Here is a 57671-nt window from a genome sequence, read left to right on the forward strand (position 1 = left end):
GATGGTACTGCATCCGGGAGGATGTGGGAGAGTAGGACGCCGCCGGACAACCATTAACCAGGAGCCCTGGACCACACGGTCCAGGGCTCCTGCGTTTAACCACCCCACCCCCACCAGGGGGGAGGACCGGGCCCGCGGAACGATGGGAGGATGGAGGTCATGTCCGACAGCCTCTTCCTGGATCCGTTCGCCCAGCCCCCGTCGGACGGCACCGCCCGTGCCGCGGCCCCTGACGCGAAGCAGGTGCCGGACGAGGCGCCCGCCTCCCTCGCGGCGGAGGTCCCCCTGGCGGCGGACCGGGCCGTCGAGGCGTTCCTGGAGTACGTCCACCTCTGGTGGCCGGTTGCACTGCGCGCGTGCGGTGAGGACGGCCACCTGGGCTTTGAGGAGGGAACACTCCTCGAGGAGGGACTGGACGGGTCCCGACACCGGTGGGCGGACGTCGTCGGGACCGAGGGCGCCTCGCTGTCCCTGCGCTGGTTCGGCGCCCCCGGAGGCCAGGCCGCCAGCACGGGCCTGGACGTCACCCTCGAGTTCACCATCGCGTCCGCGACGCAGACGCTCGTGACCGTCCGGGGGAGCGGGGTGCCCTCGTTCCGGCGGGACTGGCATCCGGTGCTGGACGGCTACGCGCGCTTCGCCGGCGGCACGGTCCGCCCCGTCACGGCGTGAGGCCGGCAGGCGCCGCAGTCCGGCGCTTCGTCGGGGTGGACCTGGCCGCGGCCCCGGAGCGCACCGGGCTGGCCGTCCTGGTCCAGGACGAGGGGCGGGGAACCCTGACGGTGGAACGTGCCGCGCTCGGTGCTGACGACGACGAGGTGCTCGAGGCCATCGGTGCCGGTGACCGGTCCGGCGTGGACGTCCCCTTCGGCTGGCCCGAGTCATTCGTCCGGCTCATCACCGACCACAGCGGGGGCCGGTTGCACCCCGTGGCGGACACCGGCCCGGACTGGCGGCGGGGACTGGCCCTGCGCGCCACGGACGCCGCGGTGCGGGAACTGACCGGGCTGACCCCGCTCAGCGTCTCGACGGACCGCATCGCCTATCCCGCGCTGCGGTGGGCCAACCTGGCGGCCCGCCTGCGGGCCGCGGGGCACGCCGTGGGGCCCGACGGCGACGGGCTGGCCTGCGAGGTCTACCCCGCGGCCGCGCTGCGCACCTGGGGGCTGCCGTACCGGGCCTACAAGAAGGACGACCACCGCCCGGCGCGGGCGGCCCTGATCGGTGCGCTGGAGCAGCTCGTCCCGTGGCTCGACCTCACCGGTTACCGCGAGGCCTGCCTGGCGCACGACGACGTCCTGGACGCCGTGCTGGCCGCCCTGGTGGCCCGCGAGGTGCACCTGGGCAGGACCCACGGGCCGCCGGCGGCACTGCGCGCTCGGGCCCGGCGCGAGGGGTGGATTCACGTGCCCCTCGGACCGCCCACTCCGCTCCCGCGTCCGGGCGCGGCGTCGCGGCCCGGGAACACGGTGCCGTCTACAGGCCGTGTTCCCTGAACATCCTCAGGTCGCCGTCCTCGAACTTCTGCTCCAGGACCCGGCCGTTGGCGCGCATGGCCTCCAGGTCGTGCTGCAGGACGGAGGTGCGACTGCCGGCCACCTCGGTCCCCAGCAGCTTCAGCTGGGCGATCCACTCGGGAGCGGCCTGCGGCTTGGCGGAGTCGGGCAGGCGCAGGAACACCTCGAGGGTGTTCGGCAGGTACTGGTAGACGATCGACTCCAGGGCCATCCGCTGTTCCGGGGCCCGCCGGACGTCCTGCCAGCGGTCGATCATCTCCCGCAGCGACAGCACGATCACGCCCAGTTCCCGGTCGGCCTCCGGGGGGATCCGCCCCCGGTTGGCGCGCACGGACTGCTGGAACTCGGCCAGCCGCTCGGCCATCTCGGCACCGGTGGCGCCGTGCACGGGAATGCCGGAGGCGTAGGTCCTGCGCGTCGACGGGGTCAGGAGGTACCCCGCTCCGTACCCGAGGAGTCCCGCGATGACGGCGGCCAGCGGCGACGGGGAGAGGAGCATGACGACGATGAACACGGCCAGGAACGCGGCCAGGCCGACCAGGTTCGGCCGGGACACCAGGAACGCGCCGAGCCCACCGGTCGTGTCGTCACTGGTGGCCACGGCTCTCCTCGAGGTCTCGCGCGGTGCACGTCGGGGCCGGTTCCCGTGCCGCCGAGGGCGCTGCGGTCGCCGGAGCTGACCCCCAGTCTATGACCCGGGTCCCGGGCCGCGGTGAAGCGTCCCGGATCACTCCGCCTACCATGGGTCCATGCCACAGACGGATCCCCGCACCCCCGTTCGCACCGCCCACGGCCCGGGGGGAGAGGACCTGCGCCGCCTGCTGGCCGAGGCCTTCGCCCCGGAGCTGCTCGACCTCAGCGAGGAGGGCCGGCAGGCCTGCGCCACCGACCGTGGACCCCGCACGGACTGGACGCCGGCCGTGCCGGAGGCGGTGGTCTACGCCGAGTCCACCGACCACGTGCAGCGGCTGATGCGGCTGGCCTCCGGACACGGATTCCCCGTCATCCCCCGCGGGGCGGGCACCGCACTGTCCGGTGGCGGGCACGCCCTGCCCGGTTGCGTGGTGCTGTCCCTGGAGCGCATGGACCGCATCCTGTCGATCGATCCGGAGGACTGCTCGGCCACCGTGGAACCGGGCGTCATCAACTCCCGCCTGGGGGACGCCGTCGCGCCCCACGGGCTGATGTACGCCCCCGACCCGGCGAGCTACCGGATCTCGACGATCGGCGGCAACGTGGCCACCAACGCCGGCGGGTTGCGCTGCGCGAAGTACGGGGTGACCCGGGACTCGGTGCTGGCGCTCGACGTCGTGCTCGCGGACGGCACGCTCATCCGGACCGGTACCGCGACGCTCAAGGGCGTGGCCGGTTACGACCTCACCGCGCTGTTCACCGGATCCGAGGGCACGCTGGGCGTCATCACCGGGATCACGGTACGGCTGCGCCCGTCCCCGGCGCGCGTGGAGACCGCCGCGGCCTGGTTCCCGGACTTCCCGACGGCGGCCGCGGGCGTCCTGGCGATCGGCGCGGCCCGTGTGCAGCCGGCGATCCTGGAGATCATGGACCGCGGGACCATGGAGGCCCTCGACGGGGCCCACGGCTCGACCCTGTGCGCGCGGGGGTCGGCCATGCTGCTGGTGCAGACCGACGGGTACGGGGCGCTCGAGGAGATGTCCGTCATCCGGGCCGAGCTCGAGGCCCTGGGCGGGACCATGACCCCGGTGGGTGACGCCGAGGCGACCGGCCTGGTGGACCTGCGCCGGCACGCCCGCGGGGACGACGTGCCCACCCTGATCGCCGTCGGGGAGGACGTGGCGGTGCCGCGTTCGCGCCTGGTGGACTACGTGCACGGGCTGGAACGGATGGCCGTGGACCACGCGGTGAGCCTGAAGGTCGTGGCGCACGCGGGGGACGGCAACCTGCACCCCTCGTTCTGGATCGCCGCGGACGATGAGGGGACCGCCCAGGCCCGGCTGGACGCCGCCCTGGACGAGTCCGTGCGGCTGGCCCTGGACATGGGCGGGACCATCACCGGCGAGCACGGGATCGGTTCCTACAAGCTGCGCTGGCTCCAGTGGGAACAGTCCGGCGCCGTCGTGGAGATCCAGCGGGGCATCAAGGACCTCCTGGACCCGCACGGGGTCCTGAACCCGGGGCGCGCGATCCTCTGACGACCCCGAATGACCCCGGGAACCACCGGCGCGGGGGTCTCCCACGGCACGTTTTGGCGTTTCGGGGTCACGAGGTCTAGGATGGACCACTGTGGTTCCCCGCCGGTCACGGTGCGGAACCACTCTCCACGGGGTGTGGCGCAGCTTGGTAGCGCGCGTCGTTCGGGACGACGAGGCCGCAGGTTCAAATCCTGTCACCCCGACCACTGAAGGGCCCGATCCATCCGGATCGGGCCCTTCGTCGTCCCCGGCGCGTCGCGGCCGGGCGGATCAGCGGTGGTCCAGCGCCTGCAGGTGCTCCGGGGTCGTGGGCACCACGTGCTCCTGGTACTCCGGGTGCTTCGCCACCCAGCCCTTCACGTAGGGGCAGACCGCCACGATCTCAAAGCCCTCGGCGATGGATGCGTCCAGCGCCCGGCGGACCAGTGTCGAGGCCAGGCCGTGACCGCCGAACTCCTCCTTGACCTCGGTGTGCGGGAAGATCCGCTGCCTGACGCCGGCGGCGGTCTCGAGGTCCTTGATGTAGGTCGTGCCGGCCGGCTCGCCGGAGTCGTCGACGTGGATCTCGAAGCGCGGCGTGCGGCCCAGCACGACGCGGGGATCCTCCAGGGTGGGGGACCGGTGGGTGTCCTGCTCGGTCATGGTCGTTCCTCTCGGTTCACGGGGTCTGGTCGCGGCGGTCGTCACCGGGACGGTGGGTTGGCGCGCGGCTTCATCCGGCTGGTCGGCAGCGGTGGAGCCGGGATGGGCGCGGGCTGCCCGGGCGGGAAGTCGCCGAACTGCGGGAAGGGCCGGCCGTCGTCGTAGGCGTCGTCGAGCAGCCGGGCCAGGCGTTCACCGGACACCGGGGCGCCCAGGGCCGCGCCGCCGTCGGGCTGGGCGGCCCGGGTACCGGAGCCCGCCAGCGGTGAACCGGGCGCGGGGGCCTCGAAGCCCATCTCGGACTGGTAGGCCGCGCGCCAGGCGACGATCTCCTCGTGGGAACGCCCCACGAAGTTCCACCACATGACGATCTGCTCGTTCAGCGGTTCCCCGCCGATCAGCAGGGCGGTGACCGGCTGCGCGCCGGCGGTGATGGTGATCCGGTCCCGGCCGGTGCCCACGTAGCCGAGGTGGTCCTCGGGGATCGGCACCCCGTCCAGGGACACGTCCCCGGTGACCCGCAGCAGTCCGTGCTCGTGCCCGGCCGGCACGGTCACCTGCAGCACCGCACCCGGCTGGAGCCGCAGTTCGACCCCCGTCAGGGGGATGTGGGTCCGCACCGGCGAGGTGTGGCCGAGCAGGGAGCCGAGGAACACCCGGGCCGTGTATCCGTCCCCGGTGACGGGCTCGGGCCGGTGGGACTCCAGCGAGGGCGGGGTGAACCGGGCGTGGTCCGGGAAGGCGTACCAGAGCTGGGCGCCGTGCAGCACGGCGGTGTCCGCGCTGGAGAACTCCGAGTGGGTGATGCCGGTCCCGGCGTTCATCAGGTTCACCTCGCCGGGACGCACCGTGGCCCAGTTGCCGGCCGAGTCGATGTGGTCCACCTGGCCGGTGAACAGCCAGGACACGGTGGCCAGCCCGGTGTGCGGGTGCCGGGGCACCGCCATGCCCCCGGTGGCGGAGACGTCGTCCGGACCGTAGAAGTCCAGGAAGCACCAGGCGCCGATCAGCGAGCGGGCCCGCTGGGGCAGGGTGCGCTTGACCGTCATGGCCCGCGGTCCGCCCAGCGGCACCCTGCGGGGCTCCAGCAGCTCGACCGGTCCCGACCGGCCCTCCAGGGCGCTGACGCCGTCGGACAGACCCTCGGTGAACCGGGGGCGGGCACCGTCCCGGGCCGGGGCGGTCGGCGGACCGCTCTCGCAGATCCGTTCCTCGGGGTGGGTCTCGGTGTTGCTCACGGGATTCCTCCGTGGTCTCGGTGGGGGATGGGCGGGACGGCGGTGCACACGGTCGGACGGTTCACAGCCCGGGTGCCTCCGCGGTGCGCCGCACGGGGTGGTGGGACAGGATGGAGATGCGGTTGGTGACGTTCATGGTGATCGCCAGCCACTGCACCGCGGAGTACTGCTCATCCGTCAGGTAGGAGTGGGAGAGCAGCTGGGTGGCGTCCCGGTCCTCCATGCCCGGCAGCGTGGTGACCATCTCGGCCAGGTCCAGGGCGGCCTTCTCCTGGTCGGTGTAGATGTCGGCGTCGCGCCAGGCGGCCACCAGCCCGCGGCGCTGGTCGTCCAGTCCGGCCTCGATCGCCTTGCGCGTGTGCACGTGCAGGCAGTAGGCGCAGCCGTTGATCTGGGACACCCGCAGGCTCACCAGTTCCACGAGCTGGTCGTTCAGTCCGGCGGCGTGCGCGGCGTTCTTGGCCGCCAGGGACAGGGCGCCCACGGCCTTCCAGGAGGCCTTGTCGGACTTGTCGAGGTAGAAGGCCAGCGGATCCTGGCGGCCGGCGCGTTCTGCAGAGGTCATATAAATTTGAACCAATCTGTGCTCGTGGACATTCCCGGTCAGAACCGCGACGACGACCCGGCCCCGGAGAAGCTCCCGCCGGAGGCCCCGTACCCCGTGCTCGCGGAGGACTGCGCGGCCTGCTCCCGGGCGTGGGTGACCTGGTCCACCCCCGTGCGGTAGCCGTGGTGGAAGGCGGCCGCCGTCCAGAACCAGCCCGGCTGGTGCACGGTGTCCAGGATGGACCCCGGGCGTTTGGAGGAGCGCTCGCGTTCGGCCTCCAGGGCCTGCGCCATCAGCGTCCGCTCGGCGTCCGAGGCCGCCGCGGCATCGATGCCGGACGTCGCCGCGTCCTGGAGCAGGTCCGTGAGCCGGGACCGCAGGGCGGCCAGCGCGTCCAGGGCGTCGTCGGGGGCGACGGTGCCCTCGGCCAGGGACGCACCGAGTCGCTGGAGCTCCTGCTCCGCCTCCACGCGGAAGGACCGCAGCGGCGCCGTGGCGGCCGGGGTCAGCCCATCGCGGTTATCGGGGCCGTCGGTACCGTCGAGCCGGTCGATCTCGGCCAGGTCCTCGCGCAGTGGCGCGGTCTGCCGGTCCCACGCGCCCGGCCAGCCGTGCTGCAGGTTCAGGAACGTGTTGGAGTCCACCACGGTGTCGTCCAGGGCGTCGAGCGCCTCCGCGGTCCGGGTGAACTCCTCGACCGCATCGCGGTGCTCCCGGCGGTGCAGGCGCCGGTCCTCGATCCCGGCCAGCCGGTCGTTCTCGGCGGCGGCGCGGACGTAGCGATCGTGGAAGGTGCGGTACCGCTCCAGCACCATGGCGCCGTAACGGGAACCGGTGGGCACGGTCCGGGCGTTGAGCTCGGTGGCCTGCAGGTCCATGCTCACCGAGGCGAACGCCTCCCGGCCGCGGCCGAGCAGCTCGCGGGTCGTCCTCCGCCGGGACCGGCGCACGGCCGCGGCGGTGATCGCGGCGCCCCCGCCGGCGGCCACGGCCGCCGCGCCGGAGATCCACAGGGCCGGTGACCGGTACCAGGGCCGGTTCATCACCGCCGCCGCGGAGCGTACCCCCTGCACGGCCGCGTCCGTCCACTGCGCGTCCGCGAGCAGGTCCTTGGTATCCTCCTGGATGTCCTCCTGGACGCTCGTGCTGACCTTCCGGTCCTCGCCGAAGTAGGTCCCGACGTGCCGTCCGTCCGGGTCGACGGCGAACAGGAACAGCCCGTCCGCCCACTTCTGCCCGTCCGGGGAGATCCACTCCGGATGGTTCTGGCGGGCGTAGGCGAGGACCCGCTCGTTGAAGTCCGAGTCCGCCGTGCCGCGTTCGGTGAGGACCACCACGGTGGTCGGCTCGTGGAAGGAGACCCCCTCGACCCCGGCCCGCAGGGTGGGCTCGTGGATGACACCGGCCTCGTCGGCCAGGATCAGTTCCTGCACCGGGACGGCGTGCACCGGTGCGGCCGTGACGAGAAGCGCTGCCGGGGCCGCGGCGACCAGCCCGAGGGCCAGGAGGAGGGGGCCGAGGAAGGGGACGACGGCGATCGGCCGCCGTGCGGCACGCGGGTTCGTCATGGCCTCACGGTACCGCGCCTCCCGGGGGCGCCGGCAGGGGCCCGACGGGGCTGCGCTCAGGCGTCAGCCACGCCCAGCGCCCGCCGGAGCCCGTCCGCGGACAACGGCTGGTTGAAGACCCGGCCGTCCGGCTCCAGGAGCCTGCCGGCCGCCAGGCGGGGCAGTTCCACGGGATCGAAGCCCAGCCGCCGGGTGAGGTCGGCGACCTGCCGGACGGCGCCGGCGTCGTCCCCGGCGACCCCCAGGCCGCGCCGTTCCGTGGCGGCGCCCCGGCCCGCGGTGTCCAGGTCCCAGTGGCTGATGTGGTTCAGGGCCTTGACCACGGCCGCACCCGGGAACCGGCGGGCCACCGCCTCCGAACTGGACAGGCCCCGGCCCAGGGCGTCCTCGAACCACTCGGGAAGCGGCTCGTCCGCCCAGCGGTTCGTGGCGTCCACCAGGACGGTGCCGCGCACCCAGTCCGGGTCCACGGCGTCCAGGTCCTCCTGCGGGACCATGAGCACCACGAGCGGCCGGGCCCCGGGATCCCCGGAGTCCCGGGAGGTGCCGGCGGGGTCACCGGCGATCTCCGCCGCCGGGACGGCCGTGGCGTGCGGGGCGTACTGCGCCAGGTGTAACCGCAGGGCCCGCGGCGGCCTGCTCGCGGCGATCCGCACCGGGATGCCGGCCGAGTGGGCGCCCCGGGCCAGCGCGGTGCCGGCCCGTCCGGCACCGAGGACACCCAGGCTCACCGGCCGGGCAGGAGGGCCCGGCGGCGGGGTCTCAGGGGGCGTCAGGGGGATCACGGCGTGGGTCCCGGCCGGTGCTCAGGCCGCCGGGGTGACGAGGATGCCGTCCTCGTCCGCCCACAGCCGCGCCCCGGGGGTGAAGGCCGCCCCGCCGAACTCCACGGTCACGTCCACCTCGCCGGCACCGTCCTTGGCGGACGTGCGCGGGTTCGTCCCCAGGGCCTTGACCCCCAGCTCCAGGGTGCGCACCACGGCCCGGTCGCGGATGGCGCCGTTGATGACGACGCCGGCCCAGCCGTTGCGCACGGCGGCGCCGGCGATCAGGTCACCCATCAGGGCGGACTCCAGGGAGCCGGCCCCGTCCACCACCAGCACGGCGCCGTTCCCCGGGGAGTTCAGCAGCTGCTTGACCAGCCCGTTGTCCCGGTGGCACCGGATGGTGCGCACGGTCCCGGAGAACCGGGCCCGCCCGCCCAGGTCGCGGAACTGCAGGGAGCACGACTGCAGGGTCCTGTCCGCGTCGAACAGGTCGCACGTGGTGAAGGCGGTGCCGTCGGCCTGCATCAGCGGATCTCGTTCCGCTGGAGGCCCAGGCCCTCGATCTCGGTCTCCAGCACGTCACCGGCCTTCAGCCACGGCCGCCGGCCCTCGGCGTCCTTGCGGGCCAGGGCCACGCCGGCCGGGGTGCCGGTGAGGATGAGGTCCCCGGGCAGCAGGGTGACGATGTCCGAGAGGTAGGACACGAGCTTGCGGGCGTCGAAGACCAGGTCCCCGGTGGAGTCGTCCTGCATGACCTCCCCGTTGACCCGGGTGGTGATCCGCGCTCCCTCGGTGAACTCCTCCGGGGTCACGAGCCAGGGCCCGACCGGGCTCATCTCCTCCCAGGCCTTGCCCTGGGTCCACTCGGTGGTCCGTCCCTGGTAACCGCGCAGGGAGACGTCGTTGGCCACGGCGTATCCGGCGATGTGCTGCTCGGCCTCCGCCTCCGGGATCCGCCGGCCGGGCTCGCCGATGACGACGCACAGCTCACCCTCCCAGTCGAGGCGGTGGTCCTCCGCCGGGACCTCGATCGGATCGGAGGCGCCGGTCAGGGACTGGGCGAACTTCGTGAAGATCGCGGGGTACTCGGGGAGCTCCTGGCCGGTCTCCAGGATGTGGTTGCGGTAGTTCAGCCCGATGCAGAACACCTTCGTGGGGAACGGGATGAGCGTGGCCGGCTCCAGCTGGGTGGCGTCCAGGACCCGGGTGGGATCCTCCTCGGCCGCCGCCAGGGCGGCCTCCACGAGCTCGGTGCGGGTCGGCTCCGGCTGGTACAGGAAGTCCCCGACGTCGATGATGCCCTCCAGCTCGACGGCCGCGGTGGCGCGGGAACCGTCGGTCCGGGTGATGATGGCGGCGAAGGTGGCTCCGGGGGTGTCCGGTTCGGATCCGGGCAGTCGGTACGTGGCGAGCTTCATGGGGGATATCCCATCACACCACCGGCCCGGACGGGACCCGCGGTAGGTTACTGTGGTCCATGTCACCCGCCGGTAACCTGCGTGGGTTACCCTCCTCGCGGCGGAGAAGGGGAAGATCTCCGCCCATCACTCCACCGACGAAGGGCGGCCCCGTGTCCCGTCATGCCCCTGCCCGCGGCAAGAACCGCCGGCGCATCCTCGCGACAGCCCTCAGCCTGGGACTGCTGCTTCCGGGAGTGGCCCTGGCCGCCCCGGCGGCGGCCGACTCCGAGATCCTCAACCCCCTGGACCAGGCGGACCAGTTCGACGAGACCCTGCCGGTGCTCGACGAGTCCGTCCTGCAGTCCCTCCAGGGCCTGGACCCGGTGGACCCGTCCGCCGGGCGCACCGGGCACTCCGCCAGGAACGCGGCGCCGGCCGCCACCACCCACCTCGGGCCCTGCGCGCAGGACTTCACCGACGCGCCGCCGTCGGGCTCGTTCTACCGGGCGATCACGTGGATGGCCTGCGGCGGGCTCACCGCCGGTTATCAGGACGGTTCCTTCGGCAAGGCACGGGAGATCACCCGCGGTGAGACCGCCATGTTCCTCTACCGGATGTCCGGTGAGGCCCACTCGGCCGGGACGGCCCGCGACTTCTCGGACGTGAACCCGGGCGGCACCGGCTTCACCGCCATCTCCTGGATGAAGGAGAAGGGCTACTCGGCCGGGCGGGCGGACGGATCGTTCGGCATCACGGCTCCCATCACCCGCGGGGAACTGGCCCAGTTCATGGTCAACTTCGCCGAGGACACCGGCTACCGGGCGCCGGGGTCGTCCCCGTACGCGGACATGAAGCCCGCGTCGTCGTTCTACCGGGCCGCCAGCTGGCTGGCGTCCACTCGGGTGGTCGCCGGTTACGGCGACGGGACCTTCCAGCCCCGCCGGGACATCAGCCGCGGCGAGACCGCCCAGTTCCTCTACGCCCTCGAGAGCCACCTGAACGGCACCCCCGCGCCGCCGGCCACCGCCCCGAAACCGGCCCCGAAGCCGGCGCCGAAGCCGCAGCCCGCCCCCGCGCCGGAGATCCCGCTGGCCTACCGCTACGTGGTCATCGCCGACGACGGGCTCAACGTGCGCAAGGGCCCGGGGACCCAGCACGCGAAGGTCACCTCGCTGCTGCGCAACGCCAAGGTCGTCATCACCGGTCGCAGCCAGGCGGCCGGCGGGGCCACCTGGCGGGAGATCACCGTCGGCACGCACCGCGGCTGGGTGCACGGCGGGTACATCATCAAGGACTTCGAGATGGGCAACGCCAAGTCCGCACTGGCCCGGACCGGTGCACTGCGCAAGCCCACCACCCGGAACGGCGTCACCGTGCTGAACACGACGTGGGAGGCCCAGCCCAACGGGTACTGGTGCGGGCCGGCGTCGATCAAGATCGCCCTGGAGGCCTTCGGCATCAAGACCACCCAGGCCGCCATGGCCACGCAGGCCCAGACCGACCGCGAGGGCACCTGGCTGCACCAGGTCGCCCGCGTGATGGACTACAACGCCCCGACCGGCGTGCGCTACTCCGTGACCACCATCCGTGGCCAGGACTCGACCCGGGAGGACCGGATCCGGATCCGCGAGGACCTCAAGCGCTCCATCAAGGCCGGCGTCCCGGCGGCGGTCAACATCGCGGCCACCCCGGACGAGCAGCCGCCGTTGCAGCTGCAGAAGACCGGCGGGAAGTTCACGCTGCGGCACCACATGCCCGTGGTGGGCTACAACGAGAACAACGACACCGTGCTGGTGCAGGACCCCTGGACCAAGCCCTTCTGGATCAGCGTGTACCGGCTGGCCGACATGGCCGGCACGCGCGGCTACGTCTCGCTGAAGTAGGCGGGCGCACATGACCAGGACGATTCTCGGCTGCATGGGCTGGGGCGGTGGCTGGGCCCCCGAGCCACCGGCCCCCCAGGCGTGGCGCGACGCGCAGGACGCGGCCCGCCGCGCGCTCCGTGCCGCCCTCGACGCCGGCCTCTCCACCCTGGACACCGCGGACATCTACGCCCATGGCAGGTCCGAGGAGACGCTCGGCCGGGTGCTGGCCGCCGATCCGGGACTCCGGCGGGGGCTGCGCATCCAGACCAAGTGCGGGATCCGGCTCGGCGGTTCGCCGCTGTACGGCCAGGCCCGCGGTGCGGGGACCACCCGCTACGACTCCTCGGCCGCCCACCTGCGCACGGCGGTGGCCGGCTCCCTGGAGCGGCTCCGGACGGACCACGTCGAGACCCTGATCATCCACCGCCCCGACGTGCTGACCGACCCGGCCGAGACCGTCGGTGCGTTCCTGGAGCTGAAGGCCGCCGGCTCCGTGGGCCGCCTGGGCGTCTCCAACATGGGCCTGGCCTGGGTCCGGCGTTTCGACGACGCCCTGCGCGAGGCCAGCGGCGGCACCGAGACCCTGGCCTGCGTCCAGCTCGAACTGGGCCTGCACGCCCGCACGCTGATCGAGACCGTGGTGCTGGCCAACCACCAGGACGCCCATGCCTCCGGGGACATGGAGGGCATCGTCGGGTTCTGCACCGCGCGCGGCATCGACCTGCAGGCCTGGGGGCCCCTCGGCCGGGGCCGGTACACCCGGCCCGACCCCGAACCGGCCGACGCCCCGGCCGCCGCGGAGGTCACCCGGGTGGCCGGGGAACTCGGCGTCCCGGCCGACGTCGTGGTCCTGGCCTGGCTGCTGCGCCTGCCGTGGGGCATCCGCCCGGTCGTGGGCACCACCCGGCCCGAGCGCATCGCCGCCAGCGCCACCGCCGAGGAGGCCGCCGCCCGCATGGACGCCGACCAGTGGTACCGGATCTGGACCGCCGCCCGGGGAGAACCCCTGCCATGACGCCCGGACCGCCCGTCCTGTCCCCACTGACTGCCCTGTCCACACTGACTGCCCTGTCCGCCCTGGCGTCCCTGTCCGTCCCGGCGCTGCCGCTGACCGCATCGGCGTCCGCTGCCGTCGACTACCGGGCCGTCGACTTCCAGTCCCCGGTCGCCACCCTGTGGGTGGCGGGCGTGCTCGTGCTGGTCGGACTCGCGGTGCTCGGCCACGCGGTGTGGCGGCGGCGCCGGCACGTCGCGTACGCGCGGCGCACCGGCCGCAACACGGATCCGGCACACCTTCGCGACACCCGGGTGGAGCAGGTGGTCTCCTACCTCTGCCTGGCGGTGGCCGGGGTGCTGGCCGGCCTCGCCGCGCTGGGTGCCTGGCAGACGCACCAGAACGTGCGCGGCAACCTCGCGGCGAAGTACGGGGTGACGGCCGTGGACAACGCGCGCTGGAGCGGTGCCTTCCTGGTGGCGGACCTGACCCTGGCCGACGGCACCGTGCGCCGGGCCGCGACGGTCTACTTCGAGGCCGACGGGGAACCGCTCACCGGTGAGGACGTCTTCTCGCAGACCCCCGGGGCCTGAGCGACCCGCGCAGCACGAGCACTCCGGGCGGGGGACAATGGAAGGCATGTACGCACCGATCGACCTGCAGACCCCCCTCGTCGCCCAGTGGATCGGCATCCTCATGGCGGTGGCCGGCGCGGCGGTCATGGCCCACGGCCTGTGGCGGCGCAAGCGCTACCGCCTTCACCTGGACGACCAGGACGCGCGGTACGCCGGCCCCGACCGGATGCGTGACTCGATGCGGGAGATCCTGGCGGGCGCGGGCGTGCTGGTGATCGGGCTCGTGGGCATCAGCTATGCGGTGTTCGGCTCATCCCAGGCCAACGTGCGCATCGCCGACAACCTGCGCCAGAAGTACGGGGTCGAGTCCGTCCACCAGGAGAACTGGCAGGGCAACGCCCTGATCGCCGACCTCACCATGCCCGACGGCACCGTCCACCAGGACGTCGTGATCATCTTCGAGGACTCCGGTGAACCGCGCATCAGCCGGGACCTCACCGCGCCGCCGGCCAACTAGCGGGGCCGCAGCGCCCGTCACCCTGCTAGCGTGCAGACGTGACCAGTCCGCAGAGAGTCCCCGCGTCCACCTACCGCCTGCAACTGACCGGTGACTTCACCCTGGACGATGCGCGTACGGTGCTGCCGTACCTGCGGGACCTCGGCGTGGACTGGGTGTACCTGTCCCCGATGCTCGGCGCCGAGGAGGGCTCGACCCACGGCTACGACGTGGTGGACCCCACCCACGTGGATGATGCCCGCGGGGGAGAGGCCGGGCTGCGCGAGCTCGCCGAGGCGGTCCACGAGGCGGGCGGCGGGATCCTGGCGGACATCGTCCCCAACCACGTGGGCGTGGCCACCCCGAAGGACAACGCCTGGTGGTGGGACGTGCTCAAGCACGGCCGGGCCTCGAAGTACGCGATGGCCTTCGACATCGACTGGGCCGCCGGCGACAGCCGGATCTGGCTGCCCGTGCTGGGTGACGGCACGGAGGAGGACCCGGAGGCCGAGCTGTCGAGGTTGCGGATCGTGGACGGGGAACTGCACTACTACGACAACGTCTATCCGCTGGCCCCGGGCACCGAGGAGGCGGCGCGCGCCGCCGTCGCGGCCGGCACGGACGGTCCCGACGGCGGCGGCGCTCCCGCGGACCGTCCCGAGGAGGAGCGCGTGGCCCGGGCGGCCCACGCGCTGCAGAACTACCGCCTGATGCCCTGGCGGGAGGCCGACGAGCGGCTGAACTACCGCCGCTTCTTCGCGGTCAACTCGCTGGCAGGGGTCCGGGTCGAGATCCCGCGCGTGTTCTCCGAGACGCACCGGGAGATCCTGTCCTGGGTCCGGGACGGGCTCGTGGACGGGCTGCGCGTGGACCACCCGGACGGACTGGCCGACCCGGGCGGTTACTTCGAGAACCTGCGCCAGGCCACGGGTGGGATCTACCTGCTGGGGGAGAAGATCCTCGAGCCCGGCGAGCGGATGCCCGCGGCGTGGGCCGTGGACGGCACCACCGGTTACGACGCCCTCGGCGAGGTGGACCGCGTCCTCGTCGACCCGGCCGGGGCCCCCGAGCTGGACGCGGTGGCCGCCCGGCTCGGGGACTGGGCGGACCCGGACGCGGAGGTGGTGTGGGCGGAGATGATCCACGGCACCAAGAGGGCGGTGGCGGATGGCATGCTGCGCTCCGAGGTGGAGCGGCTGGCCCGGCTGGTGCCCGGCGTCATCCCCGGGGAGCAGGCCGACGGCGAGGAGCACGGTGAGCACCGGGTCCAGGACGCCCTGGCCGAGCTGCTGGCCTGCTTCCCCGTCTACCGCTCCTACCTGCCCACCGGCCGCGAGCACCTGGACGACGCCGCGGCCGAGGCCCGGCGCCGCCGTCCCGAGCTCGCCGACGTGCTCGAGGCCCTCATGCCGTTGCTGGCGGATCCCGACCACCCGGTGGCCGAGCGCTTCCAGCAGACCTCCGGCATGGTCATGGCCAAGGGCGTGGAGGACACGGCGTTCTACCGGTACACCCGGCTGGCCTCGCTCAACGAGGTCGGCGGGGACCCGTCGGCGTTCGCCCTGGACCTGGACGCCTTCCACGCCGCCCAGGCCGACCGGCAGGCCCGGATGCCCCGCACCATGACCACCCTGTCCACGCACGACACCAAGCGCAGCGAGGACGTGCGCGCCCGGATCGACGTGCTCTCCGAGATCCCCCGGGAGTGGACGGCCGCCCTGGAACGGTTCCGGCAGATGGCCCCGCTCGGGGACGGCCCGTTCGAGAAGCTGCTGTGGGAGACGGTCGTGGGCGCCTGGCCGGTGGACGGCACGGCCCTGGAGACCCAGCGGCTGGCCGACTACGCGCTCAAGGCGGCGCGCGAGGCGGCCACGCGCACCACCTGGACCGAGCCGGACGAGCGGTTCGAGGCCCTCCTGGCAGACCTCGCCGAACGGGCCACGGGCACCGGGGAACTGCGCGAGGCCGTCCAGGCGGTCGCCGACCGGATCACCGTGGCCGGAGTCTCGAACCAGCTGGCCATGAAGCTCATCCAGCTGACCATGCCCGGGATCCCGGACGTCTACCAGGGCACCGAGGTCCCGTTCCCCACGCTCGTGGACCCGGACAACCGCCGGCCCGTGGACTTCCGCGAGCGGGCGGCGCTGCTGGCCCGGCTCGACGGCGGCTGGACCCCCGAGTTCCCCCGGCCCGCCGAGGACACCGGCCAGATCGACGGCGAGGCACTCGCCGAGTACGCCGCCGGGCTGAAGCTGCTGGTCACCTCACGGGCGCTGCGGGCCCGCCGGGAACACCCCGAGTGGTTCAACCGCTACCAGGACCTGGACGTCCTCGGCGAGGCCGCCGATCACGTGGTCGCGTTCTCCCGCGGGGGCTGCATCACCCTGGCCACCCGCTGGCCGCTGGGACTGGCCGACGAGGGCGGCTGGGGTGACACCGCCGTGGTGCTGCCCCGCCAGGCCGTGGTGGACCTGGTCACCGGACGCCGTTTCGGCGGGGCCTTCACGGACGGGACCACCCGACTGGCCGAGATCTTCGAACACCACCCGGTCGCCCTGCTGGTGCCGGAGGAGGGGAACACGCTGCGATGACGGAGACGAGGGACCGGGGAACGTCCCGGGAGCAGGGGCACTCAGCGCACCCACGGGACACCCGGTGGTCGGTCTGGGCACCGGAGGCCGGGACCGTCGAGCTGATGGTCACCGACCGCGAGCCGGGGGCCGTCCACGACAGCGCCGACCGGTGGGCCGGCGCCCAGGCGTTCCCGATGGAACCGGCCGGGGACGGGTGGTGGGTGCCCGGGGCCACCGCTCCCGGAGGCACCGACGTGGGCTACGGATACCGCGTGGACGGCGAGGGACCGTTCCCGGACCCGCGCTCGCGGTGCCAGCCGGACACCGTCCACGGCCCCTCCCGGCTGGTGGACGCCGAGGCCTACGACTGGCACGACGGCGACTGGACCGGACGGCCCCTGCGCGGCGCGGTCATCTACGAGCTCCACGTGGGCACCTTCACCCCCGAGGGCACCCTCGCCGCGGCCGTCGACCGGCTCGGCCACCTCGTCTCGCTCGGGGTGACGCACGTGGAACTGCTGCCCGTGAACTCCTTCGGCGGCCGGCACAACTGGGGCTACGACGGTGTCGGCTGGTACGCCGTGGACGCCTCCTACGGCGGGCCCGAGGCCTACCGGCGCTTCGTGGACGCGTGCCACGCAGCCGGTCTGGCGGTCCTGCAGGACGTCGTCTACAACCACCTGGGTCCCTCCGGGAACTACCTGCCGAAGTTCGGTCCCTACCTGACCGAGCAGTCCACCGGCTGGGGCAGCGGCCTGAACCTGGACGGCCCGGACTCGGACGAGGTCCGCCGGTACATCCTCGACAACGTGCGGATGTGGGCCGAGGAGTACCACGTGGACGGCTTCCGGCTGGACGCCGTCCACGCACTGCACGACACCCGCGCGGTCCACGTGCTCGAGGAGATGGCCGCCGAGGTCGACGCCCTGTCCGCGCGGCTGGGCCGGCCCCTGGTGCTGGTGGCCGAATCGGACCTGAACGATCCGCGGATGATCAGCCCCCGCGCACCCGGCGGCGCCGGTGGTCACGGGCTCACCGGCCAGTGGTCGGACGACTTCCACCACGCCGTGCACGTGGCGCTGACCGGGGAGACCGAGGGCTACTACGCCGACTTCGCCTCCCTGGACGCACTGGGCAAGGTCCTCAACGAGGGCTTCTTCCACGACGGCACCTACTCGTCCTTCCGCCGCCGCCACCACGGCCGCCCGCTGGGCGAGCACACCCCGGCGGAGGCCCTCGTGGTGTGCACCCAGAACCACGACCAGGTCGGCAACCGGGCCACGGGGGACCGGTTGACCGCGTCCCTGGACGAGGGGCGACTGGCCATCGGGGCGGCGCTGCTGATGGCCGGGCCCTTCACCCCCATGCTGTTCATGGGGGAGGAGTGGGCGGCGTCCACGCCCTGGCAGTTCTTCACGGCCCACCGCGAGCCGGAACTGGCCGAGGCGGTGACCCAGGGCCGGCGCAGGGAGTTCGAGCGCATGGCCTGGGACCACGACGCCGTCCCGGACCCGCAGGCGGAGCAGACCTTCCGGGACTCCACGCTGCGCTGGGAGGAGGCCGGCACCGGCCGGCACGCCCGGCTGCTGGAGCTGTACCGCCGGCTGGCCGCCCTGCGCGCCGAACTGCCCGAACTGACCGACCCCGACCGCGCCACCACGCACGCCACCGTCGACGCCGGCCGGCGCCACCTGCGGCTGGACCGTGGCCTGCGGAAGGGGGCGGCCGACGTCGGGACCGGGGTGGGTGTCTCCCTCCAGGCCGGCGGGCACGGCGCGGGATCCGTGGTGCTCCTGGCCGCCTTCGGTGAGGACCCCCTGCCGGTCCCGCCCGAACTGGCCGGCCACCGGCTGCTGGCCGGGCACGGCGTCGACGGGCCGGTGCCGGCCGGCGACCAGGGTGGTCCCGCCGGCGAGGACGCACTGCCGGCGTCCGTCCCCGCACCCGGTTTCCTGCTCCTCGGGCGTCGCTGACCGGCCCTGCGGCCCGGCCGGTCCCCGGGACGGGGACGCCCGGGCCCGGGGTCACAGTCCGGGGTCACAGTCCGGGGGTCTGCGCGGACTGCGGGCTCCAGGGGCCGTCCGGACCGGCGGCCCGCGGCGGTACGGCCCGCAGCATGGTGGTGGTGGGGTGCAGGGCCACCGCGTCCTCGTCCCGCCGCGCGGGCAGCACGGTGCTGATGTAGGACTGCAGGGCCTCGGTCAGCGGCACGGACCGGTTCTGGTTCTCGGACAGGTACCACCGGTGCTCCAGCAACTGGTGCATCACCTCGGCCGGTTCGAGCTTGCCGGAGAGCTCGGGGGGGATGGACCGGGTCACGAGGTCGAACACCTCCTCGACCCAGAGGTGGGCGGCCTCCTGCTCGTCGAGCTCGGGGTGCCGGTCGGCACGGAAGTGGTCGATGTCCCGCAGCAGCCGGCGGGCCTGGTTCTCCTGCACGTCCAGCCCGGTCAGGCCCAGCAACCGCCGCTGGTGGTGGCCCGGGTCCACCACCTTGGGCTGCAGCACCAGCTCGGAACCGTCGGGGGTGGTGCGGATCGCGTACTCCTCCACGTCGAAGCCCAGGGCGTTGAGCCGGCGGATCCGGTCCTCCACCCGCCAGCGCTCCTCGGTGCGGAAGGACATGTCCCCGGTGAGCTCGTCCCAGAGTCGGCGGTAGGCGTTGATGATCAGCTCGGAGGTCGTCACCGGATCCACGTCCGGGTCCAGCATGCCCCCGCTCGCCAGGTCCATCAGCTCCCCGGCGATGTTGACGCGGGCGATCTCCAGGTCGTGCTCGCGCTGCCCGCGGGACAGGGAGGGGTGCAGTTCCCCCGTCTCGGCGTCCACCAGGTAGGCGGCGAACGCACCGGCGTCGCGGCGGAACAACGTGTTGGACAGGGACACGTCCCCCCAGTAGAAGCCCACCAGGTGCAGTTCCACCAGCAACAGGGCCATCGCGTCGATCAGCCGCGTGACGGTGTCCTGGTGGAGGCTGCGGGAGAACACCGCGCGGTAGGGCAGGGAGAAGCGCAGGTGGCGGGTGACCAGCGCCGTCAGCAACGGTTCCCCGTCCGCCGTGGTGCGGCCGCTGACCACGGCCACCGGTTCCACGCACGGCAGGTTCAGCCGTTCCAGGCGCCGCAGCAACTGGTACTCCCGCCGCGCGGACTCCTCCGTGGTCTCCTTCACCGCCACCACGGCCCCGGCCAGGTGCGCGAACCGCACCACGTGCCGGGAGATGCCGCGGGGCAGGGCGGCGAGGGTCCGCACCGGCCAGTCCTCCAGGGAGACGTCCCAGGGCAGGGCCAGCAGCTCCGTGGCGCCCAACTGCGAGGACACCGAGGTCGTGATGTCCAGTCCGGTGCGTGAGGCCAAGGGACAGCTCCTTCCGTCGCGATGGTCGCGGGCGACCGGGGACCCGTGCGCAGTGGGGGACTGCCCCCGGCCCCTCAGGCGGGCACGACGCCCGTGTCCGCAGTGTCCTCCATGAGCCGACCCCCGTCCAGCCGCAGCACCCGGTCCGCCGCGGAGGCCAGGGGTCCGGGATCGGCCGTGGCCTGCAGGGTGGTGACCCGCAGGTTCCGGACCAGCGAGCGGATCAGGTCCGCGGTGTGGTCCCTCAGCTCCGGGGACACCATGGCCAGCGGGTCGTCCATGAGCAGCACCGCCGGCCGCCGGACCACGGCCCGGGCCAGCGCCACCTGCTGGCGCTGGGGCCCGGTGAGCCGGTCCGGGCCGAGGTCCAGCCGGTCCGTCAGGTCCAGCAGCCGGGCGGCCTCGGACACCCGCTCCTCGCGTTCGGCCTCGGGGACGCCGGCCACGCGCAGGGCGAAGCTCATGTTGTCCCGCACGCTCATGTGCGGGTAGAGGGCGTAGTTCTGGAACACCAGCACGGCGTCACGGCCCTGGGCCGGGACGGCGGTGACATCCACCCCGCCGATCAGCACCCGCCCGCTCGTGGGGTCCTCCTGCCCGGCCAGCACGCGCAGCAGGGTGGACTTGCCGGCGCGCGGCGGGCCCGTGATCACCACGAACTGCCCGTCCGCGGCGTGCAGGTCCAGCCCGTCCAGGGCGGGCCCCGGGGCGTCCGGGTAACGCACGGTGACGTTCTCCAGGGTCACCGACGCCATCGGGCCACCGCCTGGAGCACCGGGGCCAGCGCGGCCGGCCCGTCGATCCGGAACCGGGCCGCCGTCGGGCCGTCGCCGACCTTGATGCCGACGTCCGTGGTGGGGTCGAGGCGGGCGAAGCCGTGCTCGTCGGTGACGTCGTCCCCCGCGAACAGGACCGCCTCGGCACCGCTGGTCCGGCGCAGCAGGTCCAGGCCCTGGCCCTTGTCCGCACGCACCACGGAGACCTCGTACACGTCCTTGCCGTGGCCGGGGTAGATCCCGTCCCGGCCCGCCAGCGCCGCCTCGGCCTCCGCCACGGCCTGGCGCCTGGCCTGCTCCGTCGCGGCCAGCCGCACCTGCAGCACCCGGCCGGCCGGCTTGTGCTCCACCCAGGAGTCCGGGTAGCGCGCCGCGATCCGCTCCAGCACGGCCCCGACGTCGGCCAGCGTCCTGCGCTGCGTATCGTCCAGTTCCAGCGGGGGCGCGTCCGGTCCCAGGCGCCGCTCGGCCCCGTGGGAGCCGATCAGCAGGGTCCGGTCCGGGGGCGTGGCAACGGTGATGAGGGACTCCAGGGCGCGGCCGGAGACCAGGGCGGTGTGGACCCCGGGCAGCCCCGTCAGCGCGTCCAGGGCCGCGGCGTTCTCCGGGACCGGCCGGGCGTCCTCGGCGCGGTCCACGAGCTCGGAGACGACGCCGTCGAAGTCCAGGGCCACCAGCACGGTGTCCCGGGCGGAGAACTCACGCAGGGCGCGCTCCAGGTCAGGGTCCAGGCCGTCAGTCATCGGCCAGCCGCAACTGCTCGGCCCGTCGCGCCTGTTCGGCCTGTTCAGCGTGTTCGGCGTGCTCGTCCTCGCGGCGCTCGCGGTCGTCGTCGGTGTCCATGAAGGCGCTCTGGACGGCGTCCTCCGGCCGGGGCCGGCGCCGCTTGGTCCGTCCGCCCAGGCGGTCGAGGAAGTCCCGGGACCACTTGGCGACGTCGTTCGTGAGGACCTGCCGGTGCATGGCCCCCATCCGCCGGCGGGCGTCCTGGGGGTCCATCTGGATGGCCTCCATGATGGCGTCCTTGAGGCCGTCGATGTCGTGCGGATTGACCAGCAGGGCGTCACGGAGCTGGTCGGCGGCGCCGGCGAACTCGGACAGGACGAGGACGCCGCCCCAGTCGCCGCGCACGGCCGCGTACTCCTTGGCCACGAGGTTCATGCCGTCCCGCAGCGCGGTGACCAGCATGACGTCGGCGGCCAGGTAGAGGGCCACCATCTCCTCCACGGGGTAGGAGTGGTGCAGGTAGCGGATCGCGGTGTGGCCCATGGTGTCGAAGGTGCCGTTGACCCGGCCCACGGACAGCTCGATCTCGTCCCGCAGCTCCCGGTAGGTCTCCACGTTCTCCCGCGAGGGACTGGCGACCTGGACCAGGCACGCCTGTTCCACGGTGACCTGCGCGTCCTCCAGCAGCTCGGCGAAGGCCTTGATCCGGTGGCGGATCCCCTTCGTGTAGTCCAGCCGGTCCACGCCGAGCAGGATGGTCTGCGGATTGCCCAGTTCCTCCCGGATCTGGCGGGACCGGGCCTGGATCTCGGGATCCGCCGCCAGGGCGGTGACCGTCTGCGCGTCGATCGAGATGGGGAACGCCTCGGCAGCCACGGTGCGCGAACCGCCGTCGAGGTCCGCCACCTCGAGGGAGCCCGAGGTGAACGTCTCACCCAGGATGCGCTCCACGGAGCGCTGGAAGTTCTCCACGTCCGAGGTGCGCTGGAAGCCGATGAGGTCCGCCCCGAGCAGTCCCTCCAGCACCGGGCGACGCCAGGGCAGCTGGGCGAAGATCTCCACCGGTGCGAACGGGATGTGGTGGAAGTAGCCGATGCGCAGGTCCGGGCGCAGCCGTCGCAGCATCCGGGGGACCAACTGCAGCTGGTAGTCCTGCACCCAGACGGTCGCCCCCTCCGATGCCGTCTGCGCGGCGGCCCGCGCGAACCGGGCGTTGACCTGCTGGTAGGTGTCCCACCACTGGCGGTGGAACTCGGGGCGGGCGATCACGTCGTGGTAGATCGGCCACAGGGTGGCGTTGGAGAAGCCCGCGTAGTACTCCTCGATGTCCTGCTCCGACAGCGGCACGGGCACCAGGTGCATGCCGTCATGGTCGAAGGGGTCGGTGGCCTGGTCCGCGTCCCCGGAGTCCTGGGGGGCGCCGTTCCAGCCGACCCACGCGCCCTCCTCGCTGGCCATGATGGGAGCCAGCGCGGTCACCAGGCCGCCGGGGGACCGCTGCCAGCTGGCGTTGCCCTGCTCGTCCACCACCCGGTCGACCGCCAGCCGGTTCGAGACCACGACGAGGTCGTACTGTCCGGGGGCGGGCGGCTCCCCCTCGGTCCGGTCCACGAACGGCACGGTGCCAGTGGGTAATCCGGTGTGCTGGGTGTCGCTCACGACGGGCCTCCTCGTCCTCAACTGCGCCGCCCGCGCGGCACAGGCGACCGGGGCGCCGGACGGACCGACGGCCCTCGTCAAGCCTAGCCTCAGCCGCGGTGCGGCCGGTGCCCGGAGCGCCCGGGGAGGGGGAACGGGCGCCGTCGCCATCCGCCACGGGTTCTCAGGAAGGGCCGGTAGGCTGACCCCCGGCCCGGACGAGGTATCAGGGGGTACCGGCCGCCGGCACCGACCCACACCGCAGCCCCACCGACAGGCAGGACGATGGCTTCCAACGACAAGCAGACCAAGGCAGAACGACAGCAGAGCGCCCGTGAGAAGGCCCGCCGGATGCAGGAGGAACAGCGGCGCCAGGAGAAGCGCCGGTCCCTCATGGTCCGCTGGGGCGTCGTCATCGGCGTCGTGGTGGTGGTCGCCGTGGTCGTGGGCGTCATCTTCATGAACTCGTCCCGTTCCATTCCCGACGCCGGCCCGGCACCCACCGTGGCCAACGAGCACGGCGGCGTGGTGCTGACCTCGACCACCGAGCTGGCACCCAGCGAGTTCGGCGGCGAGCAGGTGGACGCCACCTCCGTCGAGGTGCCGGAGACGCCCACCCCGATGGAGACCGTGCCCGGCCTCGAGGAGCGCGGGGCCGGCGACCCGGCCCAGATCATCATCTACGCCGATGCCAACTGCGTGCACTGCGCCAGCTTCGAGTCCGAGAACGGCGAGCAGCTGAACCAGTGGCTGGACGCCGGCGAGGCCACCGTGGAGTACCGGCTGCTGGACTTCCTGGACAACCCGGCCACCGGCAACTACTCCTCGCGCGCCGCCAACGCCGCCCTGTGCGTGGCCGAGGGCTCGCCGGAGAACTACAACTCCTTCGTGGCCCAGGTGTTCGCCGCCTACACCGGTGAGGGCATGAGCGACGACGACCTCAAGTCCATGGCCTCCGGCCTGGGTGCCGACGTCAACGGGTGCATCGACGGCAACACCTACCGTCCCTACGTCAAGTACAGCGGGGCGACCGCGCGGGCGGACGGCGTGACCGGCACCCCGACCGTGTTCGTCAACGGCCAGAACTGGGCCGAGTCCGCCCAGGAGGGCCAGTCCTTCGCCGACTGGGCCCAGTCCGTGATGGAGAAGAAGTCCTGACCGACTGACCGCAGGGCCCGGTGGCCGGCCGGTCGTCTCCGGCGACGGTGCGCCAGGGGCCGATCCGCTACCCTTGAAGGGCCGGTCTTCCGGCGCCGCCACGGCGCCCGGGGCCCGGCCCTTCTCGCCTCCTTAGCTCAGCTGGCCAGAGCACCTGTCTTGTAAACAGGGGGTCACCGGTTCGAATCCGGTAGGGGGCTCTGCGAACCCCGTCCTGCCGGCCCTCGTGCCGGCGGGGCGGGGGTCTTCGTCCCCCGCGCGGGGTGCCGGCCCGCAGGAACGGACGGCCGGGCGTGCCGCGGTGGCATAGGCCCCCCGGGACGCGCGCACCGCCGCCGGGCGCCACGATGTCCCGTTGACCAGGGGAGATCCACCGTGCCAGTCCGTTCCGTCCCGTCCCGGGAACCCGCCACCGTGCCGACGCCGGCCGGTGGCCGTCCTGCCGGCCGGCGGGCCGGACGCACGTGGTCCCGGGGCGTCGTGGCCTCGGTGCTCATCGCCGCGATGGCCCTCCTCGTGGCTCCCGCGTCCCTGCCGGCCGGCAGCGCCCGGGCCGCGACGGAATCGTGCGAGCGGACGGACTTCACCGATGTCCCGGCGGGGGCCGCCTTCCGTGGCGACATCATGTGGATGGCCTGCAGGGGCATCACCGTGGGATACGCCGACGGGACCTTCAGGCCCGGCCAGCCGATCACCCGTGGCGAGATGGCCGCCTTCCTGTACCGCCAGGTCCGGCCGGAGGTCACCGTCGACCAGCAACGCGACTTCTCGGACGTGGCCCCGGGGGGCCCGCACTTCACCGCGATCTCCTGGCTGGCAGACACGGGTGCCACCGTGGGCCGGGCCGACGGCACCTTCGGTCCGGGCGAACCGGTGACCCGCGGGGAGCTGACCGCCTTCCTCTACCGGCTGGCCGACGAGTCCTCCACGCCGCCGGCGACCAGTCCCTTCACCGACCTCGGGCCGTCCTCACCCAACTACCGGGCCATCACCTGGGCCGCGGCGCGGGGCATCACCGCGGGTTTCAACGACGGTTCCTTCCGGCAACAGCAGGACATCACCCGCGGCCACGCCTCGGCGTTCCTGCACCGGGCCCACGCAGACCTGGTGGGGACCCGGCCCCCCAGCGGACGGCCGCCGACCAGCTTCACGGTCAGGGGGTCCGGCTGGGGGCACGGAGCGGGCATGAGCCAGTACGGCGCCCGGGCCATGGCCGAGGAGGGCCGCTCGGTCGAGCACATCCTGCGGTACTACTACTCCGGTGCGGACGTCACCCAGTCCGCGCACCGGGCGGCCACCAACATCTCCGTCCACCTGGCCTCCCCGCAGTCGACTACGATCCAGGCCACGAGGCTCGCCGGCGGGACGCCGGGCCTGCAGCGCGTCCGGATCGCCGGAACGGTGCTGCAGGCCCGCGGCGCGGTGCGCCTCGCCGCGGACGGCGGAGCCGTGCTCGTCACCATGCCGGACGGGAAGCGGAAGCGGTCTGCCTCCGCTGTCCTGGAGTGGCCCGGCACCCGGTTCTGGTCACCGGACTCGTCGGAGGCCGCCACCGTCCGGGTGCCGGCCGCGAACGGAAGCCAGCCCCTGGACCTGCGCCACGGGAAGCTCGTCATCTCGGTGGTCAACGGCAAGCTCAACGTGGTCACCGAACTACGGATGAACGACGAGTACCTCTACGGCCTGGCCGAGATGCCCTCCTCCTGGCCCGCCACCGCGCTCCAGGCCCAGGCCGTGGCCGGACGCTCCTACGCGCTGCGGAACATGAACACGCTCAAGGCCGAGTGCGGCTGCCACGTCTGGGACGAGGTGCGCTCACAGAAGTTCACCGGCTGGGCCAAGGAGAACGAGGGTGGCGGCCGCTACGGGAACCGATGGAAGGCCGCCGTGGACGCGACCGTGACGCGCGCCCGGCCGGGCGATCCGACCTCCTCACCGGTGGCGGCGAAGAGCCTGTGGCACCGTGGGTCGATCATCGACGCCACGTACTTCTCCTCCAGCGGCGGCCACACCCGCTCGGCGCAGGACGTCTGGGGCAACGCGGTGCCGTACCTGCAGGGCAGGCCGGACCCCTACAGCCTCTCCGCCGCCGCGAACAACCCGAATGCCTCCTGGACGCAGACGATCAGCCAGGCCGCGATGGCCCAGGCCTTCGGACTGCCCAGCGTGCACTCGGTCCGGTTCACGCGGGACGGGGCGGGCTCGGTGCAGTACGTGACGGCGACGGCCGCGAACGGCGCGACCGCACGGATCACGGGCAACCAGCTCCGGTCCCGTGCGGGGCTGAAGTCCACCTGGGTCGCCTCCATCACGGCGCGATGACCCGCCGCTGACGGACCGGCTGATCAGGGGACGCCGAGCAGGCGCAATCCGGCCGCGGCCACCGCCCCGGTGATCACGACCACCAGGAACGGGGCGCGCAGCACCAGCGCGACCGCGGCGGCCACGACCGCGCCGAGCCGGGCGTCCAGTGCCAGTCCCTGGCCGGCGGCGGCGGCGTTCATCACCACGAGCGCGGACAGCAGCCCGATGGTCACCGCGTTGGCCGTGCGCAGCATCCTCGGGTCATCCAGGACCGTGGCGGGCACGAGGTAGCCCAGCAACTTGGTGCCGAAGGCGATCGCGCTCGCCAGCAGGACCCATTCCCACGTGCTCACGCCGTCGACTCCCTCGTGCCGGTCCGTTCCGTCCGTGCAGGCCCCGGCTGGCCTCCCCGCGGGCCACGCCCCCGGCGTGCCGGGGCCCCGAACCAGCCCCACAGCCCCGCCACGGCCCCGGCGACCAGGATCGGGATCCCGGAGGGCAGTGCCGGCAGGGCGATCGTGGTGACGAGCGCCGTCACCGCCGCCAGGGCCCAGGCGTCACCGGTCTTCAACCGGGGCCACAGCAGGCCGAGCATCGCCGCGGCGGCCGCACCGTCCAGCCCCCAGGCCTTCGGGTCGCCCATCAGGTCCCCGGCGACCGCGCCGAGCACCGTGAAGGCCACCCACGTCAGCCACACCCCGACGCCGGCCGTCCAGAACCCGATGCGGCGCCCGTGCGGATCGGGCTGGGCCATGGACGTGGCCGCGGACTCATCGATGGTCACGTGGGCGGCCAGTGGCTTCAGGGCGGGACCGGGCCGCATCATGGCGTTGAGCTGGACCCCGTAGACGGCGTTGCGGACCCCGAGCAGGCTGGCGGCACCCGTGGCCGCGGCGCCCCCGCCCCCGCCGGCCAGCACTCCCACGAAGGCGAACTGTGAACCACCCGTGAACATCAGCGCGCTCAGGGCGATCGTCTGCCACACGTCCAGCCCCGCCGCGACCCCGAGGGCGCCGAAGGAGATCCCGTAGAGGCCCGTGGCCACGGCGACGGAGGCACCGGTCCGGAAGGCCGGGTGCCTGCCCAGCCGCGTGAAGGAGTCCATGCCGTTCATCGTAGGTGCGCCGCGCCGACCGGCCGTCACCGCGGCTCGCGCGGCCCGTTTTCGGGTTGGGCCCCGGTTCTGCTAAGCTTTCATAGCTGTCAACCCCTGACGGGGAAGGCGCTGGCACGCTGTTGGATCTTTAGCTCAGTTGGTTAGAGCGTTCGCTTCACACGCGAGAGGTCGCTGGTTCGAGTCCAGTAAGATCCACCATTCCTGAAGGGCCCGGTACGGGCCCTTCAGTCGTTAATGGGGGCACTACAGTGTGCCGTGGGCCGCCCGTCCACCCCGGACCGGGGCCCGAACCGGGCAGGGACAGGACAGCGGAGAGTACGACGGGCGGCGGTGCGGGAGGCACCGCGACCGGTACGGACGGGACAGGAGGAGAGGCAGCCGTGGACGATCAGGCCAGGACGCGATCGGGACGCCGGCGCATCCAGGAACCGCCCGTGGAACTGTCTCAGATCCCCATCATCCGTCCCGCGGCACAGACTCCCGCGGGAGCGCCCTGCGGGGAACACCCCGCCTCCGGCCATCCCGCCGTCGAGGAGGGCGCCCCCGCCACGAGCTCGATCACGGACTTCCCCCTGGGCCCGGCGGCCGAGGCCGCCGGCCACGTGCCGACCAGTCAGACCCCCACCGCCGCCCAGGCGCCCGCTCCGGCGACCGGCCCGCAGCCCACGGTCGCTGCCCCCGTCGTCGCCGACGGCGCCGGCGTGGGGCCCGTCACCGACACCCCGATCACGGAGCCGCCCAGCTCCGTGCCGGTGCCGCAGTCCGTGCTGGCGCCCTCCGAGCCGGTCACCGGCGAGCCGCCGACCGTCCCGGTGGCCCTGCGGGGGCCGAAGAAGCCGCGGTTGCGGTTCTCAGGCAGCTCGGCGATCCGGCGGATCATGTACTCGGAACCGTTGCCGACGCAGGCCCTGTCCATGGTGGACCGGATCGCCGGCAGCCCGTACGCCAACCCCTACCTGCGCACCACCCGGCTGGCGGACGCCGACGAGCGGGCCACCCTGGACTTCGCGCTGAAACTGGCGGAGACCCTCTTCCGCTTCGGCGCCGGTGCGCTCGAGGTGGAGACCTCGATCATCGTGGTGACCCAGGCCTTCGGCGTGCACGAGACCGAGGTGGACATCACCAACCAGTCGATCTCGCTGAACTACGCACCCGCCGGCAAGACGCCGTACACGCTGCAGCGCGTGGTGCGGTCCTGGTCGCAGAACTACGCGGGGCTGGCGCTGATGCACCGGCTGGTGTCCGCGATCGCCGCCGGAGAGGTGGACCGGGACGAGGCCCAGCAGCGGCTGGCCGACATCCGGCACAAGCCCAAGCCGTTCCCGAAGTGGCTCAACACCCTGTCCGCCGGGCTGTTCGCGGCCACCTTCGTGCTGTTCGTCGGCGGCGGGCTGGTCGGGGCGGGGGTGGCCCTGCTGTCCACCTCGCTGCTGATCACCGTGATGGACGTGATGGGCCGGGCCCGGATCCCGGAGTTCTTCGCCACGATGGCCGGTGGCTTCATCGCCACCGTGATCGCCCTGGTGCTCTTCGAGCTCGACGTGCCGCTGGGGCCGTCCCTGGTGGTGGCCGGCGGGATCATGCTCCTGTTGCCGTCGGGCCGCTTCGTCTCCGCGGTGCAGGACGCGATCAACGGCTTCCCCGTGACCGCCGCCGGCAGGTTCGTCTCCGCAGCCCTCATCTTCGCGGCGCTGATCGCGGGGATCATGTCCGCCGTGGTGTTCGCCAGCCTGATGGGCTTCGCGGAACTGGACGTGGACAACGCCAGCTCCTCGACGTACCCGGTCTGGTTCATGGGCCTGCTCGTCTTCCTGGCGGCCGTCTGGGACTCGATCTTCGAGCAGTCCGAGTGGAAGCTGCTGCTGCCCACCGCCCTGGTGTCCCTGACGGGTTTCGTGGCCTACGCCGGCGCGGAGGCCCTGGGCGTGGGACCCCGGCTGACCCCCGCCATCGCCGCCGTGGTCATCGGCGCCGTGGGCCGGTACGTGGCCCTGAGGATGGGCGCGCCCCAGCTCGTGGTGGCCGTGCCGGCCATCCTGTTCCTGCTGCCCGGACTGACCATCTTCCGGTCCATGTACGGCATCGCCATGGACAGCGGCGCCCTCGTGGACGGGCTCGTCGGGCTGTTCAACGCCTCCGCCACCATCATGGCCATCGCCGCCGGCGTGGTCCTGGGCGACACCCTGGCCCGTCCGTTCACCACCGCCCTGCAGGCCAACGAACGGCGCCGGATCGGCCGCCGCTGACCGGTCCGCACGGTGTGGCCGGAGTGGTCAGGAGTGGTCGACGCGCCAGTCGACCGGCTCGGCGCCCCACTGCTCCAGCAGCTCGTTCGTGCGGCTGAACGGCCGCGAGCCGAAGAACCCGCGCCGGGCCGAGAGCGGGGACGGGTGGGCAGACTCGATGATCCCCAGGGGCGCGTCCGCGGGCGCGTGGCGCTGCAGCACCGGGGCCATCTTCCGTGCATCGGCACCCCACAGGATGGCCACCAGCGGGGTGCCTCGTCCGGACAGTGCCTCCACGGCGGCCTCGGTCACCCGCTCCCACCCCAGCCCCCGGTGGCTGGCGGGCTGGCCGGCGGCCACGGTCAGGACCCGGTTCAGCAGCAGCACGCCCTGCCCGGTCCAGGCGGTCAGGTCACCGTGGGGGGCCGGGGGGATGCCGAGGTCCTCGGACAGCTCCTGGTAGATGTTCACGAGTGAGCGCGGCAGCGGTGACACGTGCCGGTCCACGGCGAAGCTCATCCCGATCGGGTGCCCCGGCGTGGGATAGGGGTCCTGGCCCAGGATCAGCACCCGGACCTCGTCGAAGGGCTGCCGGAAGGCCCGCAGGATGTTCTCCGGCGCCGGGAGGACCTGCTCCCCGTCGGCCCGCCGGGCCTTGACCTCGCGCCCGACGGCGTCCAGGGCCTCCTGCTGGGGCGCCAGGGCGCGCTCCCATCCGGGATCCAGTGGTTCGAGCAGTCTCATCGGTGCAGACTATCGAATGACACCGCTGTAGTTCGGCGGAGTAGACTGTGGAGTACTCCGTCCAGCGCCGTGGGTGCCCGAACAGATGCGCGGCGGGGGACCACTTCCCGGAAGGACCTTCCCATGACTGCAGCTGACCCCGTCCCCTCGGAGCGCGAGGACGACCCGCGCGCTGACCGGGGGCAGGACGACGGGCAGGAGGGCGCGGGCGGGCAGGAGCCCGGGGCGTCGTCGTCGGCACTGTCCGAGCGGGACCGGGACATCCTGGACTTCGAGGACCAGTGGTGGAAGTACGGCGGGGCGAAGGACCAGGCGATCCGCGACCGGTTCTCCATCTCGGCCACCACGTACTACCAGGTGCTCAACGGCCTGCTCGACCGCCAGGAGGCCCTGGCCCACAAGCCGATGCTGGTCAAGAGATTGCGTAGACTACGGACGACTCGCCACCGGGCCCGCAGCGCCAGGCGGCAGGAGGCCTGAGCGCCACGGTCATGGGGCCGTGGCCACGTCCGCGGCAGCCACCACGGCGCCGCCCGGTGCCGAAGATCTGGTGATGATGGTCCATGACTGAGTACCCGCGCGATCAGTTCGATGACGTGCCCGAATACCGCAACCGCAAGGGCGGCCATCGGGCCGTGGCGGAGCCGTCCGGCGGCACCGGCCCGTCCGGGCTGACCTGGATCTCGCTCGCCGCCGCCCTGGCCCTGGTGATCGGGGCGTTCTCGTACTTCATCCTGCCCACGCTGCGGGTCCAGGAGACCGCCCGGCCCGGTGCTGCGGAGGCGTCGGTGTCCGGGTCGGCGGCACCGGGGCAGGCAACCTCCCCGGGAATGACCCGGCCCGGTTCCGGGGCGGGGACCGCCGACCCGTCGGCCTCCGGCACGGCCAGGGCGGCGTCGTCGTCCGCGCCACCGGCCCGGTCTCCGGAACCCAGTACGACGCCGCGGAAGACCACGACCCCGCAGCCCACGAAGACGCCGGAACCCACGCCGACTCCCACGCAGACCCAGGAGCCTCAGACGGTGGACTACTCCTTCCCGGTGGAGGTCTACAACGCCTCCCGGGTCAACGGGCTGGCCGGCCGGGTCGGCGGCACCCTCTCCGGTTCCGGCTTCACGGTGGCCACCGCCGGGAACTGGTCGGGATACCCGGTGTCCTCCTCCGCGGTCTTCTACTCGTCGAACCCGGTCACCGCCCAGGCGGTCGCGGCCCGGCTCGGGCTGCCGGCGGTCTATGACGGGCGGATCCCCGGCATCGCCGTGGTGGTCACCGCGTCCTACGCCGGCTGACGTCCCGATGCGCACCCCGCGTTCCGGACGCGGATTCCCCTGCCCGCTGAACAACCGTCCGGGGCCCGGCCCGATGTTTGCACTCGGGTGTGCCGAGTGCTAAATATGGACTAGCACTCAGTGGTTCGGACTGCCAAGGCCCGCAGGCATGCGGGTGGTCCGCGCCACGAGTTTGACCTGAACGTGGTGAGGCCCGGCCCAGGGCCGTCCGTCGCGGGCACTGCACAGGTCGGTTGAACACTGCCAAGCAACGCCAAGGTCCAGAAAGGACAGTGCACACATGGCCAAGACCATTGCATTCGACGAAGAGGCGCGCCGCGGCCTGGAGAAGGGCCTGAACACCCTTGCCGACGCCGTCAAGGTGACCCTCGGCCCGCGCGGCCGCAACGTGGTGCTGGAGAAGAAGTGGGGCGCGCCCACCATCACCAACGACGGTGTCTCCATCGCCAAGGAGATCGAGCTCGAGGATCCGTACGAGAAGATCGGCGCCGAGCTCGTCAAGGAGGTCGCCAAGAAGACCGACGACGTCGCCGGCGACGGCACCACCACCGCCACCGTGCTGGCCCAGGCCCTGGTCAAGGAAGGCCTGCGCAACGTGGCCGCCGGCGCCGACCCGCTGTCCCTGAAGCGCGGCATCGAGAAGGCCGTGGAGGCCGTCACCGCCGAGCTCATCGCCTCCGCCAAGGAGATCGAGACCAAGGAGCAGATCGCCGCCACCGCGTCGATCTCCGCCGCCGACCCGCAGATCGGCGCCCTGATCGCCGAGGCCCTGGACAAGGTCGGCAAGGAGGGCGTCGTCACCGTCGAGGAGTCCCAGACCTTCGGCCTGGAGCTCGAGCTCACCGAGGGCATGCGCTTCGACAAGGGCTACATCTCCGGCTACTTCGTCACCGACGCGGAGCGCCAGGAGACCGTGCTGGAGGATCCGTACATCCTCATCGTCAACTCCAAGATCTCCAACGTGAAGGACATGGTGTCCCTGCTGGAGAAGGTCATGCAGTCCGGCAAGCCGCTGCTGATCATCGCCGAGGACGTCGAGGGCGAGGCCCTGGCCACCCTGGTGGTCAACAAGATCCGCGGCACCTTCAAGTCCGTGGCCGTCAAGGCCCCGGGCTTCGGCGACCGCCGCAAGGCCATGCTGGCCGACATCGCCATCCTCACCGGTGGCCAGGTCATCTCCGAGGAGGTCGGCCTCAAGCTGGAGAACGCCACCCTGGACCTGCTGGGCACCGCCCGCAAGGTCGTCGTCACCAAGGACGAGACCACCATCGTCGAGGGTGCCGGTGACGCCGAGGAGATCGCCGGACGGGTCAGCCAGATCCGTGCCGAGATCGAGAACACCGACTCCGACTACGACCGCGAGAAGCTGCAGGAGCGCCTGGCCAAGCTGGCCGGCGGCGTGGCCGTCATCAAGGCCGGTGCCGCCACCGAGGTGGAGCTCAAGGAGCGCAAGCACCGCATCGAGGACGCCGTGCGCAACGCCAAGGCCGCCGTGGAGGAGGGCATCGTCGCCGGCGGTGGCGTCGCCCTGATCCAGGCCGGCACCAAGGCCTTCGACTCGCTGTCCCTCGAGGGTGACGAGGCCACCGGTGCCAACATCGTCAAGGTCGCCATTGAGGCCCCGATGAAGCAGATCGCCTACAACGCCGGCCTGGAGCCGGGCGTGGTGGCAGCCAAGGTCAAGGGCCTGGCCGCCGGCCACGGCCTGAACGCCGCCACCGGTGAGTACGAGGACCTGCTGGCCGCCGGCATCAACGACCCGGTCAAGGTGACCCGCTCTGCCCTGCAGAACGCCGCCTCGATCGCCGGCCTGTTCCTGACCACCGAGGCCGTCGTGGCCGACAAGCCTGAGCCGGCCGCTGCCATGCCGGGTGGCGACGACATGGGCGGCATGGGCGGTATGGGCGGCATGATGTGATGACCTGCTCCTAGCAGGCATCACCGGCCGTCCGGGCGGGACTGATCCCGCCTCGAACGCCAGTGACGGCGAAGGCCCGGTTCCCGGTTTGTCTCCCGGGGGCCGGGCCTTCTCGTGTCCCGGCCCGGTTCCGGACCGTCAGCGGCGGGACCACCACCGGGAGGTCGGGTGCAGCTCCGCGGAGAGGTTGCGGCGGGCCGCCCCGTCCCACATCCGGTGACCCGTCGCGGTCCGGTACAGCGGGTCGGCGTCCAGCAGGGACTGCACGACGGCGGCCCGGCCTGCGGCGAAGGCATCGTCCGGCACGTGCGAGAAGTCCTTCCGGACGGCGGCCAGGTACCGCGCGTAGTCACCGCGACCACGTCCCAGCACCTCCAGGTCCGCGTCACTGAGCACGGCGCCGGAGCGGTCCAGGGGGTCCGGGTCGTGAGTGGTGGTCAGCCGGACCAGCCGGGCCGTCTCCGCGATCTCCGGGTCCGGCAGTCCGAGATCCGACAGGACGGTCTCCGCCAGCACCGCGGAGTCCTCCTCGTCCTGCCCGGGCGGCCGGCCGGGGTCGCCGCGGTAGACGGCGTCATGGAACCAGGCGGCCAGCTTGACGGCCCGGTCCCAGCGACCGCAGTCCTCTCCCTGGCGCAGCAACAGGTCGACGCTCTTCAGCACGGCCAGCAGGTGGGAACGGTCGTGGTAGTGGCGGTGGGGTTCGGACCACCGGGCCAGCAGGTCTGCCACCACGGGTTCGCGCTCGAGGGGGGAGTGACCGGGCAGCAACCGGTTGAACCGCTGGGTGAGGATCTTGTCCAGCTTGCCCGGCCGGTGGCTGGCCGGGATGCGCAACCCGGAGGCGACCAGGCGACGGACGAGCTCGGCGCCGCTGACCTCCTCCGCGCCCAACGCCACCAGGGCCGGGTATCGCTCGACGGGGACGTCATAGTGATCGCCGTCGAAGGCGCGGCGGGGGATCCCGGCCTCCTCGGCGAAGGCGTGCAGTTCCGCCAGGGAGTGGTCCGAGACCAGGTGGGAGAACACGGTGCCGTGGGCGGGCCACCGTGCCGGATCGATCAGCACGGCCATGGTCCCCATCCTAGGTTTCCGCCGGGTGGCTGGAGATGGATTGCCTGCGCACCTCCACCCACCCGGCAGACGTCAGGGCCGGGAGGTCAACCGCGGAACATCGAGGCGTTCGCGGTCTCGGCGTCCAGGTACTGCTGGGCCGCATGGGTCATGGCCCCGCGGATGGACACCAGCGACTCCTCGACGCGGGCCTGGGTGGCCCGCCACTCGGTCAGGATGGTCTGGAAGTTGTTCGAGGCCTGGCCGCGCCAGGTGTCCTGCAGCTGGCGGAGGTTGGCCTCCATCGCGTTGACCTCGGACTGCAGCCGGCCGATGGAGCCCTCCACGGCCTGGCTCTTGGCCATCAGGTCTTCGGTGTCGATCTGGACGAGTGCCATGTTCACTCCTGTGGTGAGGGATCTGGATGCCGGTCCGGCCGCCGCGAGGCGGTCGGACCGACCGGGCCGGAGTGGTCCGGCTCCCCGTCCACGCTAGGAACCCCGTCGGGCACCCGGCAGGGCGTCCTACTCCGTTGTGGAGGACGCCGGCCCGCCGGGCGCCTGTGCAGGACGCGGCGGGAGGGGCGGCTTGCGCCGGCCACGCATCACGCCGCGTCCGTTCCGCGCCGGTTTCCCCGTGGTCACCTGCCTGCCGGTCGGCTGACTGCCGTTCGCCGGTCCGCCGGCGCCGGACTGCTCGCGGGAGGGTTCGTCCCCGTCCACCGGCAGGTCCGCGTCTGCGGCGGGGGCCCCGTCCTCAGCCTGGTCCGTCCCGTCCTCGTCGGACTGCTCGTCCTGGTCCTGTGCGGCGGGGATCCAGGGCAGTCGCACGGAGAGGGTGGCGCCGCCCCCGGGCGTCTGGGTCAGCCGCACGGTGCCGTCGTGCTGGGCGACGATCGCCGCGACGATGGCCAGCCCCAGGCCCGTGCCGCCGGTCTCCCGCTGGCGTGAGGAGTCCGCCCGGTAGAAGCGCTCGAAGACCCGGGCCGCGTCGTCCTCGTCGATGCCGGGCCCGTGGTCCCGGATCTCGATCACGGAGTCGCGCGAACCGTGCACCTGCTGGCCGTCGGAGTCGACCGACCCCGGCAGCACGTCCACCGTGCCGACGGCGATCTCCAGCGGAGTGCCCTCCGGGGTGTACCGCAGGGCGTTGGTCACGAGGTTGGCCACCACCTGCCGCAACCGGCCCTCGTCCCCGGAGGTGGGCGCGGAACCGGCGCGGCCGCCGTCGAGCCCCTCGAGCCTGACCTCCCGGTCCGGCGCGTTGACGCGGGCGTCCAGGACGGCGTCGTGGGCCAGCATCATCAGGTCGACCGGCTCATGGTCCAGCGGACGCTGTTCGTCCAGGCGGGCCAGCGTCAGCAGGTCCTCCACGAGCTGGCTCATGCGCTTGGCCTCACCCTCGATCCGGCCCATGGCGGCGTCCACGTCCTCCTTCTCGGAGATCCCGCCGTGCCGGTAGAGCTCGGAGAAGCCCCGGATGGTGACCAGCGGAGTGCGCAACTCGTGCGAGGCGTCCTGGATGAACCGGCGCATGCGTTCCTCGGACTGCTCCTTGGACCGGAACGCGGTCTCGATATGCGCCAGCATGGCGTTCAGGGACCGGGACAGCCGGCCGACCTCGGTGTCCGGGGCGCCCATCTCCACACGCTGGGAGAGGTCGCCGGCCGCGATCTGGGCCGCCGTGCGCTCCACCCGCAGCAGCGGACGGAAGGCGCGGGTGGTCACGGCGTAGGCGATCGCCGAGGCGCCCGCAGTGGCCAGCAGGCCGATGGTGGCCACGAGGGACATCACCCGGTCCACGGAGCTGTACACCGGTTCCAGGGGCAGCGCGATGGCCAGGGATCCCTCACCGGACTCCAGGCGGTAGACCTGCACCCGCCACCCGCGGGAGTCCGCGTGGGTTCCGGGGACCTCGAATGCCTGGGTGCCCCTCGACAGGACCTCCTGTGCCGTCATCCCGGGAATGACCGGCCGGTCCTCGTCGACTCCGGTGAAGGAGGACTTCGTGGTGGTCCGCCCCTCGTTGTCCTGCAGTTCGCCGTAGAAGCGCAGGATGGACTGGGGCGAGGAGAAATAGTCCGTGCCCATGCCGAGGCTGGTCAGGTAGACCGAGACGTTGCTGCGGTTGGCGAACAGGTCCTCGTCGATCTGCCGCACCAGTTCCTGCCGGAACAGGGACGCGGTCAGCGCGGCGGTCACGGCCACGGCCAGCAGCATCAGGCCGCTGGTCATGACCACCAGCTGGGTGCGCAACGAGGAGGTCTTCCAGGTCCGGACGATCTCGTGGAACGGCCGGAAGCGCCCGTTGTGGTTCACGGGTGGGGGCATGCCATCAAGGATACGGACGGTCAGCGCTTCTCAGCGGAGCGCAGCAGGTAGCCGACGCCGCGCTTGGTCTGGATCATGTCCGGCAGGTCGGGGCGGTCGATCTTCCGGCGGAGGTAGGAGATGTACGACTCCACGATCGAGGCGTCCCCGTTGAAGTCGTACTCCCAGACGTGGTCCAGGATCTGCGCCTTGGACAGCACGCGGTTGGGGTTCATCATCAGGTAGCGCAGCAGCTTGAACTCGGTGGGGGACAGTTCCACCACCTCGCCGGCCCGGCGCACCTCATGGGCGTCGTCGTCGAGCTCGAGGTCGTCGACCCTCAGGACGGCGTCGTCGCCGTCGGCCGGGGCGGTGCGGCGCAGCACGGCCCGGATGCGGGCGACCACCTCGTCGAGGGAGAACGGCTTGGTGACGTAGTCGTCACCGCCGACGGTCAGCCCGGTGACCTTGTCCTCGGTGTCATCGCGGGCGGTGAGGAACACGACCGGGAAGTGACGGCCGGCGGCGCGGAGCTTGCGGGTGACCGTGAAGCCGTCCATGTCCGGCAGCATCACGTCCAGGACGGCCAGGTCCGGCTGGTCCTTCTCCGCCGCGGCCAGGGCCTCGCGGCCATTCGCGGCCGCCACCACCTCGAACCCGGCGAACCGCAGGGAGGTGGACAGCAGCTCTCGGATATTGGGCTCGTCATCGACGACCAGGAGCTTGGCTTCGGGCTCTTTGGACTTCATGGATTCCATCGTCCACCCGTTCGCTGAGCATTTCCTGAACGTTGGCTGAGCGAGGTTTCCGGGGTGCCGGACGGTCCCGGGCTGCGTATCCACCGCCACGTCGACGGCAGCGGGCACCTTCCCTAGGGCTGGGCCAGGTCCGCGGCGTCGAGGATCGTGTACGCGTACCCCTGCTCGGCCAGGAACCGCTGCCGCTTCTGGGCGTAGTCCTGGTCCAGCGTGTCGCGGGAGACCACGGTGTAGAAGTGGGCGGACTTCCCGTCCTCCTTCGGGCGCAACAGCCGGCCGAGACGCTGGGCCTCCTCCTGGCGGGAACCGTAGGCCCCGGAGACCTGCACGGCCACCGAGGCCTCGGGCAGGTCGATCGAGAAGTTGGCCACCTTCGACACCACCAGGACCCCTATCTCCCCGTCCCGGAAGGCGCCGAAGAGACGTTGGCGCTCCGCCACCGGTGTCGACCCGGTCAGCACGGGAGCCTCCAGGAGCTCCCCGAGTTCCTCGAGCTGGTCGAGGTACTGGCCGATGACCAGCACCTGCTCACCGGGGTGCCGTCCGAGGATGGAGCGCACCACGGGCAGCTTCACCTCGGAGGTTGAGCACAGCCGATACCTGTCGGCGTCCTCGGCCATCGCGTAGGCCACCCGTTCATCCCTGGGCAGCTCCACCCGCACCTCGATGCACTCGGCCGGGGCGATGTAGCCCTGGGCCTCGATGTCCTTCCACGGGGCGTCGTAGCGCTTCGGCCCGATCAGCGAGAACACCTCGGACTCCCGGCCGTCCTCACGCACCAGGGTGGCGGTCAGCCCCAGCCGACGCCTGGCCTGCAGGTCCGCCGTCAGCCGGAAGATGGGCGCGGGCAGCAGGTGCACCTCGTCGTAGATGATCAGCCCCCAGTCGTGGTCGTTGACCAGCTCCAGGTGCGGATAGATCCCGCCCCGTTTGGCGGTCAGCACCTGGTAGGTGGCGATCGTGACCGGGCGGACCTCCTTGACCGCCCCCGAGTACTCACCGATCTCGGTCTCGGTCAGCGTGGTCCGTCGCAGCAGCTCGGCCTTCCACTGCCGCGCCGAGACCGTGTTCGTCACCAGGATCAGCGTGGTGGCGCCCGCGGTCGCCATGGCGCCTGCGCCCACGAGGGTCTTGCCCGCCCCGCACGGCAGCACCACGACCCCGGACCCGCCCGCCCAGAAGTTCTCCACCGCCATGCGCTGGTACGGGCGCAGTCGCCAGGGCTCCCTCGGGACGGTGTCGACCGCGTCACCGTCCGGATACTCCCCGTCCGCAAGCTCACCGGTCTCCGGCACCTCGGTGAGCCCGATCGGGTAGGGCGTGCCGTCCACGTAACCCGCGGCGTCCTCGGCGGGCCAGCCGAGCCTGAGCAGGGCCTGCTTGAGCTGTCCGCGGCTGGCCACGTGGACCACCACGGTCCGGCCGTCGATGCGGGGACCGAACATGTCCGCGGTCTTCCGGGCGTGCAGGACCTCCTCGAGCACCGGATGGTCGTCGGTGCGCAGGACGAGGCCGTGGACGGGGTCGTTCTCCAGCCGCAGCCGGCCGTAGCGGCTCATGGTGTCGTCGATGTCCACCAGCAGCGCATGGGGCACCGGGTAGCGCGAGTGGGTCAGCAGGACGTCGAGCACGCGTTCGGCGTCCACCCCGGCCGCGCGGGCGTTCCACAGGCCCAGGTTCGTGATCCGGTAGGTGTGCACGTGCTCCGGTGCGCGTTCGAGCTCGGCGAACGAGGCCAGCGCGTGCCGGGCCTCGGTGGCGTCCGGGTGGTCCACCTCGAGCAGCACGGTCTTGTCCGACTGTACGATCAACGGTCCGTCGGGCATGGGTCCTCCTGGTCGGTCGTGGGGGATGCGGCGGCGGTCACGGGCTCGGCTGCCCCGGCGGGCTCGGCGGAGACGACGCGGTGGAGCGGCACCACCGTCTCGGCCTCGCGGGAGGGGACGAGGCAGCGGACGCGGCCACCGGCCACGGCCAGCGGCACCACCCGCAGCGACTGCCGATGGCCCCGCTGGTCCACGGTGACCAGGTCGACCGTGCTCCGCTGCCGGGCGGCGTGGCGCAACAGCACGACGGCCTCCTCGGTGCCCGGTCCGCTGGGCGAGGGACGCGGCGCGGCCCGCAGCCGGGCGACCTGGGCGGCCAGCTCCTCCTCGCTGGGCGTCCACCGCACCGCCCGGACGGGGGCCGGGAACACGGACTCCACCGTCCCGCTCTCCGGGGTCGCCCGCCGCAGCCTGGACGGCCCGGCGCCGGCCGCGCCGGCCCCGGCGGAGGCCGGGGTCCCGCTGCGGTCCGGTGTGCCCCGCCGACGGGAGGACCGGTGTCCGGCGCCGGCGAGCATCCTGTGCAGTTCGCGCTCGCCGACCGGGGACACCGCGACCGTGGGTGCCACCCGCTCCAGTCCGGCGTCGGCCAGGACCGGATCGGCGACGATCGCATCCAGCAGGGCCTCGTCCTCCACCCGCAGCCAGGACCCGGCGGATCCGACGGTCACCGCCCCATGGCGGCGCGCGACGTCCCGGACCAGATAGCGCAGCGACTGCGGCAACTCGTCCTCGGAGTGCGCGTCGAGGAACTGCTCGATCGCGGTCGCATCCAGCCCCGTGTCCAGCGCGCGGTACAGGGAGTCGTCGGAGAACCGGTAGACCCGGGCGGCACCGTCACCCTCGGCGTCGGCCATCGTCGCCAGCGTCCGCGCCACCTCGGGATCGAGGTACCCGGGGGCCACGGCGGTCAGGTCACCCTGCAGGCGCACCCGGGTCAGGGGAGCGGGAAGTGCCGTCCCGACGGCGTCGGCGGCCTCGCCGAGGCGACCGGCGGCGACGAGGGCACCGGCCACGGTGAGGGCACCGGCGCCGGTCAGGCCGAGCCGGGCGGCCTCGGCCAGCAGCGGTGCGGTGAACGGAGCGGTCCGGGCGGACTGGCGGGGGCTGCGCCACCGGAGGCGCCGGGCCACCGCCTCATCCAGCAGCACACCCGGCCGTTCCCCCGCGAGCTCGAGGGCGGTCTCCAGCACGGCGGCCCGCAGCCCGGGCGCATCGGGCCGGTTCCGGTCGGAGGCCAGCGCCCGCCCGCCACCCGCCGCCGAGGGCGCTGCTCCGGACGAGGAGCCGGACGGAACGCCACCGGCCGTGGGCGCCGGGCCGAGCAGGGGCGCGCGTCCGCTGCCCAGCCAGCCCAGGACGAGTGCCTCCCACTGCACCTGGCGCTCGCTGCGTTGCCAGTCCGCCGCCTCGGCGGCGACGACCCAGCGGGAGGTGTCCGGATCCAGGACCAGGAGACCGGCCGCGGCGAGCAGTTCCAGCAGCCAGGAGGTGTCCTCGGGCGCCGAACCGGTGGAGTCGGCCAGCCGTTTCACCTCCCGGACGCCGACACCGCCCGAGCGCAGGGTCGGCAGTCCCTCGAGCAGTCCGTCCAGGAGGTCGGCGCAACCGCGCAACAGGTCGGTGATGGCGGCCAGGGCGGCGTTCGAGGACAGCGCGGTGGGCACGGTGCGGTCCTGCGGCGGCGGCGCGGTGACCCCCAGCCGGCGTCCGGCGGTTCCGTCGCGCCAGGCCAACCCGGCCTCGAGGGGGTGCTCGGCCAGGTCGGTGCCGTCCGGCAACCGGCCGGTCCGGACCAGCAGGCCGGTGTCCAGGAGCAGGTCGTGGACCGGTCCCGGTGGTGCGGGCAACCGCGCCACCGGAGCGGACTGCAGCACGTCCAGGGCGGCGGTGGCCCGGGCCAGCAGCTCGGGGTCCCCGGTGCGGTGGCCGAGGGCCGCGAGGACCCCGGCGCGGTCCGTCGGCGGTTCGCCGGCCGGGGCGGGACCCGGGCGGGTGGGCCGTCCGCCGGGGCCGGCGGGGCCGTCCTCGGGTACGAGCACCGCCAGGCTGCGCCCCAGGCCCAGCGGATGGGAGCCGAGCGCGGTGGTGACGGCCAAGGGCAACTGCCAGCCGTCACCGGCGGGCAGCACCAGGGCGGCGTCCGCCAGGTCATGCAGGACCGAGTCCACGGCGTCGGAACAGGGATCGTCAGGACCGGCGGTCCCCAGGAACACGGCGAGGCGGGCGCGGGTGACGACCGCCCCGGCGTCGGGGACCCGGCGGCCCGGGGCACCCTGGACGGCGCCGGGGATCCGGGGTGCCCCGGCGAGGGCCGCCATGGCCTCGAGGACGTCGAGGTGGGCCCGGTCCAGGCCGTCGAGGGCACGCAGCACGGACATCTGGGTGCTGGCCCTCGCCGCGAGGGCGGCGAGATCGGGAACGGGCGGATGGCAGAGGTCTGGCCGGAGCCGGAACAGGCGGTGCAGTCGGTGGTCCGGCCACCGGGCGAGGTGGCTCGTCAGCGAGACGGCCGTCATGGCTTCGGCGACCGGGTCAGGCGCGGCGCCTGAGCACCGCCTTGATCACCACGAACGCGAGCATCAGCGCGAAGCCGAGCGGGAGCCCGAAGAGTCCGAACCAGTAGAACACGGGCCAGGCCGTGATCTGGAGGAAGTAGGACGCCAGGAGCAGCACCGTGGCGGCGAAGGACACGGCGGTCAGCGTCCCGCCCACGATGAGCAACGCGCGCAGCCAGGGCAGGGACTCGGGGGTCGAGCCTGCGGCGGAACCGGTGGCGACGGAGGCCTCGGGGGAGGTCACGGGACGTACGGACATGGCGACCAGTCTACGCCTGCGGTGAGCGGCGCCGCGGGGGAAGGTCCCGGGTGAGGGGCGAGAGGGTATCCTTGAGGGGCTACAGACTTTCCCTTCCGTCCGGCACGCGACGGAGGCGGGTTCGCCCGGAACCGGACGTCCACGACGACTCCCGAGGCCGCACCCGCCCGTCACGCCGGCACCGCCGCAGGGCCACCAGGAGTCGCCGCACCGTGAACGCCCGGCCATGCGACCCCCGCAGTCGGCCCGGCCCGACCGGTCGGCGACGGCACGCCGCCACGGCCGGAAGGGTGCACCGAAGACAGAGAAGGACACGAGTTATGCCCACCGGCAAGGTAAAGTTCTACGACTCCGCCAAGGGGTTCGGATTCCTGCACACCGAGGACGGCAGGGAAGTGCACCTGCCCGCCTCCGCCCTGCCCGCCGGGGTGACCGAGGTCCGCGCCGGCACGCGCATGGAGTTCGGCGTGGCCGAGGGGCGCCGCGGCCCGCAGGCCCTCAGCGCCAGGATCCTCGACGACGCCCCGTCCGTGGTGCGAGCCCACCGCCGCAAGCCCGAGGACATGGCCGTGCTGGTCGAGGACCTCATCAAGTGGCTCGACATCGCCTCCAACGGCCTGCGCAAGGGCAAGTACCCCCAGCGGTCCCAGGCCGAGAAGATCGCCATGGCGCTGCGCAAGGTTGCGGACGATCTTGAGGCCTGAGACTGCGGTGGCCGCACAGGCCACAGACGACAAGGCCCGGACCGCGGACACGCCGCCCGGTGAGGCGCAGACCGTGCAGACGGCCGCAGGCACCGTGCGGATCCCCCCGAAGCCGACCCGTGCGCCCCGGCGCCGGGCGCCGAAGCTCGACGAGCTGCTGGCCGGTGCCGTGGACGAGGCCCGGGCCGCGCTGATCGCGGAGACCGGCCTGGCCGAGGACGGCCAGGTCGGCGCGCACGTCAGCGCCGTGGCCGACGACGACCGGCTCGTCACGCATCGGTTCGCCGCGACGCTGCCCGGTTATGGCGGGTGGGAGTGGTTCGCGACCCTGGCCCGCGCACCGCGCAGCAAGGTCGTCACCGTGTGCGAGGTCGGCCTCCTGCCCGGCGAGCGCGCCATCCTGGCCCCGGACTGGGTGCCGTGGTCCGAGCGGGTCAGCCAGGAGGAGAAGATCCGCCTGGACGCCATCGCCGCCGGCGAGGACCCGGAGAAGGCCCTGGCGCGTTTTCGCGGCGACGAGGACGGGGGCGACGGCCCCGAGGGCGACGATGATGGCCGGGGCCAGGATCAGGACCAGGACCAGGACCAGGACCAGGACCAGGACGACGAGGACGCCGTCGACGCGGCCGACGTCGACAGCGGCTCGGACGTGGCCGACGCCGACGCCGGAGCCGAACCGACCTCCTGACCGCGTCACCGGTACGAGAACGGCGGGGCGCCCACCCGGGTGCCCCGCCGTTCTCGTACCGGCCGGTGGTCCTGCCGTGCCGGCCGCCGGCCTCAGCCCAGTCGCTCGACGACGTGGTCGATGCAGGCGAGCAGGGCCGTCACGTCGTCCGGCTCGATGGCCGCGAACGTCGCGATGCGCAGCTGGTTGCGGCCGAGCTTGCGGTAGGGCTCCACGTCCACCACGCCGTTGGCGCGCAGGATCGTGGCGACGGCGGCGGCATCGACGTCGTCCGAGAAGTCCACGGTGGTGATCACGGCGGAGCGGTCCTCGGGGCGGGTCACGAACGGCGTGGCGAAGGACGAGTCCGAGGCCCAGGTGTAGACCCGGTTGGACGAGTCGGACGTGCGAGCCGTGGCGAAGTCCAGGCCGCCGTTGTCATTCATCCAGCGCAGCTGGCTGTCCAGCATCACGAGCGTGGCCAGGGCCGGGGTGTTGTAGGTCTGGTTCTTCAGCGAGTTGTCCACCGCGGTCTTCAGGTCCAGGAAGTCCGGGATCCAGCGGCCCGAGGCCTTGACCTGTTCGACACGCTCCAGGGCCGCGGGGGAGAACAGGGCCAGCCACAGCCCGCCGTCGGAGGCGAAGTTCTTCTGCGGGGCGAAGTAGTAGGCATCGGCCTGGGACACGTCCACCGGCAGTCCACCGGCTGCCGAGGTGGCATCGATCAGCACCAGGGCGTCCTCATCCGCCCCGGCCACGCGCTGCACGGGGGCGGCCACGCCGGTGGAGGTCTCGTTCTGCGGCCACGCGTAGACGTCAACGCCGGCCTCGGCCCGCGGCTCCGGCCGCGTCCCGGGCTCCGCGGTGAGGATGGAGGAGGCCTCCAGGAACGGCGCCTTGTCCGTCGCCTTGGCGAACTTCGACCCGAACTCGCCGAAGGACAGGTGCTGGGCGCGGGACCGGACGAGGCCGAACGAGGCGGCGTCCCAGAACGCGGTGGACCCACCGACGCCGAGGATCACCTCGTAGCCCTCGGGGGCAGAGAACAGCTGCGTCAGGCCCTGGCGCACGCTGCCCACGAGGTTCTTCACCGGTGCCTGGCGGTGGGACGTGCCCAGCAGCCTCGGTCCGGCGTCGACCAGGGCCTGGACCTGGTCCGGGCGGACCTTGGACGGACCGGCGCCGAATCGTCCGTCCCGGGGAAGCAGCTGCTGGGGAATGGTCACCTCGGGTGTGCTCATGCGATCTCCTGACTCGACGGTCGTCCCGGAACGGGGCGTGCGACCCGGGGGCGGGCGGCGTTGCCGCCACGCCGGTCGCGACTCCCCATTCTCCCGCATCGACCCCGGACCTCGGGATTCGTGTCGGGCCCGGGTGTGGTCCCCGTCAGCCCGTGCACCACCCTGTCGACGGGGCCGACCGGTGATCCCGGGTGATCCCCGCCGTGGCTAGGATGGTTGGTGCGGTCCCGCGTGCGGGCCCGGCCTGACTCCCCGGCCGGGTGGTCACCCATGGACCATAGGGACCTGGAGAGGAAAGTCAGAAGTGACGGATCTGATCGACACCACGGAGATGTACCTCCGCACCATCCTCGAGCTCGAGGAGGAGGGGATCGTGCCGTTGCGGGCACGCATCGCCGAACGCCTGGAGCACTCCGGGCCGACCGTCTCCCAGACCGTGGCGCGGATGGAACGCGACGGCCTGGTGCATGTCAGCACCGACCGGCACCTCGAGCTCACCGAGGGAGGCCGTGCCAAGGCCGTGCAGGTGATGCGCAAGCACCGCCTGGCCGAGCGACTGCTGTCCGACGTCATCGGGCTGGACTGGGCCTACGTCCACGAGGAGGCCTGCCGCTGGGAGCACGTGATGAGCGAGAAGGTCGAGCTGCGCCTGCTGGAACTGCTGGACCATCCCGTCGACTCCCCGTACGGCAACCCGATCCCGGGACTCGACCAGCTCCATGCGCCCATGAGCGGCGCTCGTTCAGCCCTGGAGCACGGGGTGGCACTGTCGGTGGCCGCCGGTGCTCCGGGCCGGTACACGGTGGTCCGCCTCACCGAGGCCATCCAGACCGACCCTGAACTGCTCTCGGAGCTCGCCCTGGCCGGTGTCCGCCCCGGGCAGGACATCGAGATCGCACCCCGTGACGGCTACATCACGGTGCGCGCCGCGGACGCCGCGGAGGGCGGGGTCGCCCTCGAGGTCTCGCAGGATGCGGCCGCCCACATCCGCGTGGAGCGCAGCCTCCGCTGACCGGGCTCCCGGGAGTCGGGGAGGCGTCCCGGTGTAGGTCACGGCTCCATCACGCGCGACGCTCGATCACGACGTGGGATAAATCACTTCGTCACCATTTTCGGTCTCCTTCTTGCCGCCGGACTAGGCACTTCCTGATGAGTTGCTGGGCGGGGTCCAGTGTTATCCACAGCCCGTCGTGACCTGAGTGTGACATTGGTAAACGTTTCATATACCTTGGAGCCCGGCCCTTCGGCGGGATTCCCGAGGAAGAGCCGGCCGGTGTCTTGCCAATCCCCCCGCAGCCCGGTGCCCTTTCAGCAGTCGTCCATCATGGCGGGGGCGGGTCAGGCCCGGCGGCACGTGAGAGAGGTATATCCCGTGTCGAAGCGCAGCTCCGTTGCACGTCACCGCGCCACCCCGGTCACCAGCAACCCGCTCGAGGCCATCTCCAAGGCAGTGTCCGCCAACGCCGGCACCGTCGGCCGCCAGGCGGCGGTCGTGGCGGCAGCCTCCGGCCTGGTCCTGACCATCGGCATGCCGGCCCAGGGCGCCGACACTGCCGTCCGCGCCACCACCAGCATCCCGGCCCCGGGCCTGGACATCGAGCGTGCCGCGTCCGTCGCCGCCGTCAACGTCACCGCCGCCAAGGACGTCAAGGTCGAGCTGAACCGCGCTCCCGTCGCCTCCAAGCCCGCCCCGGAGCCCGAGCCGGAGCCCGTCGTCGAGGCCCCCGCCCCGCAGCCCGCCGCCGCAGAGGCCCCCGCCGCCGCGACCACCACCCGGTCCGCCGAGCCCACCACCCGTTCCGCTCCGGCCGAGCGCCCGGCCCAGGCCGAGCGCTCCACCGAGCGCACCGTCGAGCGCGCCTCGCGGACCGACCAGTCCGCCCCGCGGACGACCACCACGCAGTCCGCTCCGAAGCCCGCCGCCACGCCGGCCCCGAAGCCGGCGGCGGAGCGTGGCGGCCTCAGCGGCGTCGTGGCCGCCGCCTACTCCGGCGTGGGCGTGCCCTACGTCTACGGCGGCAAGACCACTGCCGGCTGGGACTGCTCCGGCTTCACGGCCTGGGCCTACCGCCAGGCCGGGATCACCATCCCGTCCTCGACCTCCGCGATCCGTGGCTCCGGCCTGTTCGTGCCCACCTCGAACCCGAAGCCGGGCGACCTGGTGTTCCAGAACGGTGGCGGCCACGTCGGCATCTACGTCGGCAACGGCCAGATGATCGGTGCCCAGAACCCGTCCGTCGGCACCTTCCAGCACCCGGTGACGCGCAACCCGCTGTACGGCTACTACACCTACGTCGGCTGACCACCGACCACCTGCCCGGCCACCGGCCGGGTGACGACTGCTACGAGGGCCCCTCCGGACACGGAGGGGCCCTCGGTCGTCCCCGGCATCCCGGGAGGGTGGTCGCCGGCGGCCGTGCGGGCGCGTGAACGCGGCATGACCGGTCCGTGAACACTGCCCGGGACACGCCCGGCGTCGGGGGCCGCGGTCACGCGCCCGGGGGAGCGGCGCGTATCCTGAACCTGATCGCCCCCGATACACTCCGCAGACGCCGGATGGCCGGGTCGGTACCCGGCAGGCGATCCGGCGCCCGCGGCACCCCCGAGCCGCGAGGTCATCCCATGCGCACTCTGGTCCTGAACGCCGGCTACGAGCCGCTGTCCGTCGTCAGCTATCGCCGTGCCATCCTGCTGGTGGGAACCGGGAAGGCGAGCGTGCTCGCCGACGGCGGGGACCCCGTCGTCGGGCCGACCTGTACGGTGATGCGCCCGGCCGTGATCCTGCTGAACCGCTACATCCGGATCCCGCATGCGGACACCGCCGCAGTCTCCCGCCGCGGTGTCCTGCGCCGGGACGGACACCAGTGCGGGTACTGCGGACGGTCCGCCACCACGGTGGACCACATCCACCCGCGGTCCCGCGGGGGTGAGGACTCCTGGGAGAACCTGGTGGCCTGTTGCCTGAAGTGCAACAACGCCAAGGGCGACCGCACCCTGGCGCAGATGGGCTGGACCCTGCGGGTCACCCCCGCCCGCCCGCGGGGACCGCAGTGGCGGATCCGGGAACTGGAGCGCCCGGCGGAGCAGTGGACCGACTTCCTGGCCGCCGTCGCCTGATCCCGGGAGCCCGGCGCGGGCGCCGACCTAGACTGGTGCGGTGCCCCAGAACGTTCCCGCCCCGTCCCCGCAGGTCTCCGCCCCGCAGCATCCGGCGGACTGGCCGGAGCGGTTGATGGCCGCCCTCGAGCTCTCGGGCGTCAGCCCGGACACCGCCCGGCTCTCCCGAGCCGCGCGGATCGCCGCGGCGGCCTCGGGTCAGGACGACGACGCCGCGGCCACGGCGTTCATCGCCGGCTACGCGGCGGGGCTGGCCGAGGGCTCGGGACAGGCCGGATTCGACCGCGCCCACGCCGCCTCGCTGCGCGCGATCGAGCGGCTCCTCGCGGCGGAGGTCACCGCCCCGTCCGCACATCCCCCGCGCGGACGGGCCCCGGCCGGCGCGACCGACGCGACGGCGGCCGGCGCCCCCGGTGGGACGGCCGAGGACCAGGAGCCCCGGCCATGAGCATGGAACGGGCCGCGTGGATGACGATGTACCGGATGAGCCGCGGCGCCGACCAGGCCGGCCGGGGACTGCGGCCGGGCACCGTACGGCGCACCCTGGACTTCGTCCGCCGGTACAAGGGCAAGCTGCTGTTCTACCTCGTGCTCTCCGTCGTCGGGGCCTTCCTGGGGGTGGCCTCGCCCATCCTCGCCGGGGACGTGGTGGACGCGATCGTCGGCGGGGGGACGTCCGCGCTCATCATCCGGCTGGCGCTGCTGATCGCCCTGGTGGCCGTGCTCGACGCGATCCTGGGCGTGGTGACCCGGTGGCTGTCCTCCGACCTGGGGGAGCGCATCATCTACGACCTGCGCACCGCGGTGTTCGACCACGTGCAGACCATGCCGATCGCCTTCTTCATGCGCACCCGCACCGGTGCCCTGGTCTCCCGGCTCAACAACGACGTCATCGGCGCCCAGACGGCGATCTCCCGCACCCTGTCCGGGGTGGTGATGAACGTGGTCTCCCTGGTGCTGACCCTCATCGTCATGCTGACGACCTCCTGGCAGGTCACGCTGGTCTCCCTGGTGCTGCTGCCGCTGTTCCTGATCCCGGCGCGCTTCATGGGCGGCAAGATCGCCGAGCTGAGCCGCAGCCAGGCCCAGTCCAACGCGACCATGGGCGACCAGATGACCGAGCGGTTCTCCGCGGCCGGGGCCACCCTCGTCAAACTCTTCGGCAGTCCCGCGCGGGAGTCGGCCGAGTTCGCCTCCCGGGCCGACAGGGTCCGGGCGGTCGGCGTGGGGATCTCGGTGCGCCAGTCCGTGTTCATGACCGCACTGACCCTCGTCTCCGCGCTCGCCCTCGCGGCGGTCTACGGCATCGGCGGGCTGCAGGCCCTGGCCGGGACGCTCGAGGCCGGGGACGTCGTCACGCTGGCCCTGCTGCTGACCCGGCTCTACGCCCCCCTGACCGGCCTGGCCAGCGCCCGCGTGGAGATCATGGGTGCCCTCGTCTCCTTCGACCGGGTCTTCGAGGTGCTGGACCTGGAACCGTTGATCCGCGAGCGGCCGGACGCGCGGGCCATCCCGGACGGCCCGGTCACCCTCGAGGTGCAGGACGTGCGGTTCTCCTATCCCAGCGCGGACCAGGTCTCGCTGGCCTCGCTCGAGGAGGTGGCCGTGCTGGACCGCCGGGGCGGGGCCGAGGTGCTGCACGGGATCTCCTTCACGGTGCAGCCGGGGCAGACCTACGCCCTGGTCGGCACCTCGGGCGCGGGCAAGTCCACCATCGCCTCGCTGCTGGCCCGGCTCTACGATGTCGGCTCCGGTTCGGTCCGCTACAACGGCCTGGACGTCCGGGACACCACCTTCGCCTCCCTGCAGGAGACGGTGGGCATGGTCACCCAGGACGGGCACCTGTTCCACGACACGATCCGCGGGAACCTGACCCTGGCCCGGCCCGAGGCCACCGAGGAGGAGGTGTGGGAGGCGATCGACCGCGCCCGCCTGCGGGACGTGGTCGAGGGCCTGCCGGACCGGCTGGACACCGTGGTGGGGGAGCGGGGATACCGGCTATCCGGGGGAGAGCGGCAGCGGATGACGATCGCCCGACTGCTGCTGGCCGCACCGCGCGTCGTCCTGCTGGACGAGGCGACGGCCGCCCTGGACTCCACGTCGGAGAAGGCCGTCCAGGCCGCCCTGGCCGAGGCTCTGGAAGGCCGCACCGCCGTCGTGATCGCGCACCGGCTCTCCACCATCCGCTCCGCCGACCGCATCCTGGTGGTCGAGGACGGGCACGTGGTGGAGGAGGGGCCGCACGCGGACCTGCTGGCCCGCGGGGGCCGCTACGCCGAGCTGTACCGGACCCAGTTCGACGATCCCGTGGCCGGCGCCGGCGGCTGACCCGCCGGGGCGGCCCGCCAGGCGCGGACGGCCTCGTCAGGTCGCTGCCGTGGCCGGGGTGAAGGCCCCCCGGGGGGTGGGCACGTGGCGATGGAGGCCATAGTCTCCTGACGTGAGCATTTTCACGCCGTCCGAGAAGGACACCTCGCCGCTGCCCGTCACCATGTTCGGGCCCGACTTCCCGTTCGCCTACGACGAGTGGCTGGACCATCCCGCGGGCCTCGGCACCCTGCCGCAGGCGGTCCTGGGACGTGAGGTGGCGATCATCGGGGCGGGGCTGTCCGGCATGGTCGCCGCCTACGAGCTGATGAACCTGGGGCTCAAGCCGGTGATCTACGAGCCGACCAGGATCGGTGGCCGGTTGCGCACCCACCGCTTCGACGGCGCCGAGGGGGTGGTGGCGGAACTGGGCGGGATGCGCTTCCCCACCTCGGGCAGCACCTTCTTCCACTATGCCGACCTCCTGGGCCTGGACCACCGGCCCTTCCCGAACCCGCTGACACCCGCCGCGGGAAGCACGGTCATCGACATCGGCGGTGAGACCTTCTACGGCCAGACCCTGGCCGATCTCCCGGAGACCTTCACCAGGATCTCCGACGCCTGGGACGCCGCGCTGGAGGAGATCGGGTACACCGAGATGCAGGAGGCCATCCGGCATCGCGACGTCCCCCGGCTCAAGAGGTCCTGGGACACCCTCGTGGCGGAGTGGGACGACCGGACGTTCTACGACTTCATCGCCCGGTCGAAGGCCTTCGGGTCCCTGTCCTTCCGTGACCGGGAACTGTTCGGCGTGGTGGGGTTCGGCACGGGGGGATGGGACTCGGACTTCCCGAACTCCATGCTGGAGATCCTGCGGGTGGTCCTCACCAACTGCGACGCCGACCAGCGGCTCATCGTGGGCGGCGTCGACCAGCTGCCCCGCGGGCTGTGGGAGTTGCCGGTCCGCCCCGGCGGGCCCTGGCCCAGCGGGACCACGCTGTCCTCCCTCCACCACGGGGCCACGCTGGCCGCCGCCTCGGCCATCGGGAAGGACGACGACGGCCGGTTCTGCGTGCGGGACCGGTGGGGCACCACGCGACGGCACCACGCCGTGGTCGCGACGTGCCACAGCTGGCTGCTGACCACGGAGGTCGACTGCGACGAGGGCCTGTTCTCGCAGGACCTGTGGATGGCGCTGGACCGGACGCGGTACATGCAGTCGACGAAGACCTTCGTCATGGTCGACGAGCCGTTCTGGCTGCGCACGGACCCGGAGACCGGCCGCCAGCAGATGAGCATGACGCTCACCGACCGGCTGACGCGGGGCACCTACCTCTTCGACGACGGACCCGATCGCCCGGCCGCGATCTGCCTGTCCTACTCCTGGATGTCGGACTCCCTGAAGATGCTCCCGCACGCCGTGGACCGCCGGGTCGACCTCGCGCTGAACTCGCTGTCGAAGATCTATCCCACCGTGGACATCCGCGGTCACATCGTGGGCGAACCCGTGACGGTGTCCTGGGAGGACGACCCGTTCTTCCTGGGCGCGTTCAAGGGGGCCCTGCCCGGGCACTACCGCTACAACTACAGGATGTACACCCACTTCATGCAGCAGGGCCTGCCGGAGAGCCAGCGCGGGATCTTCCTGGCCGGCGATGACGTCTCGTTCACCCCCGCCTGGGCGGAGGGCGCGGTGCAGACCGGGCTGAACGCGGTCTGGGGTGTCATGGACTACTTCGGCGGTTCCTGTGCCGGGGACAATCCTGGCCCGGGGGACCTCTTCGACGAGATCGCGCCCGTCGCGCTGGCGGACTGAGCACCGTGCGCGTCGCCGTCTGGCAGTGCGAGCCGCATCCGCTCGACGTCGAGGGGAACCTCCTGCGGCTGCAGGACGCCCTGGACCGGGCGTCGGAACAAGATGCCGACGTCCTGGTGGTCCCGGAGATGTTCACCACCGGGTACGACATCCCCCGCCGGGACACGCATCGGCTGGCCGAGCCGTGCGGGGGTCCGACCGCCCAGCGGATCGCCGAGCTGACCGTGCGCACCGGGGTGGCCGTGGCCTACGGCTATCCCGAACGGGACACCGACGGCACCGTGTACAACTCCGCCCTGCTGGTCTCGGACGGCAGGACGGTCCTGCGGCACCGGAAGATGCACCTGTTCGAGGACCTGGACCGGAGCCGCTTCACCCCCGGGAACGCACCGCCCGCGGTGGCGGACCTCCGGGGGCACCGGGTCGCCCTGCTCATCTGCTACGACGTGGAATTCCCGGAGGCCGTCCGGGCGGCGGCGCTGCGGGGTGCACAGGTCGTCCTGGTCCCGACGGCGAACATGGCCGGTTACGAGATCGTGTCCCGGACCCTGGTGCCCGCCCGGGCCTACGAGAACGGGGTCCAGATCGCCTACGCCAACTACTGCGGGAGCGAGGGCGACCAGGACTATGCGGGGCTCAGCGTGATCTGCGGCCCCGGCGGCGCCGTGGACACCCTGCCGGCGGCGGGTGAGGGCCTGCTCGTGGTGGAGGTCCGGGACGTCGAGGGCGTGCCGCCGTACCTGGCCGACCGCCGGGTGGACCTCTTCGGGCCGGGCGATCCCGGCGACCCGCGGACCACACCGTCCTGAGGACTGCTCGGGCGCCGCCGGCGGCGGAGGAGAGGACTGGTGCCCCCGACCGGAATCGAACCGATGGCCTACCCTTTAGGAGAGGGTCGCTCTATCCTACTGAGCTACGGGGGCTGCAGGGCCCGGACGCCCGCTCGCACGCGCGAGGGCGCGGGTCCACTCGGACATCCTACGCGGTCCCCGGCGGCTCGTGCGTCACCTCCGGGATTCGTGGGTCATCTCCGCCGCGGTTGGCGGGTGAGCGCCCCGGTGCGTTCCCGGGCCGAACGGCGGAACCGCCCGGCGATCATCAGCACGATCCACGCGGTGATGGCCACCAGCAGCACCCAGCGCGCCGTGGTGAAGGCGGAGGCCAGGGCCGCGCCTTCGCCCCCGGACCGCAGCGTCGACTCGATGAGCATGTTCTCCACGATGTCCACCACCGCGAACAGCGCACCGGCGGCGTAGGACACCCAGCGGCCCCAGCCGCGGGGCAGGCACCAGGCGGCCACGGCGGCCACGGACAGGCCCACCGCGATGGGGAAGATGACCCCGGCCGTCTTGTGCACCCAGTTCAGCTGCCCGTGGGCCGGCTCGTCCATGGCGGCGTCCAGCTCGGCGAGGTAGGCGGAGTCGTAGAGGAACTGCTGGTCCGGCATGGGCAGCCCGCCGGACAGCTGCGCCATCTGCGGCAGCACCAGCACGTGCAGGTAGAAGAACATGAACAGGGTGGTGCCCAGCAGGGCGGCCACCAGCATCCCCGGGCTGCCCTCCTTCTGGCCGGAGGCCTCCAGGTCCTGGCGGGCCTGGGCCACCGAGGGGCGGGGGTGCCGGACGGGACCGGCGGCCGACGCCGGGGAACCGCCCCTGACCTCGCCCGGCCGCGGTGCGCCGGACGGGGGGCCGGACCGGCCGGTACCGGGCCTGTTCTGCCGCTTCTTGTTCTTCTTCTGGGACACGTGAACCTCCAGCCTCCCATTATCCCGCCTGCGGGACGGGCCGGAGGACCGGGGCTGTGGACGGCCCCTGAGGGCGTCCCGGCCCTCGGTAGAATGGACGCCACCATGTCCCAGGATTTCCAGACCGCCCTGCCGGGCCTGTTCGCCGCCCGCCCCGCCGACCCGTTCTCCGACGAGCCGGAGTTCGGCTTCGCCTCCACCGCCGGTGCCCACCGCGCGCCCGGCGCGGACGAACTGCTCGAGGGGCTGAACGAGCAGCAGAAGCGCGCCGTGGAGCACACCGGTTCGCCGCTGCTGATCGTGGCCGGAGCCGGTTCGGGCAAGACCCGCGTGCTCACGCACCGGATCGCCTACGCCCTGGCCACCGGCCGGGCCCGCCCGCACGAGGTCCTGGCGATCACCTTCACGAACAAGGCCGCCGCGGAGATGCGCGAGCGGATCAGCGCGCTGATCGGTCCGGCGGCGCAGAAGATGTGGATCTCCACCTTCCACTCCTCCTGCGTGCGGATCCTGCGCCGGGAGGCCACCACGGTCGGGTTGAAGTCCAACTTCTCCATCTACGACTCCGCCGACTCCCTGCGGCTGGTCACCTCGATCGCCAAGGCGCACGACCTGGACCCCAAGCGGTTCGCGCCCAAGGCGATCCTGAACAGGATCAGCGCCCTGAAGAACGAGCTCGTGGACTGCGAGGACCACGCGGCCACCGTCGGCACCTCCGAGCCCTTCGCCCAGGCGGTGTCCGCCGTCTACACCGAGTACACCGCACGGCTGCGCCAGGCCAACGCCATGGACTTCGACGACCTGATCGGGATGACGGTCAACATGCTCGAGGCCTTCCCGGGGGTGCTGGACAACTACCGCCGGCGCTTCCGGCACGTGCTGGTGGACGAGTACCAGGACACCAACCACGCCCAGTACCGCTTGGTGCGGCTGCTCACCGGGCCCGCAGGGGAGCCGGGGGGAGTGGAGACCGCCGGCGGCGAGCTCACCGTGGTCGGGGACTCGGACCAGTCCATCTACGCCTTCCGCGGTGCGGACATCCGCAACATCGTCGAGTTCGAGCAGGACTACCCCGAGGCCGAGACCATCAAGCTGGAGCAGAACTACCGCTCCACCCAGACCATCCTGGACGCCGCCAATGCGGTGATCTCGAAGAACCCCCAGCGCCGGCCCAAGAACCTGTGGACCGCCGAGGGGTCGGGGGAGAAGATCGTCGGCTACGCCGCGGAGAACGAGTCGGCCGAGGCGGAGTGGATCGCCACCACGATCGACCGGCTCCAGGACGAGGAGGGCATCCGCCCGGCGGACGTCGCGGTCTTCTACCGCACCAACGCCCAGTCCCGCTCCCTCGAGGAACGCCTGGTCACGAAGGGCATCCCGTACCGGGTGGTGGGCGGCACGCGGTTCTACGACCGCAAGGAGATCAAGGACGCGCTGGCCTACCTGCGCGTGCTGGACAACCCCGATGACGACGTCAACCTGCGCCGGATCCTCAACGAGCCCAAGCGCGGGATCGGCGACCGCGCCGAGGGGGCGGTGGCGGCGCTGCAGGGCCGCAACCGCTCTACCTTCTTCGAGGCGCTGCGCCAGGCGGACCAGGCCCCGGCCATGGCCACCCGCTCCCTCAAGGCCGTCAACGGCTTCGTGCAGATGATGGACGACCTCGCCCAGGTGGCGGCCACGTCCGGCGCCGCCACCGTGCTGGAGGCCGTCCTGGAACAGACGGGCATGCTCGAGGCGCTGCGTTCCTCCGAGGACCTGCAGGACGAGTCCCGCGCGGACAACCTCGGCGAGCTGGTGGCGGTGGTCCGCGAGTTCGAGAAGGCCAATCCCGGGGGCACCCTGGGGGACTTCCTGGAACAGGTGGCGCTCGTGGCCGACGCGGACCAGCTGCCGGACGCCCCGGACACCGAGGGTGCCGCCCTGGCCGACCAGCTGGGCCAGGTCACCCTGATGACCCTGCACACCGCCAAGGGACTGGAGTTCCCGGTGGTGTTCCTGACCGGCATGGAGCACGGCGTCTTCCCGCACTCGCGGTCCATGACGGACGAGAAGGAGCTGGCCGAGGAACGCCGGCTCGCCTACGTGGGCCTGACGCGCGCCCGACGCCGGCTCTTCGTCTCCCGTGCCGAGGCCCGGTCCCTGTGGGGCCAGCACCAGTTCAATCCGCCCAGCCAGTTCCTGGAGGAGATCCCGGAGACTCTGCTGGTCTGGGAACGGGAGGGTTCGGCCCGGCCCGCGGGCTTCGGCGGCGGTTTCGGCGGCGGCTCGATCGGCGGCCACGGGGGTTCTCGCTATCCCCAGCGGTTCTCCGGTTCCCACTGGGGTGCCGGGTCCGCGTCCAACCGGCCGGCCCGCGCGTCGGGAACCTATGCGGAGGGCGCCGAGCTGACGGTGCCGAACCGGGGCGCCAAGCCCACCCGGGTCCAGCCCAACAAGGAGATCGTGGCCTTGGCGCCGGGGGACGCCGTGGACCACGGCACCTTCGGTCGCGGCACCGTGCTGGCGCTCGCCGGCGCGGGGGACAAGACCGTCGCCACCGTCGACTTCGCCGGAACCGAGAAGCGGCTGCTGTTGCGCTATGCCCCGCTGACCCGGGTGGACTGAGGCCCCCACGGGGCCCTGCCGGCCGGAATGGACGGCCACGGTGTGGCGTGGACTAAGGTAAGGGTTGGAATGCCCGGGGTTTCCCGGACTTCCGGCCGGCTTCCGCCGAGCCGGACACGCATCACTCGATGTCAGGGGTCGGATGGCCTCTTCAGGATCGGGTGCTGCCGTGCCCAGATGCCGCCCGCGGAATCCGTGCCGTCCCCGTTTTCGACGTAGAAGGACTCCAACCCGTGGACCTGTATGAATACCAGGCGCGCGATCTGTTCGAGGCACACGGCGTTCCCGTGCTGGCCGGCATCGTGGCGCAGACCCCGGAAGAGGCCAAGGCGGCCGCTGAGAAGATCGGCGGCGTGACTGTCGTCAAGGCGCAGGTGAAGGTCGGTGGCCGCGGCAAGGCCGGCGGCGTGAAGGTCGCCAAGACCGCCGACGAGGCCTTCGAGCACGCCAAGGCCATCCTGGGCATGGACATCAAGGGCCATACCGTCCACCAGGTCATGATCGCCCAGGGCGCGGACATCGCGGAGGAGTACTACTTCTCCGTGCTGCTGGACCGCTCCAACCGCACCTACCTGGCGATGTGCTCGGTCGAGGGCGGCATGGAGATCGAGCAGCTCGCCGAGGAGCGTCCCGAGGCCCTGGCCAAGGTGCCCGTCTCCGCGCTGACCGGCATCGACGCCGCGACCGCGGACAAGATCGTGGCCGAGGCCGGGTTCCCCGAGGAGCTGCGCGGCAAGGTCGCCGAGGTCCTCGTGAAGCTGTGGGACGTCTTCGAGAAGGAGGACGCGACCCTGGTGGAGGTCAACCCGCTGGTCAAGACCGGCGCCGGTGACATCGTGGCCCTGGACGGCAAGGTCACCCTGGACGACAACGCCGAGTTCCGCCAGGAGGGCCACGGCGCCCTGGTGGACGAGCGCACCGAGGACCCGCTGGAGGCCAAGGCCAAGGCGAACGACCTCAACTACGTCAAGCTCGACGGCGAGGTCGGCATCATCGGCAACGGCGCGGGCCTGGTCATGTCCACCCTGGACGTCGTGGCCTACGCCGGCGAGAACCACGGCGGCGTCAAGCCCGCCAACTTCCTGGACATCGGCGGT

General features: G+C 72.5%; 50 protein-coding genes and 4 tRNA genes (1 of these 54 running past the window's edge). 29 read left to right on the forward strand and 25 right to left on the reverse strand.

Features of this window, described 5'->3' with window-relative positions:
* Positions 1–159: 159 nt before the first annotated feature.
* Both PLJ28_RS07955 and PLJ28_RS07960 read left to right on the forward strand, forming a co-directional pair.
* Complete coding sequence (locus PLJ28_RS07955; protein ID WP_183523349.1) at positions 160–672, forward strand: SRPBCC family protein; 513 nt, start codon at positions 160–162, stop codon at positions 670–672.
* Positions 669–1496, forward strand: a complete 828-nt coding sequence (locus PLJ28_RS07960; RefSeq protein ID WP_183523351.1) for a DUF429 domain-containing protein — start codon at positions 669–671, stop codon at positions 1494–1496. Before PLJ28_RS07955 ends, PLJ28_RS07960 begins: the two co-directional genes overlap by 4 nt.
* On the opposite strand, the gene PLJ28_RS07965 is transcribed toward PLJ28_RS07960, so the two are convergent.
* Positions 1477–2118: a hypothetical protein gene (locus PLJ28_RS07965; protein WP_183523354.1), complete on the reverse strand. Its 642-nt coding sequence runs from the start codon at positions 2116–2118 to the stop codon at positions 1477–1479. The two genes, PLJ28_RS07960 and PLJ28_RS07965, sit on opposite strands and share 20 nt — an antisense overlap.
* Positions 2119–2266: 148 nt before the next feature.
* Between PLJ28_RS07965 and PLJ28_RS07970 the strand changes: the two genes are divergently transcribed.
* On the forward strand, positions 2267–3688 hold the full coding sequence (locus tag PLJ28_RS07970; RefSeq protein ID WP_183523355.1) for an FAD-binding oxidoreductase: 1422 nt from the start codon (positions 2267–2269) through the stop codon (positions 3686–3688).
* 129 nt (positions 3689–3817) lie between these two features.
* Positions 3818–3894 (forward strand) — tRNA-Pro (locus tag PLJ28_RS07975).
* 64 nt (positions 3895–3958) lie between these two features.
* Here the strand turns inward: PLJ28_RS07975 and PLJ28_RS07980 are convergent.
* The 7 genes from PLJ28_RS07980 to PLJ28_RS08010 all read right to left on the reverse strand — a co-directional run bounded on the left by PLJ28_RS07980 (position 3959) and on the right by PLJ28_RS08010 (position 9868).
* Positions 3959–4330, reverse strand: coding sequence for a GNAT family N-acetyltransferase (locus PLJ28_RS07980; RefSeq protein WP_183523357.1), 372 nt, complete (start codon positions 4328–4330; stop codon positions 3959–3961).
* 41 nt (positions 4331–4371) lie between these two features.
* Entirely contained in the window at positions 4372–5568 is a 1197-nt protein-coding gene (locus PLJ28_RS07985) for a pirin family protein (RefSeq protein ID WP_183523359.1), read from the reverse strand.
* A 61-nt stretch (positions 5569–5629) separates the two neighbouring features.
* Positions 5630–6133: a carboxymuconolactone decarboxylase family protein gene (locus PLJ28_RS07990; RefSeq protein ID WP_183523361.1), complete on the reverse strand. Its 504-nt coding sequence runs from the start codon at positions 6131–6133 to the stop codon at positions 5630–5632.
* 38 nt (positions 6134–6171) lie between these two features.
* Positions 6172–7683 (reverse strand): DUF5129 domain-containing protein, encoded by a 1512-nt coding sequence (locus PLJ28_RS07995; RefSeq protein WP_183523363.1) that lies wholly within the window; start codon positions 7681–7683, stop codon positions 6172–6174.
* A gap of 56 nt (positions 7684–7739) precedes the next feature.
* Positions 7740–8414, reverse strand: a complete 675-nt coding sequence (locus tag PLJ28_RS08000; protein WP_183523365.1) for an NADPH-dependent F420 reductase — start codon at positions 8412–8414, stop codon at positions 7740–7742.
* A gap of 75 nt (positions 8415–8489) precedes the next feature.
* Positions 8490–8975, reverse strand: a complete 486-nt coding sequence (rraA, locus tag PLJ28_RS08005) for a ribonuclease E activity regulator RraA (protein WP_298045029.1) — start codon at positions 8973–8975, stop codon at positions 8490–8492.
* Positions 8975–9868: a fumarylacetoacetate hydrolase family protein gene (locus PLJ28_RS08010; RefSeq protein WP_183523369.1), complete on the reverse strand. Its 894-nt coding sequence runs from the start codon at positions 9866–9868 to the stop codon at positions 8975–8977. The genes rraA and PLJ28_RS08010 overlap by 1 nt, the downstream gene beginning before the upstream one ends.
* A 152-nt stretch (positions 9869–10020) precedes the next feature.
* Between PLJ28_RS08010 and PLJ28_RS08015 the strand changes: the two genes are divergently transcribed.
* The 6 genes from PLJ28_RS08015 to treZ are packed head-to-tail and all read left to right on the forward strand — an operon-like array spanning position 10021 to position 18326.
* Positions 10021–11733 carry an S-layer homology domain-containing protein gene (locus PLJ28_RS08015; protein ID WP_183523371.1) on the forward strand — a complete coding sequence of 571 codons (1713 nt, stop codon included), beginning with the start codon at positions 10021–10023 and terminating at the stop codon, positions 11731–11733.
* 10 nt (positions 11734–11743) lie between these two features.
* Entirely contained in the window at positions 11744–12730 is a 987-nt protein-coding gene (locus tag PLJ28_RS08020; protein ID WP_298045025.1) for an aldo/keto reductase, read from the forward strand.
* Positions 12727–13302: a hypothetical protein gene (locus tag PLJ28_RS08025; protein ID WP_298045023.1), complete on the forward strand. Its 576-nt coding sequence runs from the start codon at positions 12727–12729 to the stop codon at positions 13300–13302. The genes PLJ28_RS08020 and PLJ28_RS08025 overlap by 4 nt, the downstream gene beginning before the upstream one ends.
* A gap of 46 nt (positions 13303–13348) precedes the next feature.
* Positions 13349–13801 (forward strand): hypothetical protein, encoded by a 453-nt coding sequence (locus PLJ28_RS08030; RefSeq protein WP_183523377.1) that lies wholly within the window; start codon positions 13349–13351, stop codon positions 13799–13801.
* A 38-nt stretch (positions 13802–13839) separates the two neighbouring features.
* Positions 13840–16371: a malto-oligosyltrehalose synthase gene (gene treY / locus PLJ28_RS08035; RefSeq protein ID WP_298045020.1), complete on the forward strand. Its 2532-nt coding sequence runs from the start codon at positions 13840–13842 to the stop codon at positions 16369–16371.
* Entirely contained in the window at positions 16368–18326 is a 1959-nt protein-coding gene (treZ, locus tag PLJ28_RS08040) for a malto-oligosyltrehalose trehalohydrolase (RefSeq protein ID WP_183523381.1), read from the forward strand. The genes treY and treZ overlap by 4 nt, the downstream gene beginning before the upstream one ends.
* A 64-nt stretch (positions 18327–18390) precedes the next feature.
* On the opposite strand, the gene PLJ28_RS08045 is transcribed toward treZ, so the two are convergent.
* From PLJ28_RS08045 to PLJ28_RS08060, 4 genes are all read right to left on the reverse strand, one after another.
* Positions 18391–19710: a DUF4032 domain-containing protein gene (locus PLJ28_RS08045; protein WP_183523383.1), complete on the reverse strand. Its 1320-nt coding sequence runs from the start codon at positions 19708–19710 to the stop codon at positions 18391–18393.
* Positions 19711–19784: 74 nt separating this feature from the next.
* Positions 19785–20465 carry an ABC transporter ATP-binding protein gene (locus tag PLJ28_RS08050; protein WP_183523385.1) on the reverse strand — a complete coding sequence of 227 codons (681 nt, stop codon included), beginning with the start codon at positions 20463–20465 and terminating at the stop codon, positions 19785–19787.
* Positions 20453–21229: a trehalose-phosphatase gene (gene otsB, locus PLJ28_RS08055; RefSeq protein ID WP_298045018.1), complete on the reverse strand. Its 777-nt coding sequence runs from the start codon at positions 21227–21229 to the stop codon at positions 20453–20455. The genes PLJ28_RS08050 and otsB overlap by 13 nt, the downstream gene beginning before the upstream one ends.
* On the reverse strand, positions 21222–22832 hold the full coding sequence (locus PLJ28_RS08060) for an alpha,alpha-trehalose-phosphate synthase (UDP-forming) (RefSeq protein WP_183528102.1): 1611 nt from the start codon (positions 22830–22832) through the stop codon (positions 21222–21224). The genes otsB and PLJ28_RS08060 overlap by 8 nt, the downstream gene beginning before the upstream one ends.
* A gap of 303 nt (positions 22833–23135) precedes the next feature.
* Between PLJ28_RS08060 and PLJ28_RS08065 the strand changes: the two genes are divergently transcribed.
* From PLJ28_RS08065 to PLJ28_RS08075, 3 genes are all read left to right on the forward strand, one after another.
* Positions 23136–24008, forward strand: a complete 873-nt coding sequence (locus PLJ28_RS08065) for a DsbA family protein (protein WP_183523389.1) — start codon at positions 23136–23138, stop codon at positions 24006–24008.
* Between the two features lie 126 nt (positions 24009–24134).
* A tRNA-Thr gene (locus PLJ28_RS08070) sits at positions 24135–24208 on the forward strand.
* A 175-nt stretch (positions 24209–24383) separates the two neighbouring features.
* On the forward strand, positions 24384–26330 hold the full coding sequence (locus PLJ28_RS08075) for a SpoIID/LytB domain-containing protein (RefSeq protein ID WP_298042641.1): 1947 nt from the start codon (positions 24384–24386) through the stop codon (positions 26328–26330).
* Between the two features lie 23 nt (positions 26331–26353).
* Here PLJ28_RS08075 and PLJ28_RS08080 read toward each other — a convergent pair whose 3' ends face one another.
* Together PLJ28_RS08080 and PLJ28_RS08085 are read right to left on the reverse strand one after the other, a co-directional pair.
* Positions 26354–26665 (reverse strand): AzlD domain-containing protein, encoded by a 312-nt coding sequence (locus PLJ28_RS08080; RefSeq protein ID WP_183523393.1) that lies wholly within the window; start codon positions 26663–26665, stop codon positions 26354–26356.
* Positions 26662–27417 (reverse strand): AzlC family ABC transporter permease, encoded by a 756-nt coding sequence (locus tag PLJ28_RS08085; RefSeq protein ID WP_370577031.1) that lies wholly within the window; start codon positions 27415–27417, stop codon positions 26662–26664. Before PLJ28_RS08085 ends, PLJ28_RS08080 begins: the two co-directional genes overlap by 4 nt.
* 133 nt (positions 27418–27550) lie before the next feature.
* Here PLJ28_RS08085 and PLJ28_RS08090 point away from each other — a divergent pair.
* Positions 27551–27627: transfer RNA gene (locus PLJ28_RS08090), tRNA-Val, on the forward strand.
* Between the two features lie 236 nt (positions 27628–27863).
* Entirely contained in the window at positions 27864–29675 is a 1812-nt protein-coding gene (locus PLJ28_RS08095; RefSeq protein WP_183523398.1) for a threonine/serine exporter family protein, read from the forward strand.
* A gap of 27 nt (positions 29676–29702) precedes the next feature.
* Here PLJ28_RS08095 and PLJ28_RS08100 read toward each other — a convergent pair whose 3' ends face one another.
* A complete protein-coding gene (locus tag PLJ28_RS08100) occupies positions 29703–30398 on the reverse strand; it encodes a uracil-DNA glycosylase (RefSeq protein WP_183523400.1) in 696 nt (231 codons plus the stop codon).
* Positions 30399–30521: 123 nt separating this feature from the next.
* Between PLJ28_RS08100 and PLJ28_RS08105 the strand changes: the two genes are divergently transcribed.
* The 3 genes from PLJ28_RS08105 to groL all read left to right on the forward strand — a co-directional run bounded on the left by PLJ28_RS08105 (position 30522) and on the right by groL (position 33605).
* Positions 30522–30878: a DUF3263 domain-containing protein gene (locus PLJ28_RS08105; protein WP_183523402.1), complete on the forward strand. Its 357-nt coding sequence runs from the start codon at positions 30522–30524 to the stop codon at positions 30876–30878.
* Between the two features lie 83 nt (positions 30879–30961).
* Positions 30962–31687: a LytR C-terminal domain-containing protein gene (locus PLJ28_RS08110; protein ID WP_183523404.1), complete on the forward strand. Its 726-nt coding sequence runs from the start codon at positions 30962–30964 to the stop codon at positions 31685–31687.
* A gap of 280 nt (positions 31688–31967) precedes the next feature.
* The gene (gene groL / locus PLJ28_RS08115; protein WP_183523406.1) at positions 31968–33605 is read left to right on the forward strand and encodes a chaperonin GroEL; all 1638 of its coding nucleotides are present in this window, start codon (positions 31968–31970) and stop codon (positions 33603–33605) included.
* A 138-nt stretch (positions 33606–33743) separates the two neighbouring features.
* Here the strand turns inward: groL and PLJ28_RS08120 are convergent, their stop codons facing one another.
* From PLJ28_RS08120 to PLJ28_RS08150, 7 genes are all read right to left on the reverse strand, one after another.
* Positions 33744–34679: a DUF4031 domain-containing protein gene (locus PLJ28_RS08120; protein WP_183523408.1), complete on the reverse strand. Its 936-nt coding sequence runs from the start codon at positions 34677–34679 to the stop codon at positions 33744–33746.
* A gap of 86 nt (positions 34680–34765) precedes the next feature.
* Positions 34766–35056: a WXG100 family type VII secretion target gene (locus PLJ28_RS08125; protein WP_183523410.1), complete on the reverse strand. Its 291-nt coding sequence runs from the start codon at positions 35054–35056 to the stop codon at positions 34766–34768.
* Between the two features lie 126 nt (positions 35057–35182).
* Positions 35183–36976, reverse strand: coding sequence for a sensor histidine kinase (locus tag PLJ28_RS08130; protein WP_183528104.1), 1794 nt, complete (start codon positions 36974–36976; stop codon positions 35183–35185).
* A gap of 32 nt (positions 36977–37008) precedes the next feature.
* Positions 37009–37716 (reverse strand): response regulator transcription factor, encoded by a 708-nt coding sequence (locus PLJ28_RS08135; RefSeq protein ID WP_010145005.1) that lies wholly within the window; start codon positions 37714–37716, stop codon positions 37009–37011.
* Positions 37717–37838: 122 nt separating this feature from the next.
* Positions 37839–39551: a DNA repair helicase XPB gene (locus tag PLJ28_RS08140; protein WP_183523412.1), complete on the reverse strand. Its 1713-nt coding sequence runs from the start codon at positions 39549–39551 to the stop codon at positions 37839–37841.
* Complete coding sequence (locus PLJ28_RS08145) at positions 39533–42070, reverse strand: helicase-associated domain-containing protein (RefSeq protein WP_324590021.1); 2538 nt, start codon at positions 42068–42070, stop codon at positions 39533–39535. Before PLJ28_RS08145 ends, PLJ28_RS08140 begins: the two co-directional genes overlap by 19 nt.
* A 16-nt stretch (positions 42071–42086) precedes the next feature.
* Positions 42087–42368 carry a hypothetical protein gene (locus PLJ28_RS08150; protein ID WP_183523415.1) on the reverse strand — a complete coding sequence of 94 codons (282 nt, stop codon included), beginning with the start codon at positions 42366–42368 and terminating at the stop codon, positions 42087–42089.
* Between the two features lie 320 nt (positions 42369–42688).
* Here PLJ28_RS08150 and PLJ28_RS08155 point away from each other — a divergent pair, with 320 nt between their 5' ends.
* Together PLJ28_RS08155 and PLJ28_RS08160 are read left to right on the forward strand one after the other, a co-directional pair.
* Entirely contained in the window at positions 42689–43072 is a 384-nt protein-coding gene (locus PLJ28_RS08155; protein WP_010145000.1) for a cold-shock protein, read from the forward strand.
* Positions 43062–43760, forward strand: coding sequence for a DUF3027 domain-containing protein (locus PLJ28_RS08160; RefSeq protein WP_298043233.1), 699 nt, complete (start codon positions 43062–43064; stop codon positions 43758–43760). Before PLJ28_RS08155 ends, PLJ28_RS08160 begins: the two co-directional genes overlap by 11 nt.
* Positions 43761–43852: 92 nt before the next feature.
* On the opposite strand, the gene serC is transcribed toward PLJ28_RS08160, so the two are convergent.
* Positions 43853–44980, reverse strand: coding sequence for a phosphoserine transaminase (gene serC / locus PLJ28_RS08165; RefSeq protein ID WP_183523417.1), 1128 nt, complete (start codon positions 44978–44980; stop codon positions 43853–43855).
* Between the two features lie 304 nt (positions 44981–45284).
* On the opposite strand from serC, the gene PLJ28_RS08170 reads away from it, so the two are divergent.
* The 7 genes from PLJ28_RS08170 (at position 45285) to PLJ28_RS08200 (ending at position 53029) form a co-directional block, all read left to right on the forward strand.
* Complete coding sequence (locus tag PLJ28_RS08170; protein WP_183523419.1) at positions 45285–45992, forward strand: iron-dependent transcriptional repressor DtxR; 708 nt, start codon at positions 45285–45287, stop codon at positions 45990–45992.
* A gap of 360 nt (positions 45993–46352) precedes the next feature.
* The gene (locus PLJ28_RS08175) at positions 46353–47282 is read left to right on the forward strand and encodes a C40 family peptidase (protein ID WP_298042060.1); all 930 of its coding nucleotides are present in this window, start codon (positions 46353–46355) and stop codon (positions 47280–47282) included.
* Positions 47283–47602: 320 nt separating this feature from the next.
* The gene (locus PLJ28_RS08180; protein WP_010144995.1) at positions 47603–48097 is read left to right on the forward strand and encodes an HNH endonuclease; all 495 of its coding nucleotides are present in this window, start codon (positions 47603–47605) and stop codon (positions 48095–48097) included.
* 40 nt (positions 48098–48137) lie between these two features.
* Positions 48138–48545, forward strand: coding sequence for a hypothetical protein (locus PLJ28_RS08185; RefSeq protein WP_183523423.1), 408 nt, complete (start codon positions 48138–48140; stop codon positions 48543–48545).
* Positions 48542–50425, forward strand: a complete 1884-nt coding sequence (locus tag PLJ28_RS08190) for an ABC transporter ATP-binding protein (RefSeq protein ID WP_183523425.1) — start codon at positions 48542–48544, stop codon at positions 50423–50425. The genes PLJ28_RS08185 and PLJ28_RS08190 overlap by 4 nt, the downstream gene beginning before the upstream one ends.
* 112 nt (positions 50426–50537) lie before the next feature.
* Entirely contained in the window at positions 50538–52220 is a 1683-nt protein-coding gene (locus PLJ28_RS08195; protein WP_298042057.1) for a flavin monoamine oxidase family protein, read from the forward strand.
* Between the two features lie 5 nt (positions 52221–52225).
* On the forward strand, positions 52226–53029 hold the full coding sequence (locus PLJ28_RS08200) for a carbon-nitrogen hydrolase family protein (RefSeq protein ID WP_183523427.1): 804 nt from the start codon (positions 52226–52228) through the stop codon (positions 53027–53029).
* Positions 53030–53066: 37 nt separating this feature from the next.
* On the opposite strand, the gene PLJ28_RS08205 is transcribed toward PLJ28_RS08200, so the two are convergent.
* Both PLJ28_RS08205 and PLJ28_RS08210 read right to left on the reverse strand, forming a co-directional pair.
* Positions 53067–53143: transfer RNA gene (locus PLJ28_RS08205), tRNA-Arg, on the reverse strand.
* A gap of 101 nt (positions 53144–53244) precedes the next feature.
* Complete coding sequence (locus PLJ28_RS08210) at positions 53245–53967, reverse strand: hypothetical protein (protein WP_183523429.1); 723 nt, start codon at positions 53965–53967, stop codon at positions 53245–53247.
* 105 nt (positions 53968–54072) lie between these two features.
* On the opposite strand from PLJ28_RS08210, the gene pcrA reads away from it, so the two are divergent.
* Both pcrA and sucC read left to right on the forward strand, forming a co-directional pair.
* On the forward strand, positions 54073–56574 hold the full coding sequence (gene pcrA, locus PLJ28_RS08215; protein WP_183523431.1) for a DNA helicase PcrA: 2502 nt from the start codon (positions 54073–54075) through the stop codon (positions 56572–56574).
* Positions 56575–56807: 233 nt separating this feature from the next.
* On the forward strand, positions 56808–57671 hold the 5' portion of the coding sequence (gene sucC, locus PLJ28_RS08220) for an ADP-forming succinate--CoA ligase subunit beta (protein ID WP_183523433.1). Its footprint extends 312 nt past the window's final position; 864 of the gene's 1176 nt are visible here — the first part of the coding sequence; the start codon lies at positions 56808–56810; its stop codon lies off the right edge, out of view.

The organism is Citricoccus sp., from assembly GCF_035445025.1.
Classification (GTDB): Bacteria; Actinomycetota; Actinomycetes; order Actinomycetales; family Micrococcaceae; genus Citricoccus.

Excerpts from the sequence above, each read along its gene's own strand:
- PLJ28_RS08050 (WP_183523385.1), bottom strand. The coding sequence starts at position 20,465 with ATGGCGTCGGTGACCCTGGAGAACGTCACCGTGCGTTACCCGGACGCC.
- PLJ28_RS08180 (WP_010144995.1), top strand. The coding sequence starts at position 47,603 with ATGCGCACTCTGGTCCTGAACGCCGGCTACGAGCCGCTGTCCGTCGTC.
- PLJ28_RS08100 (WP_183523400.1), bottom strand. The coding sequence starts at position 30,398 with ATGAGACTGCTCGAACCACTGGATCCCGGATGGGAGCGCGCCCTGGCG.
- PLJ28_RS07995 (WP_183523363.1), bottom strand. The coding sequence starts at position 7,683 with ATGACGAACCCGCGTGCCGCACGGCGGCCGATCGCCGTCGTCCCCTTC.
- pcrA (WP_183523431.1), top strand. The coding sequence starts at position 54,073 with ATGTCCCAGGATTTCCAGACCGCCCTGCCGGGCCTGTTCGCCGCCCGC.
- PLJ28_RS08010 (WP_183523369.1), bottom strand. The coding sequence starts at position 9,868 with ATGAAGCTCGCCACGTACCGACTGCCCGGATCCGAACCGGACACCCCC.
- PLJ28_RS08065 (WP_183523389.1), top strand. The coding sequence starts at position 23,136 with ATGGCTTCCAACGACAAGCAGACCAAGGCAGAACGACAGCAGAGCGCC.
- PLJ28_RS07980 (WP_183523357.1), bottom strand. The coding sequence starts at position 4,330 with ATGACCGAGCAGGACACCCACCGGTCCCCCACCCTGGAGGATCCCCGC.
- PLJ28_RS08110 (WP_183523404.1), top strand. The coding sequence starts at position 30,962 with ATGACTGAGTACCCGCGCGATCAGTTCGATGACGTGCCCGAATACCGC.
- PLJ28_RS08105 (WP_183523402.1), top strand. The coding sequence starts at position 30,522 with ATGACTGCAGCTGACCCCGTCCCCTCGGAGCGCGAGGACGACCCGCGC.
- PLJ28_RS08190 (WP_183523425.1), top strand. The coding sequence starts at position 48,542 with ATGAGCATGGAACGGGCCGCGTGGATGACGATGTACCGGATGAGCCGC.
- groL (WP_183523406.1), top strand. The coding sequence starts at position 31,968 with ATGGCCAAGACCATTGCATTCGACGAAGAGGCGCGCCGCGGCCTGGAG.
- PLJ28_RS08030 (WP_183523377.1), top strand. The coding sequence starts at position 13,349 with ATGTACGCACCGATCGACCTGCAGACCCCCCTCGTCGCCCAGTGGATC.
- otsB (WP_298045018.1), bottom strand. The coding sequence starts at position 21,229 with ATGACTGACGGCCTGGACCCTGACCTGGAGCGCGCCCTGCGTGAGTTC.
- PLJ28_RS08025 (WP_298045023.1), top strand. The coding sequence starts at position 12,727 with ATGACGCCCGGACCGCCCGTCCTGTCCCCACTGACTGCCCTGTCCACA.
- treZ (WP_183523381.1), top strand. The coding sequence starts at position 16,368 with ATGACGGAGACGAGGGACCGGGGAACGTCCCGGGAGCAGGGGCACTCA.
- PLJ28_RS08085 (WP_370577031.1), bottom strand. The coding sequence starts at position 27,417 with ATGGACTCCTTCACGCGGCTGGGCAGGCACCCGGCCTTCCGGACCGGT.
- rraA (WP_298045029.1), bottom strand. The coding sequence starts at position 8,975 with ATGCAGGCCGACGGCACCGCCTTCACCACGTGCGACCTGTTCGACGCG.
- PLJ28_RS08140 (WP_183523412.1), bottom strand. The coding sequence starts at position 39,551 with ATGCCCGACGGACCGTTGATCGTACAGTCGGACAAGACCGTGCTGCTC.
- PLJ28_RS07970 (WP_183523355.1), top strand. The coding sequence starts at position 2,267 with ATGCCACAGACGGATCCCCGCACCCCCGTTCGCACCGCCCACGGCCCG.
- PLJ28_RS08125 (WP_183523410.1), bottom strand. The coding sequence starts at position 35,056 with ATGGCACTCGTCCAGATCGACACCGAAGACCTGATGGCCAAGAGCCAG.
- PLJ28_RS07990 (WP_183523361.1), bottom strand. The coding sequence starts at position 6,133 with ATGACCTCTGCAGAACGCGCCGGCCGCCAGGATCCGCTGGCCTTCTAC.
- PLJ28_RS07955 (WP_183523349.1), top strand. The coding sequence starts at position 160 with ATGTCCGACAGCCTCTTCCTGGATCCGTTCGCCCAGCCCCCGTCGGAC.
- PLJ28_RS08155 (WP_010145000.1), top strand. The coding sequence starts at position 42,689 with ATGCCCACCGGCAAGGTAAAGTTCTACGACTCCGCCAAGGGGTTCGGA.
- PLJ28_RS08150 (WP_183523415.1), bottom strand. The coding sequence starts at position 42,368 with ATGTCCGTACGTCCCGTGACCTCCCCCGAGGCCTCCGTCGCCACCGGT.
- PLJ28_RS08145 (WP_324590021.1), bottom strand. The coding sequence starts at position 42,070 with ATGACGGCCGTCTCGCTGACGAGCCACCTCGCCCGGTGGCCGGACCAC.
- PLJ28_RS08020 (WP_298045025.1), top strand. The coding sequence starts at position 11,744 with ATGACCAGGACGATTCTCGGCTGCATGGGCTGGGGCGGTGGCTGGGCC.
- PLJ28_RS08135 (WP_010145005.1), bottom strand. The coding sequence starts at position 37,716 with ATGAAGTCCAAAGAGCCCGAAGCCAAGCTCCTGGTCGTCGATGACGAG.
- PLJ28_RS08120 (WP_183523408.1), bottom strand. The coding sequence starts at position 34,679 with ATGGCCGTGCTGATCGATCCGGCACGGTGGCCCGCCCACGGCACCGTG.
- serC (WP_183523417.1), bottom strand. The coding sequence starts at position 44,980 with ATGAGCACACCCGAGGTGACCATTCCCCAGCAGCTGCTTCCCCGGGAC.